We start from the raw sequence: 57,671 nt of genomic DNA, 5'->3' as shown, positions 1-57,671 counted from the left end.
AACCGCAAGTGCAATGATATCGGCCTCCCCTCGCTCCCCTGATTTTTTCAAAAAGTCGAAAATCGGTATCAGTCGCACTTCCTGTAGCCAAAGAGCGCATCCATCAAAATCCGACGGCGGATATTCATGATCTGCAATATTAATGCCGAGTGTTTGAACCTCTGACAAATCATTTCTGATCGAAAAGGCCGCCTGCGGCGTCATAGTAACCTTCAGTCCTGCTGCAATATGCCGTTTGATGGCACTTGCAAATGGACCGCCTCCAACTGTATCGCCAAAAATGTAGAGTTCTTTCCGCGCTTTTGTGGCTTTTGCAACCGCGGCCGCATATATCTGCGCTGCAGACGGCAGGACGAATTTAATACAGTTTTCTAAATTCTTTTCTGGTTCGATCAACATAACATCCGTCGTGCCGACCCCGATGTCGAGTGCTAGTATCCTCATCCGTCTCACTTTCCAAGAATTCCGCTGATATTATGAGATGTTGTGAAATGATATTTAATTTGGGGGCACATGAATAAGAGAATGGCAAGAATAGAGAATTCAGCTACCTCCGTTTTCTCGATAATTCGAGATCGCGCAACGGATTCGGGCCAATGCTACGGATTGTCGAGATGAAGGATGAGACCTCATGTTGGTATTCTTCCGCGTCCTCGGCATCAACGAAACCAAGCATTAACCTCATTTCGTCGAAGCCCAGCTGAGATAGAACGCGCCTGAGCAACGCGATTCTTCTCGTCGTTCTCAGATTGCCAATTTCGTAATGGCAGTGACCGAGTTTTCCCGGTAAAACTAAGACACCATCAATGCCCTTTGAAAATGCACTCAGAACCCATTCAGGGTCGATCCTTGCAGAGCACATCGTTCTGATTGTGAGAAAATTCGGTGGAAGATTCAGTTTCTTGAGACCCGCCAGATCCGCGGCGGCGTATGAACACCAGTTGCACGCGAAGACGAGGATATTCGGCGATGAGAGATCCTCGATGATCCTTCCCGTCGTCGCCGCTTCGATCTGTGCGAGAATCTGCTTGTTCGAGAAGGAGCTCTGGTCAAGCGCACCGCTTGGGCATGAAGCGACGCACGCTCCACAGCCATCGCAGATATTCTCATTCACGGATGCGATCTTCTTGCCCGACCTCTGCGGATCGTTGACGATGCTGATCGCCTTGATTCTGCAGACCGATGCGCAGATGCCACAGCCGTCGCAAATATCCTCATCGACGACCGCCTTGTAACCCTTTTCAGACATCGAGGTCGCCCTCAGCTTTGCTACGGCCATGCTGATCATCGTTGATGCTTTCTCTGTTGCTGCAAGAGGATCGTCCCAATGAATCCATGCGCATTGTTCTCGGATATTGGCCATCTCAATAATGATGCCGTTCTCGCCATTCTGTGATAACTCTCCTTGGAAAAGGCGAAAGTACGTACGAGGAGAGCAAGCTCCGATGACGATCCGGTTCAGTGCATTCTTTTCAGCATCTTTTTTAAGGGTTTTTATCGATTGTTTTGAACATAGATGATTGACGATTTCGACTTTCTTCACACATTTCAGATGCCTAACACCATCGGCGATCGTCTTCAGATCCAAAATCCCGCTAACACAGCCATCGCAACTGCAAAGATAAATGCCAATTTTCATATCGTCGTCGCGAGTAGATCGGTGGGGGAGTCGAAGATCGTCTTCATGGATCAGAGGATCGGCATTCCCATCTGTCATTGCATCATCCTTTCCGCTCTGTGAATACTTTCTTTTCATCTTTTATCAAAGAATTCCTCATAAAGAGAACGCTCGAAACTTCGACATCCACAACATTGCTAGCTAATAGACCACACATTCCTCTTTGCTCCGACCTTGCAAGTTTTTTAGTCATCACTCTCAAGAATAAAAACTTTACACAATATATTATGAAAATGTTGATGATCTTTTCGATATTCAGCTGCGTGGTTACGATTGATGAGAACTCACATGAAAACTCACTCATCAATGATAGCGGGACGAAAATACCAATTTGTTAACCTTCAATTGCCACGCCGTTTCATATGATCATGTCCCGAAAAATAGTTATGGTGAAGAACGACATTTGACGATTCAGTCGTTTTGATGATATAATCCGATGCATCCCTTTTCTCCTAAGAAAGACCAACGCTTTTTTCAATTAGCCGCTCCTTAGCTAATTGGCCCCAAACGATAGTGTTCGAGTACTGCATTATCTTTCGCGAGAATCACTAGAGTTAAGAGCACTTCTTCGACCAATATCTTCTGATCTCAGTTATTCCCGTCCTACTCCCGGTGGGCCAGGATTCACTCTATGAATCAAGCTGGCAGGAGATCCGCATTTCGGGCAGGAGGAAGGCTTCGGCATTCCGAAAGGGACCTCGACGACATGACCGCAATTGGCGCATCTGAACACCTTCGCTTTCATCATACCCCTAAACCTCCTTCAAGTCAGTGCGGCATCCATTCGCACTTTGACAGGTGTTTCGCGAATGATTATTTGAAAATTGCTAGAAAAGTATCGAAATAACTGAATGAATTGAATAAATGGACAGAGCTGGATTATTGAAATATCACAGAACGTAATGATCTCACAAGATAAGTTGTGAATTTTCGCCGATGATGAATCTGCATCCCTTCGGAATCGAATTGTCCGATGATGAGATTCTGCAGCCAGCACCGATGAGACTGTCAACAATTTTCTTGTTGCACTCGATGAGTGCATCGCCGATGATGATCGAGGATTCGATTTCACCATTGATGATCGTCGTGCGATCGCCAATCGAGGTATATGGTCCTATATAGGTATTCGGTCCAATCACGCAATTCTTTCCAATGATAACAGGCCCTCTGATCACCGTTCCACTCTTGACGACCGTCCCCTCACCAATACTGACTCTGCCGATGATCTTGACATTTTCTTCGAGCAGCCCTTCATTTCTGCTTTCCAACGTTTCAAGGACGAGATGGTTCGCGATTAGAATGTCCTCAGGTCGCCCAGTGTCCTTCCACCATCCTTTAACGATTCGCGCCTTGACCTTCCCTGTTCTTTTATGCAATTGATCGATCGCATCCGTGATTTCAAGCTCATTCCGCCAAGACGGTTTCAATTCCCTGATAATTGGAAAGATGCTCTTTTTCAAGAAGTAGATCCCGATCATCGCGAGATTGCTCTTCGGATTTTTCGGCTTCTCTACCAGACTGATGATATTGCCCTCCTCATCTATTTCGGCTATTCCAAACTTTTCTGGGTATTCAACGGGGCAGAGGGCGATCAGAGCTTCGCAGTCGCCTTGGGCAAATTCCTCGACCATGTATCTGATTCCGCCTTTGAGTATGTTATCACCGAGATATACGACGAAGGGCTCGTTGCCCATGAATTCCTCCGCGCAACCGACTGCATGCGCGATTCCTTTCGGCTCACCCTGTACAATATAGGTAATTTTTACTCCGTATCTCGAGCCGTCCCCTAGCAGCTCCCTCACCTTTTCAGGCATGTTGTTACCAAGAATCACACCGATGTCAGTAATTCCTGCATCCCGGAGATCTTCAAGACAATAGAGGATATTCGGCTTATTCGCGATCGGAATGAGCTGCTTAGGTCCCGTGTGTGTTAACGGCCTGAGACGGGTTCCAGATCCACCCGCAAGTATCAAACCTTTCACCTTGACTCCTCCTGACGCATTCGTCTGAGTCCCTCAATAAGGGAAAGCATTCCGAAACCGAGTTTCTTTTCGGTCTTTTCTACATCAAGACATGAATAACACGGTCTTCGCGCTACCAGATCGGAATCTTTCGCGCTGATTGCTCTGATCAAAGAACGATCGAGATCGAAAACCTCAGCGATCCTTAAACCGATTTCATATCTGCTGAGACAGTCTGGACCAGACGTGTGATAAATCCCATGAGCGTCACATTCAAGAAGTTTCAAAAGGACATGTGCGCAGTGAGGCGCATAAGTTGGGGAGACAAATTGATCGGAAAACAGAGAAACCGATTTTCTTTCTCTGAGCGATTCGATGACCCATGTCACAAAATTCTTCTTTTTCGATATCCGATTCCAGCCGTAGAGCGTCGAAACGCGGCAGACGAGATTAGTGCTCGATGAATTCAGCGTTATCCTTTCCCCTTCGAGCTTGGTTTGCGCGTAAATACCCAACGGGTCAGGATTGTCCCACTCAGAATATCTTTCCTTTTTCACACCGTTGAAAACATAATCCGTCGAAACATAAAGAAGCCTAGCGCCGATGCTTTGGCAAAAGCTAGCAACGTTGAGGGTACCCTCAGCATTGATATTCCAGGCCTCTGAAGGATTTTTCTCGCAGAGATCAACATTTGTCAGAGCGGCGACAAGCACCACTTCATCCGGTTCGAAATGCCCCAACACAGATTCGATCTGATCGAGATTTGTGATGTCGAGGAATTCTGTTCTGACCCCCTTAAACTCAGCTGGAACGTTCCTGAAAGTGCCGAGAACCTCGTGTCCTCCTCTCTTCGCCTCACTGACAACGAACTGGCCGAGCAATCCTGAGGCGCCGATGACAGCGATCCGGCTCATATCGATGTGATCGAATGAGCATTCTAAAAGACCTTCGGTGCAGAACTCAAAATTAAAAATGTTAAAGACCGTTCACATCTTCGTGGTCTACCATGGAGAAGAGATTGATTGATGGGGTCGAGATCAGGAAGCTGCAGCCAATTGTTGATGAGCGAGGATGGCTTATGGAATTATTCAGAAGTGACTGGAAGGAGTATGAACGATTCGGCCAGCTATATGTCACAACCTGTTATCCGGGTATCGTCAAGGCCTGGCATTATCACAAGAAACAAACCGACAATTTCATTTGCATTAAAGGAATGGCAAAGGTCGTCCTATACGATGCGCGCGAGAATTCGATTACGAAAGGTGTCATCAATGAGTTTTTCATGGGAGAAAGGAATTTTATGCTATTGAAGATCCCACCAAGTGTTTATCACGGATTCAAGGCGATCGGAAACCAAGAGGCCTGGATACTCAATATACCTACAGAAGTTTACAATTATTCGGAACCAGATGAATTCCGCGTGCCTTTCGATTCAAAGGACATCCCATACGACTGGGCTGCGAAGAATGGCTAAAATGATAAGAGTGGGAACGATATCGATCTAATCGAATTTCTTCATAATCATTGAGAGATTCTGCGAAATCAATTGGCCACTGTCGACAAGTGAACCATTCGAGAGGTCCATCTTCTCGAAGATGCCACTACGGTCGGAACCATTTTATCCAATCCGTTATAAAAACTTCATGAATTCAACGCATACCTCCTGATTGCACTAAGAAGGTCGTTTTTTCTAAAAGGCTTCGAGATTACCTCTCTTACACCAATCTCCAGCATCGCGGGACCCTTAACGCCGGAAAAGGCGGTCAGACAAATAATAACCGCTTTAGGATTCTCCCGGAGGATTCGCCTCGACGCCTCAATTCCGTCCATTTCTGGCATCATGATGTCCATAATAATGACATCTAGTTTTGACTTTCTGGCAAGTTCGACAGCTTCTCGACCATTTCTTGCCTCGATGACTTCAAAATCCGAGAGCATGTTGCGAAGCATCTCGCGGAGATTGTCATCATCATCGACGATGAGTATTTTCATCGAGCCATGCGGGAAAAAAAGAGAATTTATAACTATTTCGCTCCAATTTTGCAATTGATAAATCGCTTTCCCACAATGAGAAAAGAATATAATTAAAATAGATAAACAAAGAGATGATGGAAAAAAATTAGATATTCACTACTTCGATATCCGATTGATGGAAAAGATGATTAAGAGATGAGAGTGATAAGTACGACTTAGAATTTTTTTAAAAAAAATGAGAGAATAGGAGGCATATGACGGATCTTTCTGGTGGCGTGCAACTGCGAAAATTCGTGGTTCCCGAAATCGTGTTCGGGCTCGATTCGAGATATCTTGCTTCACAGTATGCGCGGAATCTCGGTGCGAAAAAGGTTCTTCTCGTCACTGACGAAAGAATTCAAGGTGCTGGATGGACCGAAGACGTTGAGGAAACCTTGAAAGATGCGAGAATTCGGTACACCATTTACTCCAATGTGACACCAAACCCAAGAACAGAAGAAGTGATGGAGGGGGTCGAGTTATTCTCAAAAGAAAAATGCGACACGCTGCTTGCAATTGGTGGCGGTAGTGTGATTGATTGTGCCAAAGGAATCGGTATTGTGAGCAGCAACGGCGGTGAGATTACAGATTACGAGGGGACAGACCAGATTGCTCGTCCGATTCCTCCCATCATCTGCATTCCGACGACTGCCGGAACCGCAGCAGATATTTCCCAATTCGCCGTTTTTATGGACGTTGAAAGGAAATTGAAGTTCTGCGTCATCAGCAAATCTCTTGTTCCCGATGTTTCACTCGTTGACCCCGTTACGACAACGACGATGTCGCCACGCCTGACCGCCGAGACAGGTCTTGATGCGTTGTCTCATGCCATAGAGGCGTTCGTTTCGACTGGAAATTCACCACTAACAGATCTTCACGCGAGAGAAGCAATAAAGGTTATTGCGAAATACTTGCCTCTCGCTGTTGAAAAAGGCGACGATCTGGAAATTCGAAGCAAGATGATGCTTGGCAGTTTGCACGCGGGAATCGCGTTTTCAAATGCGAGTCTTGGTGCAATTCATGCGATATCACACTGTCTTGGTGGCCTTCTCGATTTACCTCATGGTGAATGCAATGCGATTCTTTTGGAACATGTAGTCGCCTACAATTTTGAAGCCACACCGGATCGATATGAGGATATTACAAGAGCAATGGGAATCAATGTCGATGGTTTGTATTATCCAGAAAAGAAAAATGCCCTCGTTAACGCACTAGCGGAATTGCGCCATCGTGTGAATATCCGACAGAAATTGCGCAATCTCGGCGTAAGAAAGACAGATATACCTAAACTCGCGGAGATGGCGATGAAAGATCCTTGCATGATGACTAACCCCCGACGGCTTCAACCTAATGATGTTGAGGTCATTTATGAACGAGCGCTCTGATAAGAATCCGATTACCGACATTAAATATGAAGAAATTCTCGGACTTGGCAAGCGTTCAATCAGAAAAAGTTATTACCCCGAGCTGAAGAGAAGAATTGAAGAATTGGAGAAGATAAGGGCAATACTTGATCATTCAAGTTTCGCCATTTTCATCGTCGACGTTCCTTCTGGGAGAATTATTTATTCGAATGCTTACGTTGCCGAGAAATTGAGATATGATGAAAAATCACTCAAAAGGATGACAATTTATGATTTTTTTGGAGAGGGTAAGCGAGAATGGATAACCAAATTCCTTGAAGCGCTTCCTGAAAGATGCGAGCCCTTCGTTTCAGAGATCAAGTCAGCGGATGGAGAACCAATTCCATGTGAAATTGCATTTTCTACTGTATCAACCGAAAGCGAGCGGTTCGCCATTCTCATTGTTCACGATATCAGAGACAGAATCAGAGTTGAAGAAGCACTCAAAGCGACTGAGAATCTCTTGGTAAACATCATCGAGCAAAGCCCTGAGTCTATGATGATAACTGACTCGAGCGGCACGGTGATCCGGTTGAACAGGACATGCAGAAAAATGTTTGGGATTAATCGGGATGATCAATTGGTAGGCAGGTATAACATCCTTGCTGATCCACAAATCGAGCAACAAGGATTTTCAGAGGATATCCAAAAGGTCTTTTCGGAATGGAAAATTGCCCGTTTTACGATAGAATATGAGCTCTCAAGAATTTGTGATGCGCAATCCAATGAAATCAATAAGAGAATTCTCACCTTTGTTATCTTCCCAGTAAGTGATGAAAAAGGCAATATTACCAATGCTGTGATCGCCCATATTGACGAGACGGAAAAAATAGCGGAAGAAAACCTGAAAAAAAGAGCATATCAACAAATCGAGAAAAATATGGAGCAGTTTGCGGTAGTCCTCGATGAAATAAGAAATCCCCTCAGCGTGATCATCGGTCTTTTGGAATCAAGCGGTAACGAGGAGATCACGAGCAAAGTGCTCAGCCAGGCAGGACGCATAGAAAAGATACTTGATCGATTGGAGAAAGAATGGGTCGCGACAGAGGAAATGAGAAAATTCATTGAAAAGACGCTTTGAATGTTTATCGGAAACGAGCAACTTTTTGTCGAGTTCGATTGAATTTTCAAACGATCAAATGTGCATTTAATCGAGGTCTGACAGCCCCAACTTGAGTCCATTGTGTGTAAACTAGTCGATAAAGATAAGTAATAACGAAAATCATCAATGCTTTAACATAAATTTAATATTGCCAGAGAAATACGCCGAGACGATGAAAGCCCTCATCTTCAACGGTAGTGCACGCAAAAATGGCAATACGGCTACGCTCTTAGAAAGAATTTGTGTGAAATTTGCGAAAGCATCGATCGATTTCGAATGGATTAACCTTACAGATCTGAAAATCGAGGATTGCAGAGGATGTCTTGCGTGTAAGAAAAACGGTCGATGCGAAATTGATGACGATATGCAGACAATCTATGAAAAAATCCAGGAAGTTGATTTCATCGTACTCGGTTCACCCGTGTACATGGGCGCGGAAACTGGCAGAGTCAAATCGTTCGTTGATCGTCTTTACGCCTTTTTGAGATTCACCGACAAGAAAGGCGTTTTCGAGAGTAATCTCAAAAAGGGGAAGAAAGCGATTGTCGTCTTCTCTTGCGGCCTGAAAGACGGCGATATTGTGTATAACCACTTAAATGTGCGATACTTCAACATTTTTGTGAGATTGCTTGGTTGCGATGATATGCGATCGTTTATCATTCCCTCGTTCTATCTTGTTGAGAAAAACAAAGGATCTCACGATTCGTCCCCTTTGAAACAGCTCCTCGATGAGACATCCCGGTTTATTGGTATGCCATAATGGATTAATTCAAATTAGGAGGTCGCAGTGGGTAAATCTCATCTATGCTCGAGTTCCAATCCCAAAAATAATATCGTCCTTCGTGCTTCCTCGTAACAAATGGTGGAAGATAAAAGAATCAAAGCGTGCCCATACTGCGGTAGCATTGAAATTGTACCGAAAATTCTATTCGGAGGTCCGTTGCCAGGCGTCGATGCAAAGGACGGTACATATGTCTGCGAAAACTGCGGCAGAGAAGCCGTTCCTCTCCACTTCAGGAGCTTTGACGAGTGGAATGCGTTTTTCAAGGACACTGGTGATGCTTCGAAATCGATCGACTCAACTTTCGCCCGGGTTCCAATCGTACCAATCAACACCGCTGCACTTTTCTCATTGGGAAAGTTCGATTTTCCGATTGGCAAAACGGCAAAGGTCGTAAATATTGTCTGGCACAACAACTCGATTGTACCTCGTGACGACGGGGTGCCATTCGACACATATTGGAAGGCGGCATTCGACAAAAGATACAACGCGTCTGCCATTTTGATCATGGATCTCGCAGGTATCGCGGAGGCGAAACCAAATTTCAAAGTTCTTAAGGATTTGACAAAGAAAAAACACGAGATCTGGCTAGATATCGGTATGCGAAGTATTCAAGACCTTTTCGATTCCTTTGCGATGGAGGTTTCGAAAGCGATCGCCAGTACAATCACTTCCACGGGCCTCGAGATCTTCAACGAGGTCTTCGAGCTCTCGGATCGATGCCTGCCATGCATTTATTTTGATGAGGAGATCGTTTGGGCCAAGAAACGGGCTGGGCCTTCAAAACTGAAAGAAATGGCGAAAAAATTGAAGAGCATCGGCTACGGGGAAATGGCAGTTGTCGACCTCAGACGACTCGGCACAGCAAATGGCGTCTCAAGAGATTTTCTTGCGGAAACGCTTGCGTGCGATCTTGACATCTACGTTGGTGGTGGCGTCATTGAGACTGATCTTGAATTTTTGAAAGAAAAAGGAGTGGCGGGCGCATTCATCGACCCGCATACCCCTGTGATAAGGAGTCTTTTCAAAAGCGAAGAAAGGTTAGCACCAACGGATCTCCGCCTCTTAGAAAAGAGCAAGACAATCAAAGGCAGCGGTATTCCGACCGACTGAAATTGGTATGGCGAAGCGCCAGTGCGGTTATGAATATCTCGCTGCGATGAACCAAATGATAGATCTTCTGCGTCTGCGTTTCAATCATCTCTACTTATTTTTTTTTACGTCGCGTTATTTCGATGATAGCTTTTTTCGCCAAGGAATTAAATTTTTCTATCGGAATGAAAGGAAACCCGCACCGCAAGGCAAAGTATATTAAAAAAAGGAACACAATCGACAAATAATCATCGAGACCATTCTCCGTTCGCAGAAGAAGTGAGTGAATGGGGCTCAAAGTCGTCATTACCGATTACATTTACGGCGAACCGACGGAGGAAGTTGAAATTCTGAAGAAGATCAATGCAGAAGTCAGTCTCTTCCAATGTAAGACTGAAGACGATGTTATAGAGATTGCGAGGGACGCTGATGCAATTCTCAACACATATGCCCCCATTTCCCGCCGAGTTATAGAAAGACTTGAACGCTGCAGAGTTATCGCACGGTATGGGATCGGTTACGACACAATTGATGTTGAGGCGGCTACTGAAAAGAAAATTGTTGTCGTTAATGTTCCAACATACTGTATCGACGAAGTTGCCGATCATACTTTAGCCCTAATCCTTTGTGCCCTCAGGAAGATCACCGTCTACGATCGGGCGATCAGGAAAGGTAGCTGGGACTGGAGAGATGCGAGACCGATTCACAGACTTAAAGAAATGACACTTGGCCTCATTGCCGTCGGGAAAATTGGAAGGGCCCTCGCGGAGAGAGTCAAACCGATCGGCATGAGAATCATTGCTTTTGATCCCTACGTTCCTGACGAAAAGATGAGGGAGATTGGCATTGAGCCAGTATCACTCGACACACTTTTGAGAGAGGCGGACGTGATATCGATTCATACACCCCTCACGAAAGAGACTAGACACATGATCCGCTATGAAAAATTCAAGTTGATGAAGCGGAACGCGGTTTTAGTCAACACTTCGCGTGGTGGCGTCATCAAGACGGATGATCTCGTGAAAGCGCTACAGGAGGGGCTCATTGCATTTGCCGCATTGGACGTTCTTGAGGATGAGCCGCCACCGAGGGATCATCCTCTTTTGAAATTCGAAAACGTCATTTTAACGCCACATACATCCTTCTATTCGGAAGGATCGCTGAAAGAAGTCAAAAAGACGGCAGCGGAGGAGATTGTGCGAGTTCTCACAGGTCGGAAACCACTCAGTTGCGTTAACCCAGATGTGTTAAAGAGAATTGATCTCGACCAATGCACGATATCATAACTATTGATTCTTGACGCGTTTTCAATCGATCCGAAAATCATTAAGTACTGACATCGTTTTTCAATTGCTATGTACAGGCGAATACTCGTCACAGGCGGCATGGGGTTTATCGGAAGCAATTTCATCAGATTCATGATCGAGAAGCATCCCGAAATGGAAATCATCAATCTCGATAAATTAACCTACGCAGGCAATCCTCGCAATCTTGAGGATATTAGGTGTGAACGCTTGAAATTCGTTAGAGGGGATATTTGCGACGAGACGGTCGTCAACGATTTAGCTGCAAAATGCGATGCAATCGTGCATTTCGCTGCCGAAACACACGTCGATCGTTCAATCGCCTCCGCCAACGAGTTCATTAAAACAGACGTATATGGGACTTATGTACTTCTCGAAGCGGCGAGAAAGCAACATGTGAAGAGGTTTATACACATTTCCACGGACGAAGTTTATGGAGAAGCGGTGACAGCTCCTTCGAAGGAAACCGACGCGCTCATGCCCAAAAGCCCCTATGCGGCAAGTAAGGCTGGCGCAGACAGGCTCGTTTTTTCTTATTATTGCACCTACGGGCTTCCCGTAATCATCACACGCTGCACGAATAACTACGGTCCATTTCAATATCCTGAAAAGCTTATTCCGCTTTTTATCACCAATGCGATTGAGAACAAACCACTCCCCGTGTACGGGACTGGTAAAAACACGAGAGACTGGATTTTTGTCAGAGATCATTGCGAGGCGATCGATCTCCTCCTCCATTCTAACGGATTTGAAGGCGAAGTGTTTAATATCGGCTCAGGGGAGGAAAGGAGCGTCTTGGAAATTGCCTCGATCATACTGAGGACTTTGGGAAAATCAGAAGAGCTCATCGCCTTCGTTCCAGATAGACCGGGTCATGTGATGAGGCATGCGGTGGACACAAAAAAGATCAGGAGCCTAACTGGATGGAAACCTAAATATAGCTTTAGCGAGGGGATCGAAGAGACAATCAGATGGTATCTGGAAAACGAAAGTTGGTGGAAGCAGATTAAATCTGGAGAGTTTAAAAAGTATTACGAGAGCCACTATGGTGCTATCAGCGAAAAGCAGTTACGATGAGTAAGATGCCTTTCGAATAGAGTACCCTTTTTTGATGAGTTCCTTAAAAAGCACTACCTTCGGATCGGTTGTGTTGTTCAACTCTTTCACCTTGCAATATGTAAGTGTGTCCGCTCTTAAATCTTTAGTGTGTCCGGACACGTGTTCGGGGTGTGTCCGCAGGTGTGTCCGCCTTCTAAATGCCGTGCTCAGCAGTTTCAAGATAGATAAGTTTAAATAGGTTTTGTTCTCTTATGTCTTTTTGATGGAAGAAGAACTCTTACGACCCTCAGAAGTCGCTAAGAGGTTCGGCATCTCGGTTAAGACTCTCTGGAAGTGGCAGAGGAGGGGTATTATCAGGGCTGTTAGGCTTCCAACTGGAAAGCTACGCTACCCTAAGAGCGAGGTTGAGAGGCTTTGGAGGCAGTTAAGAGCTACAGAGTCCCAATAGACTCCCCAATAGACTTGATCGAGGAATACTTTAAGGTTAAGCGGAGAGCCTTAGAGGCAATCTTTTCTCGGGTAAAGCTTTCTAGGAAAGCCCACCTTGAATTCGATAAAGAAGACAGGAGAGCGCTTAGAGATGAGCTATTGAGAGATTGGAAATACTCTAAGCATTATGTGGATTCAGCGATAAACTCGGTTATAGGTCTGGTTAAGGGATGGATAACGCTCTACAATAGAGAGAGGATCAAAAAGAACCCGAAAATAACAAGGAAAACAGTCTATATCAAGAATACACTCTTCAGCTATAGGAGCAAGGTTCTAAGGATAAGCATAGAGCCTAACAGACGATACCTTGAAGTTGATTTAAGCAAGTATCCATGGATTCCAAGAGACTCCGATAGGATTGGAGGCTTAATCCTAACCGAAAAGGAACTCATAATTACAGTCAAGAAGAGCGTTGAACCAAAAGCCGAGAAGTGGGCTTCATTCGACGTGAACCTGACAAACATAACAGCCTTGGTAGACGGAGAGGTAAAGCGTTATGATTTAAGAAAGCTATACCACGTTCATAGAGTCTACGAAATCAAACGGCAGAGGATTCAGAAGCTGTCCAAGCCTAAAACATCTAAGAAGCTTCTGAAGAAATATACTCAGAGGGAAGAGAATAGAGCTAAAGACTTCATGCATAAGCTGACCACGGCAATAGCGAGAGAGCTTAGAGGGATTGGAAGCGGGGCAATACTCGAAAACCTCAAAAATATCAAGAACAGGGTTCTAAACGGCTCAAGAGAGAACAATAGGAAGCTCTCAAAATGGAATGCTAGGATGTTCCAGTTCATGCTCGAATACAAGTTGCGGTGGAATGGGCTAGCGGTAAACTACGTTAACCCGAAGAGCTCCTCTAAGGTCTGCCCTCTCTGCTCTGATAGCATGGCTACCTATGAGGGCAGACTGATGAAATGCTGTAAATGCGGCTTGATAATGGATAGAGATGTTGTAGCGGTTTTAAACCTTCAGATGCGGGGAGCAGGGTTCCCCCAAAGAGCCCTCAATGAGATAGTCGAGAGGGAAGAGTTAAGTGCAGATGAAAGTAGCAAAATACAATGTATCTCTACTTAACTCAGAACCCTTCATCAAGAAATGATTCGAGATTTTTATTCGGTATTCTTTTTTTTAATTATCGAACACGGTGCGGGTACTCCTTTTCAAATTTTTTAAAAATTTGAAAGAATGAATAATATCATTCTCTTAAGCGGTGATTCGATTAGGACTACGCGAAAGAATCTCTAAGCTGGCATCATTTCTAATTCTTTACATGCATTAAGAACCGTTATATGTCCATATTAACATTTTTAAGCCTCAATTCCGCTACTTTTAAGTATCAAGAAGGAAGTAACTATCCCAAGTGACCGTCGAGAGACGGACCACTTAGGGGGAAACACATGGGACTTAACGCAGTAGGTTTCGGAATGATGGGACTCGTCTACGGTCTCTGCCACTGGATTTTCTATACCAGTGGAGTCCGAGCCAACCCTGCATGGTGGGAAAAAAAGACCAAGCCAGGAGAGCTAGTCCCCGAGCAAGGAATTGGTGCCATGGGTAGTTTGGCAGCCGCGATTTCGCTGCTCGTCATGGCGATGTGGCACTTCGCCACAGACCCGTTCAACGGGCCCGTTTCCACCATGTTCTCGATCGTTCCGGCGTTGTACGGATTCCTGTTCCTTGGAACATTCTTCTGCGCAACGCAGGGTTGGGACTGGAGACCGATAGGTGATGCAGCCCTCTGGGGTGCAACAACCCAGTTTATACTGATTCCGATAGCCGCGTGGAATGGTGTGTCATGGGACTTTAATGTCGGCTTGTGGGTTTATGGGTTCACAGCCAGCACGTGGGGTCTTGTGATACACGGGAAGTGCAGTGCGAAGATCCACCAGTTCAACCTGTGCTGCTCGATGTTCATCACATGGTGGTACATGATCTTCGGTGGCGGCATACTGAACTGGAACGACGTCAAGATACTCGGCGATATCCAGAACGCGCTATCTACGGAGAGCTGGACAGTACTGTGGATCGTGATCGGCATCATCAACATGATCATGGTGGTCTGGACCTACAAGAAAGGGCCGGCCAAGCAGTTCATCTGGTGAGCCGACATCGAGAACTAAACCCCTTTTCTTTTCTTTTCCTTTTTATCTCGAACCTGGACCACTGAAAATTGAAAAGACAACAAAGATTGAGTATTCATCAGCTTTATAGATTTCTGTTATCGTATTCGTTTGATTCGTTAATGACATTAGTGAGCCTCAGTGAGAATTATGAAAAGGAGGAGAGCATTCTGCCCCCGAGAATACTTATTGTCGATGATGATAAAGTAGTTCAGGCAAGAATTTCTGAAATCCTGAGAGAAAAAGGTTGCAAAGTCATCACGACTTCGGCAACAGAAGAAGCGATAAAAAAGATGATTGGATCATTTTTCGATATTGTCCTCGTCGATATCGGATTACCAGATGATTCTGGAAAAGATATAGTTGAAATGATAATTCACAAGGGTCCAAACACTGGGCTCGTAGTCACGGACGGGAACGATCTTTCTGAGGAGGACATTGAATGGACCATGAAAAAAGTATTAGGGCTCGGCGTCTGATTCTCGTTAACAAGAGAATGATAAAATGTCTTGATTTTTTTTGGAACGGGCGTACGCAGAAAATTGAGGATTCATTCGATTTTCTGATCAAATTTTCGAAGTCGGTTTGAATAAAACGCTTGAATTCTTTTCGCTCGACGCAGGTATGGCGTATTTGCGTGAAGATGAAACTTGGATTCTGAAAAGACATCATAATGTATCAGAAAAATTCGTACGAGAATTTTTCCGCATCGATGACAACCATCCACTCTTCAAAGAAGCAACTAAGATACGTATCCCGATCGTAAGACAGCAACGCATGAAAGGGAATTCTGTGCACGTGTGGCTCGTTATCTCATTGCAATACAAAAATTGGATAAACGGAATAATGATCCTGGCGAGCAAGAGCCAAATTTCAATTGCTGAAAGTGAGCAGAAAACATTGATGATCCTAAACAAACAACCTGGATATGTCATCTAAAATGCAATTCTCTACAAAACAGAATACAAATTAAAGGAGTGATCGAGAACGAAAATAATGCTGTCATCGTATACGATCCCGAAAGAAAAGTAAAATATTGGAACCAGGGTGCCGAAAGAATCTATGGTTTCAGTTGTGGTAGGCGATTGGTTCACACCTTATCTGCGTCATCTCAGATTAAAAACTCGAAATCGAGCGTTGTTTTGATAGGATCATTAAGGGAGATATGTTTGTGAGTATGTGGTAATGGGGATGAGAAAAAAATAGCGCATCATACCTGTAGAAATCTTATTTTCACCCATTTTCTCACAATCGGGACAGATCGTTGGGATTTCAACGATTTCAAGAAAAATTTTGATCAGGAAGGAATTTAAGGATGAAGAGATCAAGACACTCGAACCAAAAGGAAGAATCAAAGAGATTTTAGTTGACGTCATACCCCTACTCCTACGAAGAAGCTTTCCCGAAAGAAATAGAAGGGAGTTTATCAGAGTACTTTCTTTTAAGCTCGAGACGCTTTATGATGAGTATCTTGGCACCGAGAAAAATGTTGGTTCTGAGACTCTTGCGAAAAGCATCACCCAGATATTCAATGACCTCGATGGCTGTTTCGATTTTGAGATCAATAATAATGAGATCACACTTATTGGAACCCGATGCCCGTGGGGAAACAAGAAGAGAAGGAATCCGATCATCTGTAGGTTGACAAAAAGTATCGCCTCACGATTTGCGAAGAGGGCTTGGAATAAGATCAATGTGACGATCACGGAAACCCTGGCAAACAGGGACAGGAGCTGAAGGATCACAATCAAGAAAGTTGCTGATGAGGACAAGTGAAAAATATTCTTTTGAAACAAATTAAATTTGAATCGGACGATTTATTTTTTCTTTTTCATTTTCAAATAGCAATAAATTATGACCACTGCCACAACATCAACGACGACAATCGTACTGATGATCATGGCCCAAGGCGGAGGAATTCCAATGTCAAAGGGTGCAAAAGACGCCTGAAGTGGTACTAGGCCTTCCCCTCTGACGACGACCACACGTAATTTATTCCCGTAGCTGTAGTCAAAGGCATTGGAAGAGAATTTGATTGTTACTAAATAGGAAATTTCATGATCATTGCCAATTACACCGAGGTCTGTCACATTACTATTAATCAATGCTACAGACACGAGAAAGTTTCCAGATTCGACAATCCCTCCATCTGGAGCAATATTCCCCACCACAACAAGTTCGTCTTTGATGTCGTAGATGCTAATGACGATTTTCTCAAATTGGATACTCTCGTCTCCCTCAAGATCGATGATGATCGAAAAGCGACTCTCCTCATCAAGCTGAAAAGCTGAAGGTATGCCTGACAACCTGACATCATAAGCAGATGCATTTGTCGTTAAGAAAAAAGCGTTGGCGACAATGCACACCAACAAAATGACCGTCATGGTCGAAACGGATACGCATCGGCTTCTTGTCACGAGGACAACCCTGCTATTGCATACAAAATATCAATTGTCGTCGTGACTATTTCATGGTTACCGATATTAGCAAGATGATTGAAAATTGATAAAGCTTGCTTTCTCGTGATTGAAAAAAAAATTGATGAGAGTTTCCACATTGCGATAGGAATTGGAGATTGAGCACGAATTTACGCGATGAGAAAAACGAGCTCGACTGTAATGACCATAGCTTCTGGGGAAAAAAGGAATAGCCGCAATCAGAGCCAATGCATGATGTTTGACCGATTGATTTCCTCAACGCACAAGCCTCATCGCATTGGAGATAACGGCAAATGAGGTACCTAGATCACCGATTAGTATGGCAAGCCAAAGCGTAATGAATCCAGGAAAAGCAAGGACAAAGAAGATGGACTTAACCGCGAGAGAGACAGAGATATTTTGCTTAATCACTCTTGAAGCACGTCTGCTCAACTTGATACCGAATGACAACGCCCTCAGGTCATCCCCCATGAGCGCGACATCAGCTGCTTCCAATGCGACATCTGTTCCTGCAACGCCCATTGCGACCCCAATTTCAGCCTTTGCAAGTGCAGGCGCGTCATTGACGCCATCGCCAACCATGATAACAGGCCCGTATTTCTTCTGGTATTCCTCAATTGCCCTGACTTTTTCTTCGGGAAGCAATCGCGCTTTGTATTCGTCGAGCTGCAATTCCTCGGCAACTTTCGCAGCGACCTTTTCGCTATCCCCAGTTAACATCACGATCTTTCTTATCCCGAGATTCCTCAATTCACGAATAACTTCACGGGCTTCGGGTTTCACCGTGTCGCGTATTGTCAGCATGCCAATCGCTTCCCTTTCCGTTCCAACAATGATCACAGTCTTGCCCTCAGCATTTTTTCTTTCGATGAGATCTTTGTAAGTCAAAAGATCGATACCTTGCTCGACAAAAAACTCGGGACTTCCACAGAAAATTCTGTTCCCCAAGATTACGGCGGTCACCCCCTTGCCTGACATGGATTCAAACGCCTCGACCTCCTCAATCCCAATTCTCAGCTCTTCGGCCTTTGCTATCACCGCTCGTGCGAGATGGTGTTCTGATCGGTTTTCTGCGGAAGCAGCGATTTTCAGCACTTCATATTCTGAATAATTTTTGAAGGGGATGATTTCATCAACCTCTGGCTTCCCCTTTGTAATCGTCCCTGTCTTGTCAAATGCGATCACAGATATCTGTCCCATCCTCTCGAGATGAATCCCTCCTTTAAACAGAACACCACGTCTCGTTGCACCAGTGATAGCCGAGACGACTGTAACCGGTGTTGAAATCACGAGCGCACACGGACATGAGATAACGAGGAGGACGAGCCCTCTGTAAAACCAGACATCGAACGGTTCATTGAAAAACAAAGGGGGGATTACAATTGTCAGGATAGCTGCGAGAACGATGATTGGTGTGTAATACTTCGCGAATCTGTCAACGAATCGTTCGGTAGGGGCTTTCTCGCTTTCTGCTTCCTCAACAAGTTGTACAATCCTCGAAATGACCGTATCCTTGAATTCTTTGGTGACTTCAATTTCAAGAAAACCCGATGCGTTTAACGTCCCTGCAAAAACTTGATCGCCCAGTCTTTTCGTTACAGGTATCGACTCGCCTGTCACTGGCGCTTCATCAACTGATGACTGCCCAGAAATCACAATACCGTCGATCGGAATTCTTTCACCTGGCTTGATGATTACAATGTCGCCAATCGCAACATCGTTGACATCGTAATACTCTTCTTTGCCCTCTCTACGAACGAGTGCACGATTTGGTGCAAAATCCATAAGTTCGTAAATCGATTTTCTTGTACGGACGATAGAAAAGGATTCAAGCATTTCGGCCGTAGAAAACAGGAAAACAATTGCTGCACCCTCTGAGTACGAGCCTATCGCAACCGAGCCGCAGACGGCGATGATCATCAGCATATTAATATCGAGATACTTTTCGAGGATTGCCACTAGACCTCTGTGGGCGATATAGTACCCGCCAATGAGAATCGCGATTCCGTAAAATGAAAGGTAAAGGTAAGAGATGTCAAGAGCAACTTCCGTGACAATACCAAGAAGCAGAAAAATACCTGATACAGCTGTCGCAACAAGTCTTCTGTTCTTGAATGTAAAAAAATCCTCGTATGCACCCTGTTCGACAGGTTCAAGTTTATATCCCAACAGCCCGACAGACCTCCTAAGCTGCTCAGTTGAAACTTTACCCTTTTCAACTTCCACTGACATTTTACCGAGAGTGTAAGAAACACGGACCTGCTTGACGCCTTCAATCTCCTTAACCGCTTTTTCAATCTTCTTCGCGCATTCAATGCAATCCATTCCATCTATTCGACAAACCAATCGCTGAGAGCCTTCCACAGGCCAGGTTTAACTCATCTTCAACATTTCTGAGTTTTGCTAACAGTTGATTGAAAATTTATTAACCAGATAATGATACGCCATCTAATATTCTTCGTCGTCACGATTTCAAACGATGCTTATCGAATATCTCACGTCTTTGAGAGATGAAAGCTCCTCGGTGAATGACCGCAATTTCGAATATTCTCCAATCGCGATAATTTGCTCCACGCAACGGTCGTTGAAATGACTGTGCAGTGAGCTCTTGATCATCTCAGAATGTTTATGCATGATGTCGGCCACCTGGTGTTTCTTCTTTTTTTCGTAGGCGAGAGAAACGAGATAAAACCCTTCGCCCTCGCTTCCTTCTACCAACTTGCTCAGCGATACGAATTTGTGCAGAGCGGATCTCACAGCATCCGATCTGCTCGTAAATCCGAGTTTCTTAGCAACCTCATCAAACTCCCGGAGCTCTTTTGCCGAAATCGAGACGCTGATGACCACCATAGGATCATATAACAAATATGACCGATGATATTTATTCCTGGCGGAGAATTCGTTGGATTGCTCGCAGGTTAATAGAGATTGAAAAGATTAAAAAATCATTTTTTCTCTTTAACAAGATTTACAAGTTTCCAGCCGAGTTCCCTTGCGTCTGCCAGCGCCGTTGGGTGGTCGAGAATCGTTCCCCTCTTATCGATACCAGCAAACGTCAATTGACCCGTCAATTCGACGTCAATCGTCATAAAGAACGTTTTAAGAGTGAAAAGTAACCCCTCGAAATGCGATCGCTCTTTCCCCCCAACCAGTATGATTCCGCCCACCCTTCTCTTTCCTCCGCCAATTTTTTCTCCCCTGATAAACTTCCTCGCCCATATACACTGGCATCGATCGATCATCATCTTTAACTGACCCGGAACACCCGAAAAAAAGACTGGAGAGGAGATGATCATCACATCGAGTTGATCGATCAGATCATAGATCAATTCCATGTCATCATGAAACTTACAATTACCAGTATGCATGCAGCTATCACATTCCCTGCATCCATGAAGATCGAGTTTCTCAACGATGATCTTCTCGACGCTTCCTTCAGCCCCTCTGGCACCATCCAGTGCCGCATCGAGAAGTAGATCAGAATTTCCGCCGATTCTCGGACTTCCCATCAGGCCAACAACTTTAATCAAAGAGCTGCCTCCTACATCAGGAATCTGAAAGATTAATGGATTTGCATAAACTCAATCCAGTGAAACGGGCTGAAGCATGAATTAGTCAGATTGGAAAATATCGAAGATTCGATCTTTGAGCGTTTTATAGTATTCAAAAGTCTTAACGACATAGTCCTTAACACCATTTTTCATCGCTTCAAAGCTGAGGTGAGGATCATCAAATGCAGTTGTAAAAATAATTGGCGCTTTGATTCCCACAGACTTTATCTTTTTGAGAAGTTCCAATCCATCGATATCAGGAAGGGAATAATCGAGAATGATAAGATCATAGCGGTTTTCATTGATCTTCTTCATCGCTTCCGCTGCATTAAGCGCCTTGTCAAGAATGAATTCATCCTTTGGGAGATATTCTGAGCAGAGTGATAGATGCTCGATGTTGTCGTCGACCATTAGGATTTTCAGTGGCTTAGGTATGCGTCGCAACGAAATCACCTTATTTCTTCTTTCAACATTAAATATATTTTTCCTTTAATTACTTTTTTCAATTAATCTTTGTCGATTTCTCACGCCCCGATTGGAAATTGTTTTTAACGTGCTGTTAACTCGATCAAAGAACAATCGCGACTATGACGATATTGAGGAAAAACATGACAGATCTAGAGGGAAATGCTGCGATGATGAAAATAGAGTTCGATAATTCTGGGAGTGTGTCCGCAGTCATTCAACATGAAAAGGGATTTGGAAGAGTATTAGATTTACACAACCTTTTGATTCACAAATGACTCAAAAATCGTTTCTTGAATCGAAATGTTTAAATAGAAGTATTATTTTCTCCGCCTCCAAGAGATCCCGGGAAGGATCACCCCCAATTCTCCTCCTGAGTAGTATGAGTTTTGTATTCTGCTACCAACCTTCCCGGGCCTCTTTAACATTTTTTTAAGTTCCGGGGAACACGATATAAAAAAAGATTAGCAACTTCTTTCAATGTCAATCACTTGATCGTGAGTGAAAAGAGAGGGTTGGATGCGCTTTGGTATAATGGTTACAATCAAAGATGCAAACGAGTTTAGGCATCAGCACTGGGACTTCACCGAACTTCTAATTCGGGATTGCGACGAGAAAGAAGCAATCGAGCACTTCCTTTCGACCGAGGAAATGTGCAAAGTTGTTCATGCGCCTGAATTGATACATTTTTCAAACAAAAAGATGCTTATCGATCTTGCAAACGAGGACGATAAGTTCAGAGAATTTTGTGTCATGAGAATCACCGAAATATGCGAGATCGCTGATTCGTATGGCTTGCCGACAGTCATCCATCCTGGTGGCGTCTTGCCATATGCGATTGCGAACCGTCAAAGAATAGTCGAGGGGCTTAGAAAATCGCTTGAGTCGATCGGCGGCAAAAAGTGGATCGAAAATATGCCGAGATTCTACCATTTGGGTGACCACTTGTTGCACTGCAATATTCTTCTTTCACCAAAAGAGTACGATGCGATCAGGAATTACGTGAACGGTTTCGTGCTCGACACATCTCACGCATATTTGTCAACAACTGATGATGGAAATGAGATGATAAACCAATACCTTCGGGAATTGGACGAATCGATCACGCATATTCACTTGTCCGATGCAATTCAGCCCGCAGACGAGGGACTCCAAATTGGAGAAGGAAAAATCCGCTTCGATTTTTTGAAAGAAATAGCGGATTTACCAGTTCTCTTGGAGATTCGCGGCGGCCATTTAAACAAAGGAATTGGTTTTATAGAGGCAAGAAAGAAGATCGAAGCGATCCTTCACAAAAATTCCAACCTATACACCCATTGAAATCCGCAGCGCATCTCTCACACCTGGAGCAAGTCCAAGAAAGATCAGAACGAACTTCGTGATATTTGGTAAATTAGGGTATGCTATTAATTCCCGTCTGAAGAGAACATCGATCAGAATAAGGATTAGGATTACGAGTACAAGTTTGATCACGACCATGATCACCGCACTCCCAAAGATCTCAATAAAAAATGTCGGGAGCACGTGCTTTTCGCCGTATTCATAAAGATCGATGCCGCGATAGGTCGCGACGCCGTCGAGAAGGTGGGAAAAGATTAGAATAAGATTCACTGGCGATGAAAGAAAATTTGCCTTGCTCTTACCGACGAACCCGATCGCGGCAACGCCTCCAGTCAGCCCACCTGCAATTCCAGGGATTATAAGAAGCTCAATAGGACGTGTTTCCAACGAATGTGTTGTCTTCGAAAGAACAATCGATTGCCATTCGGGAGAGAAGAAAAAAGCGATAACAAAAGAAGTTGACCAGAACACAAGAAAAAGACCTGCAAATAGAATCGATAGTACCAGGATGTCAGATGCTTTCCTGAGGAATACGCAATATGCGATAATCGTAAGAACCGCAAAAGCAATTGGGAGCAAGAGAGGAGGTGTGAAATTGAAATTTGAGGGGAAGAGAGTAAATGCGACGAAATGGAGTATGAGTAAGACACCAATTAGGACACAGAAAGGCACGCAAACAAATTTCTTCTGTGTTTCTTCTTTTCTTCGTTTAGTGAAGATTCCAGCGACAATTGTGAGAGAAAAGAGGGCGATTGTGAAAATGTAAATAATTGGTGAGATGAAAAGATACTGGATCGTCCCACTGAAAAGGCACGCATCCTCAAGCGCACGGGAGATCCCGCCGAAAAGAATGAAAGGGATCGCGGCTACGATGAAAGCGGTCTCGATATTGATTCGAAGATGCAAGCAGATCCTGTACATAATAAAGATTGAGAAAATGAGCAGAATTCCGTAGACAAGTGTGCTCAAGACATTATAACCCTCATAGATTCCATTTATAGGATGCCCCGCTTTATCTGACTCGATGGGCCCCCAGAAATACCTGTAAATGAATTCGCGCCAGATGATGTCTCCAAAAAAAAGACAACTAATAATAAGAATGAAACTCGCAACTGATATTATCGCAACGAAAATGAAAAATTTTCTTCGCGTATAGAAATCAGCCAGTAATTCAAAAAGAGAGTATTTCACCGATAAATTGAAAAGGAAAAAGGTGTATATGAGGGTTCGTTCAGGTGCTTGGATGGATGAGGGTCTTTTTACGAAAGCCCGGTCTATGATTTTTCCGAGACATGTCCTTGCGGGTCACGGCGTCCTTGATCAGGTCCCAGACGTCTGCAAAGATTTCGGGCTGACCGGCACGGCTCTCATCATAGCTGGTGAAAAGACAAAGAAGATCGCGGGGAATACCGTAGCTGATCAACTTGCAGATCGAGGTTTTGATGTTCAATTTGCCATCGTTGGCGAGGCAACCAAGCAGAACCTCGAAACAGTGGTCTCGATCGCTAAGGAGGTGAAAGCTTCTTTCATCCTCGGTATTGGAGGAGGAAGCAAAATCGATCTGGCAAAAATGGCAGCTAAGGAGCTGAACTTGGAATTTATCAGCATTCCTACATCAGCATCACATGACGGAATCGCATCTGGAAGGGCTTCTCTCCGCAATAAGAATGGTCCAGTATCCGTTGAAGCAAAAGTACCGCTGGGCGTTGTCGCAGACACTGCGGTTATACTCAAGGCTCCATACAGGTTGCTCGCTTCAGGATGCGCGGATGTGATTTCCAATTCGACGGCTTTGATGGACTGGGAATTTGCAAGAAGGCTCCGGAATGAAGAATTCAGTAGATCTGCTTATGCACTTGCAAGCTACACCGCGCAAACACTCATTGAAAATGCTGATCTGATAAGACCAAACCTCGAAGAAAGTGTTTGGATTGCGATCAGACCCATCATTATATCAGGGATTTCGATGAGCGTTGCCGGAAGCTCGAGACCGACAAGCGGATCCGAACACATGTTTTCCCACGCGCTGGATCTAATCGCACCAGGCAGCGCGCTCCACGGTGAACAATGTGGCGTTGGTTGCATCATGATGATGTATCTCCATGGTGGAGACTGGATGAGAATAAAGAACGCGTTGGCAAAGATCGGTGCACCGACAAATGCTTCGCAGCTCGGTGTGACGAGAGATCAAATCATCGAAGCACTCATCACAGCTCATAAGATCAGACCTGACCGATTCACGATTCTTGGAACCTCAGGTTTGACCCGTGAGGCCGCCGAAAGGCTTGCTACAATCACAGGTGTCATCTGACTTTCATAATATGACGATCAAAAAAAGGAGGTAAAATGATGGTAATAGTGACATTAATCGGAGAACGCCAGGCAAAAGAGGGGGCTGAGTTCACATATAGGGGACCTCTGACGGACTGCCGTGAGTGCAAATTGAAGGCTGTTTGCTTCAATCTAGACGCAGGCAGTGTGTACAGAATCACTGCACTGAGAGATGTGCATCATGAATGCAGAATCCACGAGGATGGGGTTAGGGTCGTGGAAGTGGAAAAGATTCCGGTTCGGTGCGCGGTGATACAGAAATACGCACTCGAAGGTTCAGTCGTCACACTCGAGGAGATCAAATGTCTCAATATCGGCTGCGATCGGTACCGCATCTGCCACCCTATTGGAATGGAAAGGAACAGCAAGTGTAAGATCACCAAGGTCATCGGAGAAATCAACTGCCCAGAAGGAAATAAACTTGTTGAGGTTGAGATTGCCTGATCTTCCATGTCCTGATTCAGTCATCTTTAAAAGAAATGTACTTCGACATTCGTCCCCTTCTCCACGATGTCAACATTTGGAGGGATCTCAATCCAGCCATCGGCATGCGCAATGCTCGTAATTGCCCCCGATTCCTTGAAAGCCGGATAAACTTGTCCGTCGATGACACGGACGGTCAGAAATTGATGCCTCCCCAGTGTGGCGGCGTATTTCTTTGCCATCGGAAATGTGCCGATGACCTCCTGCCTTTTCGGCAAGCGGGCCATCTTTCTTGCAGCTGGAAGCAGAAAAACGTATCCATTTGTCAAACATGCTGTGGGGTATCCAGGCATTCCGAAAACTGGCGTATTTCCAATCAACCCGAAGATCGTGGGCTTACCTGGTTTTATCTGCACACCATGAAAGATCACTCTTCCGAGTTCCGAAATTACCTGTTCGAGCACATCCCTTTCACCGGCTGAGCTCCCACCGGAAAGGACAACCATATCGTAATCATTTGCTCTCTCGAGCACAGATTTCAATTCTTCTGCCACGTCTTCAACGATGGCATGCGCGACCGGCACGCACCCGTTTTCGAGGAGAATCGAAGAGAGTGTGTGCGAATTGATGTCGTAGACTTGCCCAGGATTGAGCGGCTTTCCAACTTCAGCCACCTCATTCCCCGTTGGGACAATCAAGACTTTTGGCTTTGCATAAACTGTTGCTTCACTTATCCCGAGAGCCGCGATGACGCCGACTTTTGAAGGCGTTAATAATTCCCCTTTTCTCAGAACAACCGTACCAGCCTTGATATCCTCCCCTTTTTTTGAAATGTTCGAGCCCGGCGGAACGGCGCGAAAGATCTGGACAACATCATTAAATCGTTCGGTATTCTCAACCATCACGACCGCATCCGCGCCTTCAGGAATCATCGCTCCCGTCGCAATCTGCATGCATTCACCAGCCCCGATTTTCTTGCTCGGAACTTCGCCGGCGTGCACAACACCTATGCACCTGAGCTCCACAGGTTCAAACTTTCCCGCACTAAAGGTATCCGCCGCCCTGACAGCGTAACCATCCATGGCGGAGCGATCGTAGGGAGGAACATCGATTCTAGAAACAATATCCTCCGCGAGTACTCTAAAAAGAAGGTCGGAAAGCGGGATGCGCTCCTTTCGTTCAATCGGTTGCACATACTCCTCAACGAGCTTCTTCGCCTCATCGAGCGGAATCAGTGATGCAAGCGGTTTCACCGATCTACCTCCCAAACCATATGGCCTAGCTGAGGCAAAATCAATTTTTCCATCGCCAATTTCACAGCATGAGGGGAGCCCGGAACACACAGGATAATCTTTCTAAAAGCGACGCCACCGATAGCCCTGCTCATCATCGCCGCGCTCCCAATTTCCAAATAACTGAGATATCTGAAAAGTTCACCAAATCCTTCGATCCTCTTTTCAAGGAAGGGACAGACAGCCTCGATCGTCACGTCCCTTTTTGAAAGTCCAGTACCACCATTGATGATAATGACCTTTACATCATCATTCTCCAGATCGGCGGTGATCGCACTCTTGATTTCACTGATGTTATCCTTGACTATTCTGTAATCTGTGACACGGTGACCTCCGGACTGCAGCATTGTCATGATGATTTTCCCGGATTCGTCCGTATCGCGAGTTCTCGTATCGCTGACAGTGATCACCGCACACGGAACGTTCGACACTGCATGCTTTGCATGATCCTCATAACCCAATGCTCATTCCTCCTTTTCTTTTGAAACAACCTGTATATCAGTGATCCGCGTAATTGGGTATTGGCCTCTTTCGTCCTTTTCAAGATACTTGACCATATCCCATATGGTCAGGAGAGCACTTGTAACACCTAAAAGTGCCTCCATTTCGACGCCAGTTTTATAGCTTGCTGCAACTTCAACGGAGCAGAAAACTGAATCGTCGCAGAGATCGAAAGTAACCGAGACCGACTCAATAGGGATTGGATGACAATAGGGAATCATTTGCCAGGTTGCTTTAACAGACTGGATTGCGGAGATTTTTGCTGCCTCGAAAACATCACCCTTCTTGACCTTACCAGCTTTAATCGCGTCGAGTGATTTTTTCCCGAGGATGATTCTGCCAGAAGCAACTGCCTTCCTCTTCACGATCGGCTTTCCGCTGATGTCTACCATTCCAGTCATTTCTTATCCTCCACCCAGACTTCACCATCCTCGTAAACTTCTTTCTTCCACAAGGGCACAACTTTCTTGAGTTCATCGATGAGGAATTGTGCGGCCGCAAAAGCATCTTTCCTGTGGGCACTCGCGACGGCGATCAGAACGATATTATCTCCTGGAAAGAGAGTACCGACCCTATGCCAGATGACGATTTCCTGTACGTCAAAATTCTTCATCGCATGATCCTTCAATTTGATGAGTTCCTTTTCAGCCATTTCCTCGTATGCTTCAATCTCCATTTTCACGAGCTTCCTGCCCTTCTCCTCACCTCTCACGACGCCGACAAAACTCACGATCGCACCAGTTTCATTTGTCCGCATTTTGCTTAGAACATCATCAACGGAAAAATCATTCTTTGAAACGATAATCATCAGATCAGCTCCTTCAACCTCCACTCACAGGGGGCAACAGGGCGATTTCATCTCCATCCTTGAGCATCACATCGTCCCTTGCGTATTTCTTGTTAACTGAAGTTACGATCGGATCTGTGAATCCCTGAAGTCGGGGATAAAGACGCTTCAAGTCCTCGACAAGATCTGAAAGTTTTGTACCCTGCTTCAAATCCATCGTGATTTCATGTTGCCCGACGATTTCTCTGTATGATGCAAAGAACTTGACCTTTACTTTCACGTAATCAACTCCGGCGACCCGTATACAATTTTGCCGATTCATGATAAGGATTTCGGTCTCCACTCTCGCTGGTAATCGAAAGATCTGGAGAGGTAATTCGAAACGTATCATCCAAATAAATGAAAAAATCACCTCAGCGGAAGCTTTCTCCAGTGATCTTTTCGAACATCTCGATGTAAAGATCGCTGATCTCCTTAATCTTGTTTTCCGGAAGCGGTGGGATATCAGGCTCGGGAAGCCCTTTCTTGCGTGCCTCCATGAGATTATCGTAGTATCCAATCTCCCTGTAATATTGTCGAACAGCTTCTTTGCTGAGTTCGATGAACTTTCCGACGGCGTATGCGTCCTGATCCCGCCATCTGTCTTCATCAGCGGTGCCGAATGTGTCAACAACCATGAGTCTCCTCTTTTCATCAAACGCAAATTCCTTCTTGCCGTCGACGTGAATCAGCATACGCTCTTCAGCCTCAGCAGCGATGATTTCGTCAATCTTCGTGATGATTTCGAGTATCCTTTCGAACTCCTCTTCCGTCAAGCCAGAAATCTCCAACGCTTCTTTTTTTGAAAGCTCCCTGTCATATTTTTCAAGCTTCGTCGTCACCTCAAAATAAGGCCTTGGAAGTTTTTCGCCGTAGCTCACATTGTGATTCGGCGGGAAACCAAGTTCTTCCGGAAGAACTTTCCCAGATCTGACTCTGTCGTATAGAGAGCCAGCGACATAACTCCGGCTGATGAATTCAAGAGGAATCAAATAATTAGTGGAGTTGCAGTTTAATTTGCTGTAATCGCTGATCACATCGACCTTCTTGACCCTCATACGATTCGGTGGCACGAATTCTTTGAAATGTGTTCTGATGCCATTTTTCTTGAGGACCTGAAACCAGAAGACCGCAGTCCTGCAGAGAGTTTCTCCTTTGTACGGGATCTGTGTGGGTATGATTTTGTCAAAGACAGAAATATTGTCAGTGAAGACGAATTCAAGCGTGCTCTCATCAACCTCGTAAACCTGCTTCACCTTACCCACACGTAGTAATTTCATCAGGTCACCCGCTATTGTAATCGGATTATCGTTCTTATTATTTGCGGTCTTTTCCAGATTGATGCCTGTGTTGATTCGATATACAATTATTCGATGGGTCGAGAACACTAAATAGTCGGACTGAACCTATATACGAGATGAATGTCACTGCGCGTGAACGAAATCACGAATCCATCACGGTTGACCGACATCAAAGAAGATTGGGATCGAATACTGGCAACAAGCGGGGAAGATGAGGTTTTTCTCAGAACCGAGTGGATTGGTACCTGGTGGAAATTTTTCGGTAAAGGAAGGAAGATGATCTTGCTCGAAGTGACTGACGGATCTACAGTAGTGGGATATGCACCGTTGATGATTTCGAAAGTCGGCAAATTGCCTCCCTGGAAGGTCGTTGAGTTCATTGCAAGCGACGCGTCGGATCGCAGCGCTATTATTTCTGAAAACGAAAAAGATGATGTGCATAAATGTGTATGGAAATACATTCATGAACTAAAGGGTTGGGATAGTATTGATATCAGAAATATGCGAAATGGATCTCCGACAGCAAAAAATGCGCTGTCCGAATTGCAGAATTGCAACATTACGAAAGAAGTCTCACCATATATCCCCGTAGCTCAATCCTACGATGAATTCTTAAAAAATCTCGCACACAAAACAAAAATGAAAGAGTCGGTGCTCAAAGAAATTTATCGATGAGATGTCAGAAAACCTCTGCGCCGGCGTGAACCTCGATACCCCTGTTTGTGATCGAATACGGTTTCACTCGTCTTGAATGACTGATTCTTCTCATTTTAAGAATTCTCAGCGTCAAACGAATTTCGCCTTTATCTGGAGATTCTTCATACTGAAGTGAAATTACACCATCCGCCGTGTACTCTATGAGACCGTCCCGCGATGCGAGGGGATTATTGTCCTTGACCTCCGCTGTCATAATGCAGGTAGCACCAGTCTTCTTAATCATCTGAGCGAGGTTAAAGAGATTCGTACGCTTCTCATGCTCCGACTCAAAGAGCATGTTAAGCAAGGAGATTGAATCGATGACGATCCTTTTTGCGCCGAAGGACTTGATAAAGTCTGGCAACTCACTCTTGATTCTTGAAATCGTCGTTTTCGCATCAGTCGGTTCCAGCTTAACAACGACAAGATTCTTCGAGTCGATCGCCGATTTCAGATCCCATCCAAACGATTTTGCATCTTCGATGATCGAGCGCTCATCTTCTTCCAATGTGATGTAAATTCCCTTTTCCCCGTTTCTCAGCCCTTCGTTTAGGAATTGAAGACAGAACGTCGTCTTTCCCGTCCCGAATGAGCCCATGACGACGATCGTGTGAGCGCGCGGAAATCCACCGTTGAGCATTTCATCGAGGCCATCTATACCAGTCTTCACCCTTTCATCTTGAGCCAAATGATCACCCCACCCTCTCCGTGTCGATGACGACCAGACCACTCTGAGCAGTCACGACAGTTGCAAATCGTGCGATCCTTTCCTTATCCAGGTGAGGAAGAATGCTCATGAATTTCTCTACATACAGGTATCGCTGTCTCTTCGAAGAATGACTGAATTTGCTCCATTCAAAAACGAGCGCTCCGTCAACACTATCCATGATCATCTTCTGCTTCCGCTGGTCCAATATATCCTGAGTAAGGATCAAGTAAATGATTCCGCCCCATTTCTTCGAGATCCTCTGCATCCCCCGCAGAACTGAGACCAAATCCGCGATTTCAATTTTCGCGTTGACAGCGAGATCGGTAATTGAATCGATGATTACGAGACTATTTGGCGCGTTTTCATCGAGAAAATTCACTAAACCCTCAAGCAGATTGTCTTCTGCCTGGCTCTTGAAGAGGGACGCTTCTTCGCCCGCCCAAGTCGCAGGAACCAATGTATGCCTGAAATAAGCACCAGAGAAGTCTTTAAAAACGACATGCTTTGCAAACGCATTGTAGAAGTCCGCGTTGAAGGAGACGGCGATCTCCTGCAAAATCTCCTCGCGCGATCGGGAAAAAGTCACATAGCATAGACGCTCAGGCAAATCGCGAATCTCGATGTTTCGACCGAGGAAAAAACTTGCGGTTTCGGGATATTCCTTGACGAGGGCGAGTTTTGCAGCGGAGGTCAATGCAAATTCCTGCTGTCCAGCTCCAAGTTCGCCTAACAAAAGAACAACAGAACCTGCGGGAAATCCACCCTTGATGATTGAGTCAAAATCAGCTACACCAGTAGGTATTCTTTTAACGAGTGCACCCATTCCCTACACCTGACTGGATATGTATCCGAATGCAGGCTTAAAGAATTTTCTGTCGATATTGGTTGAAGTATGGAAATTCTCTTGGAGAGAACTTTTATATTGGCGATCCTTTAAATTTAATTTAATGTGTGTTCAAAGAGAATCTCATCTCGATGACAGCAAGGTGTTTGTTGAATCAATCGGTCACGCTGTTCATCAACGCTAAATGGCCGACCCCCGTCTTTCCCGATTGCATAGAATATCTTTCTTCCACAACCGTCCATCGGAATGATCATTAACTTCATCCTTCTTTTCTTCTCGTGAATATAAAAATCAAACTCGGCAACCTTTGAATCGATATACAGCGCATCATCCTCTCCTTTAAAATCATTTTCATCGATCGAAAAGAGATTCCATATTGTTTTTTCAACAATCTCTTCAATTTCCGCCTCGAAAATCTTCTGCGCTGCTCTATTTGCATCAAGGGAGATGCTGATTGCATCAAAAACCATGATCGGATTAAGTGCGTTGTCAAACAAATTCCTAAGTAGAATCTCCTTTTCTCGGATCTTGTAAAACATAACGCCTTCTTTCAACGATCAAAATAATTGCACGAAGGAGCTCTTCGAACATGATCTTAATGCTTGCACTTTTTACAATATACCGGTCTGAGCCGTTGTTTTGCGCTTCCATCGTCACTTCTCCTCTTCTTCCGGTGAAAAAGATAAATGTAATGTCATTTCTAGTTTTTCTCAGGAATCTCCAAGAAATCAATCCCGGTTCGCGCGGGTATTGAATAGCCAGAAAGAATTGCATCGTATTCCTTGTTTTGTATCTTCAAAAGCGCCTCTTTAACGGATGAAGCAACATCGACTTCGAAACCGACCTCCGAGTTCAAAAAGAGCGCTCGTCACTTCCAAAATAGAAGGTTCATCATCAACTAGCAAAAACATTTATCAATCTAGCCACTTACACAACATCATATCGAAGCAAACATCATGGCAATATCTTTCAAGGATTCCAAATCTTCGTTCATATTTATCTTATACCCTGATTTATGCAGTGAACGTTTCCTAGCAATTTCTTTTATATGATGAGATACAAGACAAGCGTGATCACTACCCTTCCCCATCACTTGAGTCTGTCCAAGCATTCAATGATCATGCAGAGAATAAGCTCGGACGCTCTTCTCTTAATCTCCAGGCGATTACCTTCAATGATTGCTTTTCTTACCTCTTTGATATCGTTACCCGAATCAACGGCAAAGAAGACGAGGCCGATTGGTTTTTTCTCCGTCCCGCCGCCTGGTCCTGCGATTCCAGTAAGCGATGCGCCAACGTCGGCACCGGTGATTTCCCGGATGCCTTCTGCCATTTCCGCCGCAGTTTGTTCGCTGACGGCACCGAACCTTTCAAGCGTCGATTGTTTGACGCCAAGTAATTTAGTTTTTAGCTCGTTACTATAAGCGACTACGCCACCAACAAAATAAGCGGAACTCCCAGGCACATCGGTAATGAGACTTGCCACGAGCCCCCCTGTCATCGACTCCGCTACAGCAATCGTTTTCCCCTTTTCTCTCAATTTCTGACCAAGATCTTCCCCAAGACCCATAAAACACCCTAATGCAAGCCTTTCATGAGGTCCTTGATTCTCTCAACGCCCTTGATCTCCTCGATGACCTTCGCAACCGCGGGAGGAACGAGATGTTTCCACTCCTGATCGGCTAGCATTCTTTTTCTGATCTCCGTTCCGGAGTAAAGTTCGATGTTAAAAAGCGGCGCGGCTCTCACCTCAAATCCTGCCTCCTGAAAGAGACGTCTTGTGAGCGGATTATTGGTATAGACGGCCTTAAAGGGCGGCACCATCGAAACGACATGCGCAACCCATACGGCGTATCTGTTAATATCAACGATCGGTACGAGGAAATACCTTTCAATTCCCTCGTCCCTGAGCGCCCTTGAAATCATGAGATGGCGCTCACCCGCGGTAAAAGGATTTTCGAAGGTGTGGGAATACTGAGCGCTACCGATGCCGATAGTTACATAGTCAGATTCCCTGGCAATCGTTTTAATAACTTCGAGATGTCCCTTATGAAAAGGCTGAAAGCGTCCGATAATCAGGCTGTTGAAATCATCACTATCCACAGATCTCCTCTCCCAGTAATCAGGAAATGATGCGCGGGTTATTCAAATTTTCCAATAAGTCGATATAAAATATATTGAAAAAAATATTGAAAAAAGAATTACTGAGTCGTCGGTCTTCCGCTACTGGGCACAGTCGCGCTTTCCACCATTGAAGCAAGCTTCCTTAATAGACCTTCCTTCTTCGTTCCACCGACGAGCGCGTGGCTGAGCACTTCACTCAAGTTCTCGACTGGCACGATTTCGATTTTACCAACATATCTCTCTTCGAGCACAACATCCTTCATGTTCTCTTTTGGGATGAGGACCTTCTTTATTCCAGCTTCTGCTGCCGCCTCAATCTTCGCCGTCACTCCACCGACCGGTAAGACCTTGCCTCTAACGCTCAGACTTCCAGTCATTGCAACGGACTGGTCGACAGGCACGTCCTCGAAGGCTGAAATGACCGCCGTTGCAACGGAAATCGAGGCACTGTCACCCTCAACACCATCATATGACCCGACGAACTGCACGTGCACATCATGGTTGCTGATGTCCTCGCCCGTGTACTTCTTGATCAGCGCCGAAACATTCTGGACTGCTTCCTTCGCAATCTCACCAAGTCGGCCAGTTGCAATGATCCTCCCGCCGTTCTTTGTCTGCGCCGGTGTAACTTCAGCAACGATTGGAAGCACCACACCAGAATACTCGGCCATGCTTGATTCGGTGTTGAGTGCCGCGAGGCCGTTGACGACGCCGACCGCGGATCCTTCTGTCATGAAGGTCTTGTACATTTTTCTGATTTCGATGTAGCGATCTGCGACCTGTTGCTCGAGACTCCTCGCAATTTTCTTTGCTCTTATGACATGATCGGCCGTAACGATCGGCTTGTTTTCTTCGCGCGCGATGTCCCCAGCGACCCTGATCAGCCCTCCTAGCTCTCTCAGCCTGAGGGTCAGTTGTCCGCGCCTACCAGCCCGGCGCTGCGCCTCTTTGAGGATCTCCGCAACAGCGCTCTTATCGAAGTGGGGAATTTTCTTGTCTTTCGCGACCTCTTGTGCCACGAACCTGACAAGCTTTTGCCTGTTCTCGTGAGTGTCGTCCATTGTCGATTTCATGTAGACCTCGTAACCGTAACCACGGATTCTCGACCTCAGCGCTGGATGCATTCCCTGAACGGCGTCGAGGTTACCAGCACATACGAGAATGAAATCACAGGGGACTGGCTCGCTCTTAACCATCGCACCAGAACTTCTCTCACTCTGACCGGTGATCGGGAATTTTCCCTCCTGGAGGGCTGTGAGCAAACTCTGCTGGGACTCGATCCTCAGCATGTTGATTTCGTCAATGAAAAGGACGCCTTTCGACGCCTTATGGATCGCACCGACCTCGAGCCTCTCATGCGCAGGTGTTTCAAGACCACCGCTCTGGAAGGGGTCATGCTTGACATCACCGAGCAATGCACCGGCATGCGCTCCCGTTGCGTCGATAAACGGTGGCATCTCCCCTTCTTCGTGAGAGATGAGGAGCTTCGGCACCATGATATTTTCCTGTCTCGTGCCTGAATACCTCATAGCAAAGAAAATGATTGCCGCTGCAACGATCCCGATGAGAATTATACCAGGGTCATGCATCCCCGATTGAATGTAAAGGATAACTGTGAGGATGATGATCATGAAGACGATTCCAGTCACCATCGATGCCTTCTGTTGCTTCCGCTGCATCGCCTCGCGCTTCTGCGCCGCGACAATTTCCTTTCCTTTTCCCGCAGGGACGACTCTGATCTTTGGCTCATTGGGATCGTCGGGATTGTGATAGGCGATGACGTCCTGAAGTTCACCCTTTGGCAGGAATTCGGTCATTGATCGGGCCAGCATGCTCTTTCCGGTACCTGGATCTCCAATCAACATAACGTGGCGCTTCTGCTCAGCCGCTTTCTTGATCACCTCGACGGCCGCATCCTGCCCGATAACCTGATCGGCAAGCTTTTCTGGAATTTTAATGTCCGCTGTCGTCGTGAAATTTTGCGTCTTGATCCATTCGTCAACATCCGGAAGTTCTTCAACAGGCCTCTCGTCTGTCATATCAATTTGACTCGGTTCACTCATATCTGTTACCACTAATTAAGCATTTCCCTGAGTTTATCACTTTGGGATACGATCCAGATAGTCAAATTAAATGGAAAATATATCAATGGTAAGGAATGTCATTAAGTATTCAACGTCGATTCACTTGACCAAATGAGTGGAAGAAAATCAAGTGCCGTTGCCTTACTCGCAGCAGTTATTATGTGGTCGTCTTCATTTCCGCTATTAAAATTATGCATTGTTTATCTCCCACCCATCACGCTCGCCGCGGTACGCTACTTAGCCGCCGCCCTTTTCATGTTCCTCATCGTTGTTGCGATGCTCGGAAAGGAAGAGACAGTACGAAGATTCTACGCCGACTGGAAAAGGCTTACACTGCTTGGATTCGTTGGTATAGCACTTCCAAATGCTGCACTCAATCTAGGGTTGCAATACACGACCGCAAGCTTGTCCTCGATCATTCAAGCATCAGGACCCGCATTTACAATCGTGCTTGCGGTGCTGCTACTTGGCGATAAATTAACATTGCGTAAGGTCGCTGGGATGATTGTGGCCCTAGTAGGAACGATCCTACTCGTCGGCGGTGAAGGCAATGATTTCGGGCGTGGAGCTTTGATTGGAAATGTGCTCGTGCTTATTTCCGCCATTTCGTATTCATTCTCTGGTGTTCTCGCAAAGAAAGAACTCGCAACGAATGAGCCAGCAATCGTCAACTGCTGGAGTCTCATCACAGGATCCTTAATCTTGTGTCTTGCGATTCCATTGGAAATGAGGAACGAAGTGACCATTCCTCCAGACATCATTCTTATCATCCTCTTTCTTGCGCTTTTCCCAGGTTGCATCGCGTTTCTCTTATACTACTATGCACTAAGGGAAGAAAGTCTGAGCTCGATCTCCTATTTCCTTTACCTCATTCCCCTGTTCTCGACAATGATGTCGATTCCGATGCTCGGGGAAACGATCACTTCGAAAACTGCCTTATTTGCCACACTTATTATAGCGGGTGTGGCAATTGCTCAATATAGCCCTTTGAGCGCTGGAGAGAAGAAAAATGGTGTTGGAAAAGTTAGGAATCCCTGATGATGTCGTCGAAATCTTGAAGAAAGACGGAATCGTCACTTTATATCCTCCGCAAGAGGAGGCGCTCCCCCACGCGCTCGCGGGCAAGAATCTCGTGCTCGCTGTCCCGACCGCCAGCGGTAAATCTCTCGTCGCCTATCTTGCGGCGCTCAAGCATGTGTTAGAACGTGGCGGAAAGGTTCTTTACATCGTTCCGCTCAGGGCGCTTGCAACTGAAAAATACGAAGATTTGAAGAAATTTGAGGAACTCGGAATCAGAGTAGAAATGTCCGTAGGCGATTTTGACACGCCTGATCCTGAACTCGAGAAATTTGATATCATCGTCGCAACATCCGAAAAAGCGGATTCGTTGCTGCGTCACAGGAGTCGTTGGCTCGAAAGAATTTCTCTTGTTGTGGCCGATGAAATCCATCTCATCCATGATCCTGAGCGAGGGCCAACCCTCGAGATCACGCTTGCTCGATTCAGACGATTCAATCCCAACATACAGATTATTGCCCTTTCGGCAACCATCAAGAACTCAAGGGAACTTGCCGACTGGTTAAACGCGGTTCATATTTCCAGCAATTGGAGACCCGTGCCATTAAAAGAGGGCGTTCTCTGCGAAGGGATCATCAAATTCACTGATAACACAATGAGGGAGATCAGGGATCGCGGGGATGTCGTTTGGAGCCTGATCTCTGATGCGATCCTCACTGGTGGGCAGTGTCTCATTTTCGTCAATACACGAAAATCCGCGGAATCCCTTGCCGTCCGATACGCTCCAAAAATGAAAGAGATCTTGAAAGATCGTGTGGAAATTGATGGTCTGGATGATCTCATCGACGAAGATGAATCGACGTCAGTCGGTAAGCGACTGAAGAGCTGTATGAGGAAAGGTATCGCCTTTCATCACGCTGGACTGACGAATGAACAGAGGAAGCTTGTCGAGAAGAGTTTCAGGAACGGCACGATCAAATGCATCATCGCGACGCCGACCCTTGCTGCAGGAATCAATCTGCCAGCGAGAATGGTTGTCATCAGGGATGTTTATCGTTACGAATCTGACGTCGGTAATGTTTCCATACCTGTGTTAGAAATCAAACAAATGTGTGGACGCGCTGGAAGGCCGAGATTCGATCCATACGGTGAGGCGGTACTCATCGCACGCAATGAAAGCGAAATGAGTTTTCTGATGGAGAATTATCTTCTTGGCGAACCCGAGGAAATTTTTTCGAAACTCGGCAATGAAGCCGTTCTGCGCAGTCATATCCTCGCGGCGATCGCGACGGGTGTTGCGAATTCGATGGAGACCTTGATGACCTTTTTCAGCATGACATTCTTTGCACACCAAGTGAGCATCACAGGTTTGGGCGAGGCGGCAGAACGAATCATTGAATTTCTTGAAAAAGAGGGGATGATAAGGGTAAATGAGGAAATTCTCCCGACATTTTTCGGAAGAAGAGTTTCCGATCTTTACATCGATCCATTAACAGCGGTGAGACTGAGAGACGCGTTGAAAGCATATAAAGCAGGATCGTCTGATTTTGGATTCCTCCATGCAATTTGCTCAACGCCCGATATGAGGCACATGTATCTCCGGCGCGGAGAATATGAAGTGATTGAGGAAGTATATTCGTTGAGAAAAAATGAACTTCTGCTTCCTGCACCAGAAGATTTGACTGAATATGAATTTTATTTGTCAGAATTAAAGACTGCGTGCGCTCTTGAGGAATGGATCGAGGAGGTTGGCGAGGAAGAAATTCTCGAGAGATATAATATGGGACCGGGTGATCTCAGAAACAAAGTTGAAATCGCCGAGTGGCTTCTGTATTCGATGAGGGAGCTCGCGAATATCTTTAACAGAGAGGCGTACCCAGCGCTTAACGATCTCGTCGTGAGATTAAGGTATGGGGTGAGAAAGGAGCTCCTCGATCTCGTTAGATTGCGCGGTGTTGGTAGGGTGAGGGCAAGAATGCTTTTCAATAGCGGCTTCAGGACACTCGATGATTTGAGAAATGCTGAGCTCCATGCAATTGCTCGCGTCCCACGGATTGGCGAGGCTCTCGCCCGCAGCATCAAAGCACAGTTAGAAACAACCACGAAACCAGGATTAACAGTGCCATCGAAAGAATTGCGCGTTGAAAAGGAAACGACGCTGGAAGGACAGCGAAAGTTGACGGATTTCTAAAAATCGATCATTGCGCGCGTGACGATGAACTGATCGCCCTTCTTCAGAAGCAAGAAATATCCTGTTGCATGATCAGCTTCTCTCATTTTGACACATCTAATCTTCCTTAACACCTCGCTTTCCCTTCCTTCAGTCATCCTGAGATGAATGATCCCATCGGCGAGGAAATCCGCATCGTGAGGCCCGTAGCAGGTAAACTGACCCACAGGCATTTCAGAAATGATGAGCGTCGTGATATCGAGAGATCTTAGCCATTCAAACAATCTGAACATGTCTTCTCGTGGTCTCGTGAAATTCGAGATAATCTCAAGAGCACCAAGAGAATCGATCACGAGCAATTCATAATTCATTCTACGTTTTGTTTCATTAACCGCAAATCGGAAAGTGTCAGACCAATTAGGCCCTTCCGCCTTTTTCCGCAGCTCGCCCATATCGAGGATTTCGACACAACCCTTCGTTTCACCACGCAGTCCCATTTGTTCCATCTGTCGGAGGAGGCTTCTCTTGCTCTGTTCAAGAGAGAGATACAGACCGTTGACGCCTTCGTGCTTCGCATTCATGAAAAGAATGTAGTAAGCAATGGAAGATTTCATCGTACCAGTTTCACCAGCAACAAGAACGATGTGCCCCTGTGGGATACCTCCATCAATATTCTCGTCGAAGCCGTTTATGTACGTTCTGAATTTCATTCGGCGCTCGGGTTCGTTCATTCGTGGTCCTAATGAAAATAGCGTTCGCGAGTAAATATCATTTGTCTATGAAAATCGTTAGAACCAAATTAGCCCATGAATGCTCGTTTCATCATGAAAGAGACAACCCCAAAATGATCTTTTTCACATAATCGACATCTGCCGGGACAGATCCGATCTTTCCGAAAGATCTCATAATCGTGTCTGGATCCTTAAGCACGTTGCCTGTGCAGATGCAGACGACTGTCTCATCCTTTCCAATTTCTTTGAGATGTGCCATTTTGAAAAGACCACCGATCGATGCCGCACTCGCCGGTTCGACGCCTATACCCTCAGCCCTGCCCAGAATTCTCTGCGCGTCCAGTATCTCTTCATCCGTCACTTCGATGGCACAGCCACCAGTTTCGTAAATCGCTTTCAAAGCCTTCTTTCCACTGACTGGATTTCCAATCCTGATCGCCGTCGCGATCGTTTCGGGATGTTCAACCGCCGTGAAATCCCTCCGCCCCTCGCGGAACGCGTTGACAATTGGTTTTGCGCCACTAGCTTGAACACCGACAAGTTTTGGAAGCCGATCGATCAAACCGATATTGTAAAGTTCATCGAGCGCCTTATAAACTGACCAAATATTCCCGGCATTCCCGACTGGAAGAATGATCCTATCAGGCACCTGGAAATCGAGCTGATCGATGATTTCAAATGCGACAGTTTTTTGTCCTTCTGGCCTGAAGGGATTGATCGAATTAAGTAAGTAAATGTGTCCTTCTGCAGCGAGCATTCTCGCGATTTGCAATGCGTCATCGAAACTGCCATCAATCGAGATGACTTTTGCTCCGAAGAAAATTGCCTGCGCAAGCTTTCCCGCAGCGACTTTCCCGGCTGGTAGGATCACAACACAATCGAGACCTGCCCTCGCGGCGTATGCGGCAAGGGAAGCCGATGTATTGCCAGTTGATGCGCAGCCGACGATCTTCGCCCCGATTTCCACCGCTCTCGTGACACCAACGGTCATTCCCCTGTCCTTAAAAGATCCTGTCGGATTAGCGCCTTCATATTTGACGAATAGTCGGTTGATACCGACAATTTGAGCAAGATTCCGACAATTATACAACGGTGTTCCGCCCTCTTTCAGGGTGATTGCCTTATCCTCCGTGACAGGGAGAAATTCGGCATATCGCCAAACACCGAGTGGTTTCCGCCTTAACTGGTATAGTTCGATTTTTTTCAAAGAAGAAAGATCAATCTTGATATCGAGAAGCCCCCCGCATCTCGAACAACTGTCCGCGTAGGGATCTTCAATCACGACACCACATTCCCAGCACCTGATCTCATAAACCATTTACTCGATCCTCCTGCAACCAGATCCTGGCTTCGTCACCCATGTGTCACATCTGATGCCGTTTGTTTCATAAACCTTCTTCATCGCGTCGGCGATCGCTCTGCCGTTGACCCTTTGCATATCGAATATGGCAGCAATGGAAGGACCTGAACCGCTGAGAAACGCTGCACTGGCGCCCATCTCCTTTGCAGCCGATTCAACTTCGCGAAGATATGGAATGAGATGCGCTCTCGAAGGCTCGATGACGATATCCCTTACGTTGCGACTTATAAGGCCGATGTCCCCCTTCACCATCCCGAGCACCAGACCTGACGCGTGACCCACATGATAAACAAGCTTCTTCAGCTCCACTTTTTCCGGAAGGACTTTTCTCGCCTCTTTCGTCGAAATGAAAACGTCAGGCATGACAATCGCAATACCGAGATTAACTGGTGGCTCGATCCGCTCAACTTCAAACGGATCGTATGAAGTAATGATTGTAAATCCACCCAGGATGGCTGGTGCGACATTATCTGCGTGAAATCCACCCGAGGTTACCTCCTCCGCTCTCGCCGCATAGACGACGAGCTTTTCAGCAGGCAGCGGTTTTTCGAGAAAAAGATTCGCTGCGAATGCGCCTCCCGCCGCAGAGGCACCCGAAGACCCAATGCCGCTTCCCGGCCTAATTCCCTTTCTGATTGCCATCTCGATACCGAAATCAGCACACCCGGCCTTCAGAACTTCCATTGCCGCGATACCCGCCGAGTTTCTTGAAGGATCCATCGTGATGCGTTTGCTATCAGCTCCGCTGATTGAGGTGATTAAAACCCCCTTCGTGACCGTCCTCTGTGCTTCGATGATGTCGTATGGTTCATTCAAAGCAAGACCAAATACGTCGAAACCCGCCCCGATATTCGAAAGAGTCGCAGGCGCAGCGATAGTGACCTTATCGTAGTGCATCAGATACACCTTAATCTCATCAAAACTGATTTGCCAAGATTCATATGCGGAAATAAAACTTTCTTATGGCATCTGTTGATTGATTACACGAAGAGCAAAATCTTGCATCTGATTTCAGGAAAATCGAATCGAGAAAGACTATGATTGGTCATCTAAGGGGGTTAGAATACACTTAAAATGGATCCACATTAATCCCGAGATTCGCAGAATAATTTAAGAGCTCAATCGAATCTATCCGACCGCCCCGGTGAGACTCTGAACGCTCCGGATCTGAGCATTTCTGTCATCGTGCTATTCATCGTCTTCGTTCTTATTGCGATACGCCAGGTCGGGAAATTTCGCCTTAAGATATGGCAAATTATGCTTTTCGGAGCGTTCGCCGTCCTTCTCACGGGCCAGATAAGCCTGATTGACGCACTCCTTTCGATCGATATTGACGTGATGCTCTTTCTTTTTGGAATGTTCGTCGTTGGCGAGGCACTTTATGAGAGTGGCTATCTTTTTTATCTCGCGCACAAAATATTCAAGAGGGCGAAGAACGTCGACCAACTCATTCTTTTAATCCTTTTCACCATCGGCATACTATCTGCTTTTCTGATGAACGATACTCTTGCAATCATCGGTACGCCTCTCGTTCTTCATTTTGCGACGCGATTCAAGATTTCCCCGAAGCTTCTCTTGCTTTCGCTTGCTTTCTCTGTCACGACTGGCAGCGTCATGAGTCCCGTTGGGAACCCGCAGAATCTCCTTGTTGCTATCAATGGAGATATCCAGAGTCCATTTGTCACGTTCTTTTATTATCTGGCAGTTCCCACGTTCATCAACCTATTTGTCTGCTACATCGTTTTGAAATTGTTCTATCGAGATGAGTTCAAAAAACAGACATCAGATAATAACGAATCACCCGTGACGGACCCTCACCTCGCCCTTGCATGTAAAATCTCGCTGGCATTGATTTTCATTCTCGTCATGGTGAGAATTGCCCTTTCTTTTGCGGGTTTTGGTAAAGAATTCAGACTGACTTACATCGCCCTCGTCGCGATGTTGCCAATACTTGTTATCAGCGATCAACGATGGAAGGTTTTGAAGAATATCGATTGGTATACCCTCATCTTCTTTGCATCGATGTTCGTGTTGATGGCAAGCGTTTGGCAGTCTGGATTCTTTCAGTCGCTGCTGGCTGAATCGAGTTTTGATATCGCCTCAGTTCCGATGATTTTAGTTATCAGTGTCGTATTGAGCCAATTCATCTCAAATGTCCCCTATGTCGCGCTCTATCTACCTCTTCTTTCTGAAGTTGGAATATCCACACACGGCTTAATGGCGCTGGCAGCTGGAAGTACGATCGCTGGAAACCTCCTTATTCTAGGCGCTGCAAGTAATATCATCATTATACAGAATGCAGAAAGGAGGGGAGAAACCCTCTCTTTTATCGAATTTGCGAAGGTGGGATTTCCTTTGACGGTGATCAATATAATTGTTTACTGGCTCTTCCTTTCAATATTGTAGGAGCCGTTTACAGGCGCTTCTCCCTCGATAATAACGAGCTAAAAAATGAATTGCAAAGTTCAATTTCCTGTGAAAAAATGCTCCCCAAAGCGGAAAAGTGTTATTACAGGATGTTGCATTTGATGCATTCGTGACAGAGATCGCAATCATAGGTGCAAAGGGTCGTGTCGATGATCCAAACATACTGATCGCTTCCCTTCAGAACATGAAACAAGGAATGGGAGTTCCATTGAATGCTGACCTCGTATGCGGTAGAGATCACTTGCTCTCCGCCACTCTCCACGCGATCAGATCATTCGAACGCGGAGAGAACATTTCCTCAAACCTTTTGAATGAAATTTTGATCTATGCCTCTGGCGAAAGACAGTTCGCAAAGGCGGTCGAAAAGATGGGAATATCAAAAGGTTGCCAGAGAATTGCAATCGTTTTCTTAGACTGTCCCCATCCTGAAGGAATTGTCAAAGAATTGGGATTATCACCTGATGACTCAGTGCTTGAATCCACTATCGAAAAGCTGAGGCGATTCGGGATCGAAGAAAGCGAAATCTCAGCGCTCAGCGCGGCGGAACTCGCAGACGTTGTACTTGAAAGGGTGGCTTTTGTCGACCTGATCAAGAAATGACTGAATTGATAAAAAAAAAGATCGGACACCTGAAATAGAAATTTGAGAGAGCGGGCTTATTTGGTGGCGAGAAAAGCATTTCACTTTTAGGATAATCAAGTCAAAAGATTAATGAATCCAAGGGTCAATAGATCTGTCGATTCGAATCACCCAGAATCCCAAAAGATCGACACGTACGTGGAGATGAAGGAGATTGCCGGGAGATTACATCAGTCAGCTTCAGCTTGCCAGACAGCTCGAACAGAAGGCGAGGGAAGCTCGAACAGAAGGCGAGGGAAGCTGCGAGGAATCGCAAAGAAGCCGAGAAAAAGCTCGACGAGGCAGAAAAGGCTATTGCCAGTCTCAGAGAATTCGATGTCCAGTCAGCGGATGCTCAGCGATTGTTTTTGGAATCCAAGGAAGCTTTTTCCAACCGAGATTTCAAAACGGCGCTCAGTCTCGCAACCAAAAGCATCGAAGCGACTGAGAAGGCAAAGGCCGAAAAGGTTGAAGCCGTCATATCGTCCATCCTCGATCTTTTGAGTTTATTCGAGAAAGGAGACCGGGATTCAGAGGAAATCATGAATTTCGTACAAAAAGCGAGAAATCTTATTTCTGAAAAGAGATTAAAAGAAGCACTTTCAAGCGCGACCTCCACATGGAACAAGGCTGAACAGTACGTCAACAGAAAACTCGCAGACTATTTCGGCAAAGTGCAATCACTTCTCCTTCTCGCAGAATCAAACGGAATAGGCGTTGATGAAGAGAGAAAGATGCTCGCGCATGCGAGGAAGTGGCTTGATGAATTGCAGTATGCATCGACGATTAAGGAGCTCAACGCCTGTTTCGACAGGATCAAGAATCTTATTCGTTCACATCTCGAACTGCAGATTAAGAAGATTCTTGACGTTAAGGCATCCTACGAGGAATTCGGAATCGATTTTTCGTCGATTGACAATATCATCGCACAGGTTCGAAAAGAAATCGAGCAGGAAGATTACGATCGCGCGTTCAGGACCATAAAAATGGCCGAGATGGAGGTCCAGAACCTTTTGATTAATGGTATCCGTTCAAATTTTGAAAGAGTAAGAAAGAGGGCGGAATTTCTCGAAACGAATGGTATCGAGATCGGGCGCGCTAAAGAATTGATACAAAACGGGCTCGAATACGTAGGTACGCAAAGGATTGCTGAGGCGAAGGAAACCCTCAAAGAAGTGAAGAATGTTCTTTCCAAGGGAGAGGAGGAATATCTCGTACGACTTATTTCGAAACTGCGTACTAAACTCGTTCTTGCGAAAAGACTGGGCGTTGATCTTGACCAACCGTTAAAACTTCTCGAGTCTTCAAAAAGATCATACAAGGGCGGAGACTTTGAAAGTGCAATCGATTTTGTTCATAAAGCCGATGGAGTTTTAGAGAAGGCACTCGAAGGACATAAAGAAGTGGAAAAAGAGCTCGCAAGAACAAAGCAGCTCCTCTTGATCGGCAGTGTTTACCCAGTGGATTTAAAAAGGACAAAGGAGCTAATGAACAATTCGAGAGAGCTCGTTCTTGCCCGGAATTTCAGCGCGGCCGCAGAACAACTTAGGGCAGCTCAAAAAGAAGCACATAGAGCCCTTCAGGAGTACTTCGCAAGAGCCGTCATGGATCTCGAATTGAAGGCTGCGACAGCGATGAGGATGGGTGCGGATCTCGCCGAGGAACATGCCCTTCTCGATGGGATCATCAAGACAGCAAAAGATGGAAGATACATTGAGGTGGCTGCCTCGATCAAACGTTGTAACGAAATGATCAATGAAAAAATGAAGCTCGCTACGAAGGCGATGATCACATCGGCCCAAAAATTTCTAGAAAATCGAGCTGGACATGTCGATGTTTCCGCTGCAGAATCGATGATCGGGGATGCGAGGGCGGCTGTGGAAAAGGGAGAATTTGAAAAGGCATACGATCTTGCGCGGGCAGCTATCGAGACTCTCCGGAAAAGCGAAGCGGAGTCTCTTTCAATCAAGATCCAGGAAGCGAGAGATTTGCTTGATCTCGCGAGACGTCTCGGTGCGGAGAGCATCACTCTCTCTGAAAAACTGAAGAGCGCTGAGCAACTTCGTGATAATGGCGATATCTCGGAATCATTTAAACTCGTTATTGATGTCATCAATTTTGCAAGTTCAATCGTTGCTGACGAATTGACAAGAGAATTAACAAAATTGATCCGCTCGGTCGGATCAGCTCGACGGAATGGCGTTGAAGTTGCAAGGATCGATCGTCTTGCCGAGGAAGCATCGCTGGCGATCAATGGAAAGGACTTCGATCGGGCGTTCAGGATCATCAAGGAAGCGGGAGAATTGCTCGAAAAGACGATAGCGCTTCACACTGAGGTTTACGATAGAATCGTCGAAATTTCGAGTTTACTGAGGGAAGCAGGGGAACAGGGCAAGGACACTGGTGAGGCAATCGCGCTCTTAACAAAAGGCAAGAGATTGTTTGAGACTGGCAAGTACGAGGAGGCAAAGGTAATTCTCACTGAGTGTTACGCCGAAACAGAAAAAATCGTTGCCCCGTTCATTGCAACACGCAGAATACCGCTGATCAAGGATCTAATTTCGATTATGAAACGAATCGGCCTCGAGACATCACCAGTCGAAAAAATGATTGTGGATGCAGAGACAAATGCAAAAGCAGGACGATATCTTGAAGCCCTCAATGCAGCGAGAGAGGCCGAACGGATCGCGACGACTAGCCTGATCAGGGAGATTTCTTTGAGAATTGAGAATCTCAAATCAGAGATCACACGCGCAAAGAAGTCTGGTCAAGACGTTAAGAGTATCGAACAAATCGTGGAGAAAGCAGAAAAATTGTTGTGGGAAAGCCGATTCAACGATGCTCTCAAGGCTCTCGATCTCGCAAAAGCTGAGATCGATCAGAATATTGTTATGGAGAGAAGGGCGAGCGAGCACATTCAACTTGCCGAGAAAATCATTGAAGAAGTTGGATCGCTCGGCATCGATGTAACTTCTGCGCGGAACTCGCTAATCCAATCGATTAACCTCATGAATATTGGAAAGTTCATCGTTGCATCGGAACTGGCAAGAAAGGCAGCTGAGCAGGCCTCACAGCTTGCGGTGGATAAAATCAAGAATGAATTGAAAAGAATCGAAGAATTCTGCCAGAAGGAAGGTCTCGAAGGTGTCGACCTCAAAACTGCGAAGCCATCAATCGACGAAATTGATCATCTGATGGGCACCTGGCATTTCCGGCAAGCTGAAGCATTGATCGATCATCTTTCAAGCGAGATTGAGAGAATTCGGCGGCAGAAACAGATGAGCGCCCAGACAATCAATGAGGTCAAAGAGAGAGCCAAGGAGGCGAAGGAATTTGGTCTTCGCATCGAGCACGTCGAGAAGCTTCTTTCGCAGGCCGATGAAAAAATGAAAACTGGCGCTTTCTCGGAGGCCTTCGCGATCGCGATGTGGTGTTCGGAAGAGCTGCGATCGATCACCGAATCCTTTGAAAGAAGAATGGACGAAATTCATGAGGCGGAGAAGCTGATTAAACTTCTTGAAATAAATGGTCGAGATATCAGTGAACTCTCTGAGATTATTAAATCGGCAGAGGAAGCGCTCCAGGGACTTGAATTTGAAAAGGCAGCCCTCCTGATTCAGAGGGCAATTGCCAGAGCGGCATCCGAGCTCGATTCGCTGGCGAAAGAGAAAATGAGAGAATTATATTCCCTTTACCAACTACTCAGCCAGTTCTCATCTGAAGCCGAAGTTCTTCAATTAGAATTGGACATTCGTCAAATGGAGACAGGAGAACCCAAAACATCGAATCTCGAAATTATTGAGAAGAAAACTGAGGCGATCGAATCACTTTTATTCAATAAAATTGAAGATAAAATCACGAAGCTACGCGAAAGAATTGACAACGAGAGGAAAGCCGGAAAGGAAGCATCACTGAGCGAGTTCTTTATCACAACGGCTAAAGAAATGCTGGGCCGAAGAAGTTACAGAGAAGCAATCGAAGCGTTGGAGAAGGCTGAGAAGAGCATCGGCATTTCAATCGAAAAATACAGGGAATTTGAAGGAATGAAGGAAAGACTCGCGCATCTCATTGAGAAAGCTGGGAGCAAAGGGATACCGGTCGAAGAGAGCAAAGAGGTTCTGATTAAGGCTGAGAGAGAAAGTCCACAAGAAATCGATAATATGATTGAAACCTTGAAAAATGCCATTTTATCGCTTGAAAATGAAATCGAAATGCTGATGCCAGAAATTGCGATCGATGTCGATCTTCTCGAAGAACCGATCGCTAATCAATGGACAAGGGCAAGGATACGACTGCGCAACGAGGGAATCGCAATGGCACGGGACATCTCATTAAAATTCCGTGGCGATGTTGACGTGAAAGGTCCGCTGGCAATTGAATGGATGAAAGGAGGAGAAGAGGTGTCTCTAGATCTCGAGATTCTGCCGAAAAGAAGCGGTGTGATACCAATCACACTTGAACTCATCTGTAAACCTGCGCTCTCCGATGAGCCTTGCGGGTTTGAAAGTAGCTTCGAGATCGAGGCCCACGAGTCCAAATCCTGACCATTTGCGTAGTTACGATTTCACAGGTATGAACTTGTAGCCGTAGTGGATGACACCCGCCTCGCCGTCTTCTCCGAGTTTCCTGAGGGTGCTTCGCACCCGCATCCCAATTTTCACGTCCGATGGTTCGCAGTCGATAATCTGGCCAGTGACTCTTACACCTTCATCCATCTGTACGATCGCGATGACATAGGGCTTCATTTTGTCGAGCTGTGAAGGCGCCTCGTGAACGATCGAGAAAGAATAGATCTCCCCTTCACCGCGTAACTTCATCTCTTCCAGCTTGCCGACACTCTTCCTGCGACAAGCGGGGCAGATCGATCTCGGAGGGAACAGTATTCTCTTGCAGACACCACATCGAACCGCCGTCATATTGTATCGGCTTGGATTCTCACGCCAGAAACGAGCTGTCGACAACTCACACCACCCCTAAGATATGCACGATCACCGTTGCACCAGTCCCACCAACATTGTGCGCTAATCCGATTTCCGCGCCACTGACTTGCCGTTTCCCAGCTTCCCCTCTCAGCTGCGCAACGATCTCAACAACCTGGGCAACACCAGTCGCTCCAATAGGGTCACCTCTTGCCTTTAACCCACCAGAGGTGTTGATTGCAATCTTTCCGCCGATTGCCGTCTCACCCTCTATCGTCGCTTTCCCTCCTTCACCTTTTTTGAAAAATCCCAGGTCTTCGATCGCCAGTATTTCGCTGATTGTATAATTATCATGAACTTCCGCGAGATCAACGTCCTTAGGTTCGATGCCCGCTTGCTTGAATGCCCTCTCAGCAGCAATCCTCGTTGCTTCGAAACTGCAGATGTCCGATCTGTGATGCAAAGCCAATGTATCCGAAGCCTGCGCTGATGCCATGATTCTGATTGGAGTATCCGTGTACTTTCTCGCCTTCTCCATCGCGCAGAGGACGACGGCCGCACCGCCATCGGAAATCGGCGCACAATCAAAGAGACCGAGTGGCTCGGCAACTGGCGGCGCTCTTAGGACAGTATCAAGAGAGATTTCCTTCTGGAACTGCGCCTTAGGATTTAGTGAACCATGTTTATGATTCTTGACAGCGACGTGCGCAATTTGTTCCCGCGTTGTCCCATATTCATGCATGTGCCGCCGCGCAATCATCGCATGGAGTGAGGCAAAGGTCGCTCCGAATGCGCACTCCCACTGCTGGTCGGCTGCTGATGACTGGATGTCGATCGCTTTGAGATCCCCGACGTCCGTCATTTTCTCCGCACCACCGACCACCACGATATCGTGAAGACCCGATGCAATTGCAAGGTATCCCTGTCGAAGGGCGAGCCCACCAGATGCGCCCGCCGCTTCGACCCTTGTCGTGGGAATATGATTACGTGTCATACCAGCATAATCCGCGATTAACGCACCAACGTGCTCCTGCTCAATATAACGACCAGCGGACATGTTGCCAACATAAATCGCATCAATCTCATCACCCGACAGATTCGCATCATAAACCGCTGCAAGTCCAGCCTGGATTCCTATCTCCCTGAATGATAGATCCCAGAGTTCCCCAAACTTAGTATCACCGATCCCAATAATCGCAACTTCCCTCATGTCATCCCTCCAGCCAAACGAATTTTGCCTTTGAATTTTGCGTATGTCGCATAGTCAATGAACTTCTTGTTCTCGACGAGCTGCCTGACCGTCGGTGCCGCGTCCCTGCGGAACCGCTGGATTTCCGGCGTGACGGTGATATCAAAAGCGTCACTGCCGGCACCGGATCCATACGCGACCGCGAAGATCCGTTCATGCGGTTTCGCCACATCAAGAATCGCAGCAATACCGAGTGGTACCGAGCCGCTGTATGTGTTTCCGATGAATGGCGTCAGCAGTCCCGTTTCAATTTGATCCTCCGTGAACCCGAGCTGTTTCGCAACCCTCACTGGGAATTTTCCATTCGGCTGATGGAAGACTGCATAGTCATAGTCTTCAGGTTTGGAGCCCATGAGATTCATGAGTTCCTTACCACAACTGATGATGTGCTTGAAATACGCCGGTTCACCGGTAAATCGACCACCGTGGCTGGGATAAGGCTGTCCTTCTCGCCTCCAGAAATCAGGCGTATCGGTCGTGTAGGAATAGGTTCGGTTGATCTTCGCGATGATTTTCTTGGCGCCAATGAGGAAAGCCGCACCGCCAGCAGACGCAGCGTATTCGAGCGCGTCACCCGGTGCACCTTGTGATGTGTCTACCCCTATGGCGACACCATATTTGATCATACCAGCTCCAACCATTCCCATGCACGTCTGTATTGCAGCAGTTCCCGCTTTGCATGCGAACTCATAGTCCGCCGCAGTCAGTCCAGGCGAGGCCTCGATCGCTTCCGCCACAACCGTCCCCGTTGGCTTAACAGCATAGGGATGCGATTCTGAACCAACAAAAATCGCACCGATCTCTTTTGGATTAATCGAAACTCGCCTCATCATATTCCTCGCCGCTTCGACCGCAATCGTAATCGTATCCTCGTCAGGTCCAGGAACCGACTTGCTGAAGATGAGGAGATTGCGGCTCATCATTTCGCCATCAACACCCCAGACCCTACCGATCTCCTGGGGTGTTATCCTATACCTAGGGATATATGCCCCATAGCTAACAATGCCAACATCCATTTCAAACACCACCTCAAACTTAACTGAGACGTTCGAGCCTGTCGACAAGAACCTGCATTGGCAAATCTGTTCGAACAAGTGGAATACCTTCGAGAGCTGCAAGTCTGATCGCGAGCTCATCGACATGCTCGGGTTTGTGATAACAGACCATCGCTGGCTTCAGAGGGTGAGCCCTGACAGCGATCATCGGAGACCTTCCGTATTTGACACCAGTAAAAATCAGCGCCCTCTCGCTGCTCCATCCATAAATCTTGAGGTAGTCGAATGAGCTGAGGGACACGATCGCCTTCATCGAATCGATGACGGTATAGCCATGAATGTCTCTGACTAGGGGGAGACCCTTTGTCAAGTTTTCTCCATCGATGACTCTGATAAAGTTCTCGACTGGCATGCTTGTCTCAAATTCCTTCATGCTGATAATACAGTCGGTCTTCTCGCCTAAGGTGTATTTTTTGATCGTCTTACCACCAGTTTTTTCGTCAATTTCGATAAGTCCGTCGACGATCTTTCTGATGATGACGATGCCAGGAGACTTCCTCCTTCCTGATTCATAATCACTGATAACCGATGGGGAGATTCCAAGATGTTTGGCAAGGGTCTGCTGGGAGATGTTGAACTCCTCCCGCCATTTCCTGATCGTCTTGCCAACATCCGATGAAAGCGTGATGTCCCCAGCGATCTTTTCCCTCAACTGCTCCTTCATGAATGGTGGTAAGGCAATGCATTATTTAATATTTGTCGAACTATGTATACGACAGATTATGAATTTGGCCCGTTAGGATCCATTATTACAGATATCAGGAAAAAAATAAAAACCGAGATCAAATTCCCAAAAATCATTAAATGAGATCTCAAGCTCCATTCTATCAAGTACAAAAAAAAGGAATAATATTTATTCGAGTTGCATATTCTGACCCGTTTCTCACGGGGCTGTGGGGTAACTTGGCTATCCTTGTAGCTTCGGGAGCTATAGATTCCGGTTCAAATCCGGACAGCCCCACCATTACGATATTGGATAGGTAGGGTTTCTTCAAAGATTCCCTTCCTCATTTTGAGATCAATACTCAATGTATATGCGCCTTGAAAGAGTTCCGAGATTTTTTTACCCCAGCCGTAAGTTTTAGCCGTAAGTTTTAATTCAGAATATTTGAAGAATTACGTCTGGGATTTTTGGTTCAAATTGTTGGAATTTCATATTTTGTCCTAGAACGGGATCGTTTGTATGTTCCTCCGGATGTTCTGCGATTTTGTTTTTTTTGTTTTAGAAGAGATATGCTTAGCTGAAGATGCCACTTATCGTTGCTCAACTTGATGAATCGTTCTAGAGATAGCTAAAAGACATCTCTTGTTTTCTAGGTCATTTTTCCTTTTAAAACTTGAAACTGAAGACGACCTAATCATGTTCACGAAATTTTCTCTCAAAAAAATCATTGTTTTGCCCAAAAAGAATTGGATTTGAAGCTAATGGTAAACCTGGAGAGCGATAAAGTATCGATCGACATTTAGGTTTTCTTAAAATTCCATCGAGAATGGCAAATTGAAAAACCAAAAACTATAGAAAAAGCGATTGAGGTTGATTGCAATAATGAAGAATCATTTCAATATGACAATTGAAGAAAGGTGCTTTCGGAATCTTTTGATAATAACTCTAATATTTAACCCCAATTAACTCCACCGGATTCTCAACAGGTAGCGCAGTTCCTTCCTACCTCGATAATAATATTACAAAATCACGAGATCGAAGTCAATTTCTCTCCATCCATTATCTACCTTCCAATCCTTTCCAATTTAATTCCACCAATGACAATTCTCGCAATTTTTTCATCAACTGGCGTGAATACTTTCAAAATTCCATTTTTAACGTCGATTCCAACAACGACACCGATACCGAGTAATTCCCCATCATTTCCAAGGAGCCCGACTATTCGATTCATCCCTTTTTGCCAATCATTTTCAAACTTCACTACATCGTTACGAAATACCTTTACTCGTCCTCTTTTCAGATATCTTGCAAAAGCGAGCTCCCTTAGCCGCTTTCTCGTTTCTGGACTCCGAGGCTTAACATCTGAAGGTGGTTGGACAACAATCACTTCATTACTAAAGCTTTGGAGTAAGGGATTGAGTTCGTTATCTTGTGCTATAGCAACAACAAACGGTGATGGGAGTAGTCCCACCATCGATTTTTTGAAATTCAGTGCCGCATCATTTCCCACCCATCCATCAGTGTTCACGATAATGATCCTGGCCCTTTTCTCTTCCGCCTTTGCTAACAATTTTCCCGCCATCGAAAGCACTTTTTTCTGAACAGAGTAAGGGGATGTAACCCCTACGAACATTGTCCAATCAGGATTCATCGATTGGAAATCTGTTGTCTGTTCCCTTAAAAGAAGAAAACCAATTGTGCCAGGAGGACCTATTTCTGATTGCCCCAAGTCGGTATCTATGAAACCTACGGGACCAAGACCATCTTTAATGCACCGATTTATAAGATAAAGTCCCAAACTCGATTTTCCTGAGTCAACACCACCAATGATGACTACGCAACGAGGGGTTTTTTTGATAATTGTGTTTGCACATTCGATCCAAGATTGAGGGATAGTATTTCCTTTTTTAATCTCGTAAGCTGAATTGGCGCCAAGTTTCATTTCGATTTTGGTTGGAATAATTGCATAGAAAGGGAGCCTTTTGTCCTCTTTCACAATCGTCAGCGATTGGGCCTTTCTTTCAGCTCCAAATACTTCAAGAATACCGCTTTCCACTCGGACCGATGCTGGGCCATCTACTAAGAGGGTGCTATCGGGATACAATTCCAATTCGATCATATCTGACCCTCCTGATGATTTGATTATTGCGCATCAATCAGCTCAAATATGGTTCTTGGCAATCAAGAAGACTTCATTTCATTTGAATCTATTGCGGATGCCAAACCATAATCATGAGGAAATTTACAAAAAGTTCTATAATCAATACTTGCATCTAGTGATTCCCAATAGCGTCCATGAAGATGGAAAGTGAAGTGAATTATTGACTCTCGATAGCATCGTTTATTAATGTCAACTCTAATGAATTCCTTTACTCTGAGCCAAGATTATGCGAAATATTCTTTTATCACTAAAGTTGTAAATTTCAATTGATCCCAAAAAATCCTAACTTCTGGATACGGACTCATACCTGCGACCGCATCCGAACATATTGTTGCTGGGGGGTGTAGCCACCAGTCTTGAATATTGAATCTCATGCGGTAGCTAGAAGGAGAATTGATGAAGAAATCGGATTATGAAAAGAGGGAAGAGAATGAGGTATTGGAAGGCGGACGATTATCGAGAGTATTGCTTATCTCGATCCTGATCTGTTTCACTTTGCCCCTTTGTTCTCCCCGTAATTTCGTTGCAATTGACGGCGACGTCGTTCGTCGCCCAGGGCTAACAGATGACTGAACCTTCAATACCCTATACCCAGCCATTCCATTGTCATCACTCAATGACAATCGGAAAAGACAATACGTTACATTTCACCTATGTTGACAAATATGCATGGGAGACAGACCGATAATCAGTTTTGTTCTATGTGTCAAGATTAAGCTACTATCGCAAACAATCAATCCCCCCATCTCAGCCAACTAACTTCTAAGTCGAATCGGGAGATCAATTTATCAGATTTAAATGGTCTGCTCCCTCTGCTGATGGTGGTTCTGATATCATGGCTTACAGAATCTATCGAGGGGTTGATGGCGCAACTATGGCATCTGCCTTACCGTCAGAGCAAATGTCCGAACGGTAACAGATTCAGGTTTGACGAACGGCATTGACTATCCGTATGCAATAACTGCAATAAACAAGGCTGGAAAAAGTCAATGGAGAGAAACGATTCAACCGACGCCAAAAGCTGCGGACGATACGATAACGATTACAGTTGCTGGTGCAGCTGTGGCGGGCGGCGCTTTGCTAGGTACACTAATGGGAAGAGCCATAATGAGGTGATTAAAAGATATTACCGTTCAAATTCATCGTCGATCAATTTCTTCAAAAAATCCGCTTCCTAGCGGATTATTTGAAGCGCATGTTTATTAACATCGGCGCTTAAGCATCATGCGCTCAGGAGGAGAATATCTCCTTTTAAACGGAGAGGAGGTGATCTGATGGGAGAGCTATTACTAGGTCTTCCCGCCTTATACATTGGTGGGGTGCTCGTTGTGGCTTTGCTTGTTTTGATGGGGTACGCTGATCAGAAGGGCGCATCGATCTTCATCTTCCTGGTCGCCTTTCTAGCCACGGCAGTAGGTTTTTACAACTGGTTGGTTCTCAATAGTCCGTTGGCCATGGCGCAAGTGCTGCTTTTTGCATTCACATATTGGATCCTTGGGTATAGCTGGTACACGGGCGCAACAGATAATAGAGCACTTGGATGGTATTGTCTGTTCGTCGCTGTCAACGTAATACCGTTTGCGTACTACGTTTGGGATGCGGGATTGTACATACTTGGCATTAACTGGGTGCTATGGGGACTGGCATGGTTTATGTTCTGGGTCGTCATGGGAATTCAAAAAACACAATTCATGAAGCTCACTTTGATTATAACCTGGATCGCAGCGATCGTCGTATGGGTATGCGCACTTGGATGGTTGCTCGGTTGGTTTGGCTTCTGATCGAGGAAAACGGAAATCAGCGGAACTTTCTTCCTCCAAACAGAAACTGAGCATCATATTTGGGAAACGGACCGAGCATCAGATTTCAGATTTACATTTACCCACATATCGAGCACAAACAGGAACATATTGAATTCATTTCAAGGTAGGAATCTAAATTCAATTGGGTTTAACAAAGAAATAGATAGCACAAGGAGAAACCCGATAGCGAATGTGAATGGTGGCAATGATCTAAGGCTCGCTCATTGGAGTGATTACAGACCGCATATCAAAAATTTTTTAATTTTGATTACCAAATTCTCGCCATCATCTCATCGGATTTCGACTTGCAAATTCACGATCTAGGGTCGTATGAAACAGAAATACAACACGATGATAAAGTTTACATAACGCCTCGAATGTTGTCAATCATGATGTACATTGCTCTAACTCTTCTATCTGCGAACGTAGGGTTATCAGGCAGGTCGTTGATGTTTTTGACGAGAATTATCTAGAATAATCAAATAATCCAATATAGGAAACAAATCAAATTGAAGAGATTATGGAATTCCTTAAACAGTATCTTGATCGTTCCTATCATCAGAAAAAAGAGAAATTCGTTTTTCCTCATGCGGAATCGTTGCCCGACCTCGCAGAGAGATGCAAGGGTTTCTAGGCGCTCATAAAAAGATTGAAAAGATCACTAGCGAAATGATGATGTGAATTTCAAAAAAAAAGAGTTGATACGGTGAGGATATGAAAGAAAAAATCTGCAAACAGCAAGAGAATATGGGGCACTGCTCGTGCAGCTACGAGCCATGCGTTCGAAAAGGGGTTTGCTGCGAATGCATTAAGTACCACTGGAAGAATCGCGAGCTTCCCGCTTGTTTCTTCCCTAGGGATGTGGAGTGGACGTACGATAGATCGCTGGAGCGCTTCATTGAATGCTACAGTAAGAAATGATGAATTGATCGGGATTGAGCTTGATTTGATTTAGATATTTGTAAGGGCGGATTCCAGATGAACAACATCGGAACTTCACTCAATAAGAATACAGGGCGTTTGACTGACCATCCAGTTGTGAGATCACAATAAGAATTTGATAAGGTTGTAGGCTACTAAACATCAAACACAAGAATTGTGATAACGTCCGCTCTGATATCTCATGATTTCAATAGACCATGTGAAAATCGGGTCTCTCAATTCCCTATAAAGAATCAACAACAATTTCGATTGGACATAGTGACGAGCAGTCAAATGAGAAAATGATCCGTGTTAGATCTCAACGCGAATTCTTCACAAGGCTATGTCGGCAATTTTAATAATTGTCCTCGGGACATCTTCGATCGACGTTGAAAACCTTAATCGATAAGAGGAAGACTGCGTATCTGGAGAAAAATCTTCGCTCAACGAATGCTTTTTCCGAGGAGACTGAACAATCTCACTCCAGAGGTCAAGAAAGATTGAATCAATCGTCCAAATCGGATATTGTTTCTTAGTTTGGTTTTTTATTAATGTTGCCTTATTATTCTTCTTATAAGTGAGAGTTTTGAATCCTTTTTGGTTCGTTCTTTTTTCAGGAACGATTTGGGGGGGGGGCGGGGGGGGGGGG

Annotated in this window: 59 protein-coding genes, 1 tRNA gene and 1 pseudogene (1 of these 61 running past the window's edge); 27 read left to right on the top strand and 34 right to left on the bottom strand. The window is 45.5% G+C overall.

Translation table 11 applies throughout. The features are described from left to right. From H5T41_00305 to rfbD, 5 genes are all read right to left on the bottom strand, one after another. Positions 1–444 carry the 5' portion of a hypothetical protein gene (locus H5T41_00305; GenBank protein ID MBC7107228.1) on the bottom strand. 630 nt of this gene lie to the left of the window's left edge, so 444 of the gene's 1,074 nt are visible here — the first part of the coding sequence; its start codon is at positions 442–444; the stop codon falls past the left edge of the window. Positions 445–547: 103 nt separating this feature from the next. Continuing rightward, positions 548–1,756 carry a hydrogenase iron-sulfur subunit gene (locus H5T41_00300; protein MBC7107227.1) on the bottom strand — a complete coding sequence of 403 codons (1,209 nt, stop codon included), beginning with the start codon at positions 1,754–1,756 and terminating at the stop codon, positions 548–550. Positions 1,757–2,270: 514 nt separating this feature from the next. Beyond that, positions 2,271–2,426, bottom strand: a complete 156-nt coding sequence (locus H5T41_00295; GenBank protein MBC7107226.1) for a hypothetical protein — start codon at positions 2,424–2,426, stop codon at positions 2,271–2,273. A gap of 160 nt (positions 2,427–2,586) precedes the next feature. Next, complete coding sequence (locus H5T41_00290) at positions 2,587–3,660, bottom strand: glucose-1-phosphate thymidylyltransferase (GenBank protein ID MBC7107225.1); 1,074 nt, start codon at positions 3,658–3,660, stop codon at positions 2,587–2,589. Then, the gene (rfbD, locus tag H5T41_00285; protein MBC7107224.1) at positions 3,657–4,553 is read right to left on the bottom strand and encodes a dTDP-4-dehydrorhamnose reductase; all 897 of its coding nucleotides are present in this window, start codon (positions 4,551–4,553) and stop codon (positions 3,657–3,659) included. The genes H5T41_00290 and rfbD overlap by 4 nt, the downstream gene beginning before the upstream one ends. 92 nt (positions 4,554–4,645) lie before the next feature. Between rfbD and H5T41_00280 the strand changes: the two genes are divergently transcribed. Next, positions 4,646–5,113, top strand: a complete 468-nt coding sequence (locus tag H5T41_00280) for a dTDP-4-dehydrorhamnose 3,5-epimerase family protein (protein ID MBC7107223.1) — start codon at positions 4,646–4,648, stop codon at positions 5,111–5,113. A 167-nt stretch (positions 5,114–5,280) separates the two neighbouring features. Here the strand turns inward: H5T41_00280 and H5T41_00275 are convergent, their stop codons facing one another. Further along, entirely contained in the window at positions 5,281–5,631 is a 351-nt protein-coding gene (locus H5T41_00275; protein MBC7107222.1) for a response regulator, read from the bottom strand. Positions 5,632–5,867: 236 nt separating this feature from the next. Here H5T41_00275 and H5T41_00270 point away from each other — a divergent pair, with 236 nt between their 5' ends. From H5T41_00270 to H5T41_00215, 12 genes and pseudogenes are all read left to right on the top strand, one after another. Next, the gene (locus H5T41_00270; GenBank protein ID MBC7107221.1) at positions 5,868–7,037 is read left to right on the top strand and encodes an iron-containing alcohol dehydrogenase; all 1,170 of its coding nucleotides are present in this window, start codon (positions 5,868–5,870) and stop codon (positions 7,035–7,037) included. Next, positions 7,021–8,136, top strand: a complete 1,116-nt coding sequence (locus tag H5T41_00265) for a PAS domain S-box protein (GenBank protein ID MBC7107220.1) — start codon at positions 7,021–7,023, stop codon at positions 8,134–8,136. The genes H5T41_00270 and H5T41_00265 overlap by 17 nt, the downstream gene beginning before the upstream one ends. 193 nt (positions 8,137–8,329) lie before the next feature. Continuing rightward, entirely contained in the window at positions 8,330–8,917 is a 588-nt protein-coding gene (locus H5T41_00260; protein MBC7107219.1) for a flavodoxin family protein, read from the top strand. Between the two features lie 99 nt (positions 8,918–9,016). Next, a complete protein-coding gene (locus H5T41_00255) occupies positions 9,017–10,051 on the top strand; it encodes a hypothetical protein (protein MBC7107218.1) in 1,035 nt (344 codons plus the stop codon). A gap of 266 nt (positions 10,052–10,317) precedes the next feature. Continuing rightward, complete coding sequence (locus H5T41_00250) at positions 10,318–11,316, top strand: C-terminal binding protein (protein MBC7107217.1); 999 nt, start codon at positions 10,318–10,320, stop codon at positions 11,314–11,316. Between the two features lie 69 nt (positions 11,317–11,385). Continuing rightward, a complete protein-coding gene (gene rfbB / locus H5T41_00245) occupies positions 11,386–12,411 on the top strand; it encodes a dTDP-glucose 4,6-dehydratase (GenBank protein MBC7107216.1) in 1,026 nt (341 codons plus the stop codon). Between the two features lie 244 nt (positions 12,412–12,655). Continuing rightward, complete coding sequence (locus H5T41_00240) at positions 12,656–12,841, top strand: helix-turn-helix domain-containing protein (protein MBC7107215.1); 186 nt, start codon at positions 12,656–12,658, stop codon at positions 12,839–12,841. Continuing rightward, a pseudogene (gene tnpB, locus H5T41_00235) lies at positions 12,808–13,887 on the top strand (IS200/IS605 family element transposase accessory protein TnpB). The gene H5T41_00240 and the pseudogene tnpB overlap by 34 nt, the downstream one beginning before the upstream one ends. Positions 13,888–14,279: 392 nt before the next feature. Further along, on the top strand, positions 14,280–14,984 hold the full coding sequence (locus H5T41_00230; GenBank protein MBC7107214.1) for a hypothetical protein: 705 nt from the start codon (positions 14,280–14,282) through the stop codon (positions 14,982–14,984). 140 nt (positions 14,985–15,124) lie between these two features. Then, positions 15,125–15,481 (top strand): response regulator, encoded by a 357-nt coding sequence (locus H5T41_00225; protein MBC7107213.1) that lies wholly within the window; start codon positions 15,125–15,127, stop codon positions 15,479–15,481. Between the two features lie 154 nt (positions 15,482–15,635). Then, complete coding sequence (locus tag H5T41_00220; protein MBC7107212.1) at positions 15,636–15,941, top strand: hypothetical protein; 306 nt, start codon at positions 15,636–15,638, stop codon at positions 15,939–15,941. A 354-nt stretch (positions 15,942–16,295) separates the two neighbouring features. After that, positions 16,296–16,739 (top strand): methanogen output domain 1-containing protein, encoded by a 444-nt coding sequence (locus H5T41_00215; protein MBC7107211.1) that lies wholly within the window; start codon positions 16,296–16,298, stop codon positions 16,737–16,739. A gap of 80 nt (positions 16,740–16,819) precedes the next feature. On the opposite strand, the gene H5T41_00210 is transcribed toward H5T41_00215, so the two are convergent. From H5T41_00210 to H5T41_00190, 5 genes are all read right to left on the bottom strand, one after another. Further along, complete coding sequence (locus tag H5T41_00210) at positions 16,820–17,419, bottom strand: hypothetical protein (protein MBC7107210.1); 600 nt, start codon at positions 17,417–17,419, stop codon at positions 16,820–16,822. A gap of 276 nt (positions 17,420–17,695) precedes the next feature. Continuing rightward, complete coding sequence (gene cadA / locus H5T41_00205) at positions 17,696–19,765, bottom strand: cadmium-translocating P-type ATPase (GenBank protein MBC7107209.1); 2,070 nt, start codon at positions 19,763–19,765, stop codon at positions 17,696–17,698. A gap of 147 nt (positions 19,766–19,912) precedes the next feature. After that, positions 19,913–20,290, bottom strand: coding sequence for a ribbon-helix-helix protein, CopG family (locus H5T41_00200; GenBank protein MBC7107208.1), 378 nt, complete (start codon positions 20,288–20,290; stop codon positions 19,913–19,915). Positions 20,291–20,385: 95 nt separating this feature from the next. Further along, positions 20,386–20,970 (bottom strand): flavodoxin family protein, encoded by a 585-nt coding sequence (locus H5T41_00195; GenBank protein ID MBC7107207.1) that lies wholly within the window; start codon positions 20,968–20,970, stop codon positions 20,386–20,388. Positions 20,971–21,051: 81 nt separating this feature from the next. Next, positions 21,052–21,435, bottom strand: coding sequence for a response regulator (locus H5T41_00190; GenBank protein MBC7107206.1), 384 nt, complete (start codon positions 21,433–21,435; stop codon positions 21,052–21,054). 540 nt (positions 21,436–21,975) lie between these two features. Between H5T41_00190 and H5T41_00185 the strand changes: the two genes are divergently transcribed. After that, complete coding sequence (locus H5T41_00185; GenBank protein MBC7107205.1) at positions 21,976–22,776, top strand: TIM barrel protein; 801 nt, start codon at positions 21,976–21,978, stop codon at positions 22,774–22,776. Here the strand turns inward: H5T41_00185 and H5T41_00180 are convergent. Continuing rightward, positions 22,762–23,988 (bottom strand): DUF63 family protein, encoded by a 1,227-nt coding sequence (locus tag H5T41_00180; GenBank protein MBC7107204.1) that lies wholly within the window; start codon positions 23,986–23,988, stop codon positions 22,762–22,764. The genes H5T41_00185 and H5T41_00180 overlap by 15 nt on opposite strands. 52 nt (positions 23,989–24,040) lie before the next feature. On the opposite strand from H5T41_00180, the gene H5T41_00175 reads away from it, so the two are divergent. Continuing rightward, entirely contained in the window at positions 24,041–25,108 is a 1,068-nt protein-coding gene (locus tag H5T41_00175) for an NAD(P)-dependent glycerol-1-phosphate dehydrogenase (GenBank protein ID MBC7107203.1), read from the top strand. Between the two features lie 38 nt (positions 25,109–25,146). Further along, on the top strand, positions 25,147–25,572 hold the full coding sequence (locus H5T41_00170; protein ID MBC7107202.1) for a UPF0179 family protein: 426 nt from the start codon (positions 25,147–25,149) through the stop codon (positions 25,570–25,572). A 26-nt stretch (positions 25,573–25,598) separates the two neighbouring features. On the opposite strand, the gene H5T41_00165 is transcribed toward H5T41_00170, so the two are convergent. From H5T41_00165 to H5T41_00140, 6 genes are all read right to left on the bottom strand, one after another. Further along, positions 25,599–26,804: a molybdenum cofactor biosynthesis protein gene (locus H5T41_00165; protein MBC7107201.1), complete on the bottom strand. Its 1,206-nt coding sequence runs from the start codon at positions 26,802–26,804 to the stop codon at positions 25,599–25,601. After that, the gene (locus tag H5T41_00160) at positions 26,801–27,304 is read right to left on the bottom strand and encodes a MogA/MoaB family molybdenum cofactor biosynthesis protein (GenBank protein ID MBC7107200.1); all 504 of its coding nucleotides are present in this window, start codon (positions 27,302–27,304) and stop codon (positions 26,801–26,803) included. Before H5T41_00160 ends, H5T41_00165 begins: the two co-directional genes overlap by 4 nt. Before the next feature lie 3 nt (positions 27,305–27,307). Further along, the gene (gene moaC / locus H5T41_00155; protein MBC7107199.1) at positions 27,308–27,736 is read right to left on the bottom strand and encodes a cyclic pyranopterin monophosphate synthase MoaC; all 429 of its coding nucleotides are present in this window, start codon (positions 27,734–27,736) and stop codon (positions 27,308–27,310) included. 5 nt (positions 27,737–27,741) lie between these two features. Then, entirely contained in the window at positions 27,742–28,152 is a 411-nt protein-coding gene (locus H5T41_00150) for a molybdenum cofactor biosynthesis protein MoaE (GenBank protein MBC7107198.1), read from the bottom strand. Between the two features lie 13 nt (positions 28,153–28,165). Then, on the bottom strand, positions 28,166–28,411 hold the full coding sequence (gene moaD / locus H5T41_00145) for a molybdopterin converting factor subunit 1 (GenBank protein MBC7107197.1): 246 nt from the start codon (positions 28,409–28,411) through the stop codon (positions 28,166–28,168). Between the two features lie 133 nt (positions 28,412–28,544). Further along, positions 28,545–29,450 (bottom strand): phosphoribosylaminoimidazolesuccinocarboxamide synthase, encoded by a 906-nt coding sequence (locus H5T41_00140; protein MBC7107196.1) that lies wholly within the window; start codon positions 29,448–29,450, stop codon positions 28,545–28,547. 141 nt (positions 29,451–29,591) lie between these two features. On the opposite strand from H5T41_00140, the gene H5T41_00135 reads away from it, so the two are divergent. After that, entirely contained in the window at positions 29,592–30,146 is a 555-nt protein-coding gene (locus H5T41_00135; GenBank protein MBC7107195.1) for a hypothetical protein, read from the top strand. Positions 30,147–30,150: 4 nt separating this feature from the next. Here the strand turns inward: H5T41_00135 and H5T41_00130 are convergent, their stop codons facing one another. The 8 genes from H5T41_00130 to lonB form a co-directional block, all read right to left on the bottom strand. Then, entirely contained in the window at positions 30,151–30,807 is a 657-nt protein-coding gene (locus tag H5T41_00130) for a KaiC domain-containing protein (protein ID MBC7107194.1), read from the bottom strand. A 52-nt stretch (positions 30,808–30,859) separates the two neighbouring features. Further along, positions 30,860–31,699, bottom strand: coding sequence for a recombinase RecA (locus H5T41_00125; GenBank protein ID MBC7107193.1), 840 nt, complete (start codon positions 31,697–31,699; stop codon positions 30,860–30,862). Between the two features lie 116 nt (positions 31,700–31,815). Continuing rightward, positions 31,816–32,259 carry a PAS domain S-box protein gene (locus H5T41_00120; GenBank protein MBC7107192.1) on the bottom strand — a complete coding sequence of 148 codons (444 nt, stop codon included), beginning with the start codon at positions 32,257–32,259 and terminating at the stop codon, positions 31,816–31,818. Next, positions 32,222–32,371, bottom strand: coding sequence for a hypothetical protein (locus H5T41_00115; GenBank protein MBC7107191.1), 150 nt, complete (start codon positions 32,369–32,371; stop codon positions 32,222–32,224). Before H5T41_00115 ends, H5T41_00120 begins: the two co-directional genes overlap by 38 nt. Positions 32,372–32,420: 49 nt before the next feature. Continuing rightward, positions 32,421–32,576 (bottom strand): hypothetical protein, encoded by a 156-nt coding sequence (locus tag H5T41_00110; GenBank protein MBC7107190.1) that lies wholly within the window; start codon positions 32,574–32,576, stop codon positions 32,421–32,423. Positions 32,577–32,809: 233 nt separating this feature from the next. Then, on the bottom strand, positions 32,810–33,289 hold the full coding sequence (locus H5T41_00105; GenBank protein ID MBC7107189.1) for a nicotinamide-nucleotide amidohydrolase family protein: 480 nt from the start codon (positions 33,287–33,289) through the stop codon (positions 32,810–32,812). An 8-nt stretch (positions 33,290–33,297) separates the two neighbouring features. Beyond that, the gene (locus tag H5T41_00100; protein MBC7107188.1) at positions 33,298–33,822 is read right to left on the bottom strand and encodes a nicotinamide-nucleotide adenylyltransferase; all 525 of its coding nucleotides are present in this window, start codon (positions 33,820–33,822) and stop codon (positions 33,298–33,300) included. 98 nt (positions 33,823–33,920) lie between these two features. Beyond that, the gene (gene lonB, locus H5T41_00095) at positions 33,921–35,882 is read right to left on the bottom strand and encodes an ATP-dependent protease LonB (GenBank protein MBC7107187.1); all 1,962 of its coding nucleotides are present in this window, start codon (positions 35,880–35,882) and stop codon (positions 33,921–33,923) included. Positions 35,883–36,038: 156 nt separating this feature from the next. On the opposite strand from lonB, the gene H5T41_00090 reads away from it, so the two are divergent. Both H5T41_00090 and H5T41_00085 read left to right on the top strand, forming a co-directional pair. Continuing rightward, complete coding sequence (locus H5T41_00090) at positions 36,039–36,965, top strand: DMT family transporter (protein MBC7107186.1); 927 nt, start codon at positions 36,039–36,041, stop codon at positions 36,963–36,965. Next, positions 36,937–39,135 (top strand): DEAD/DEAH box helicase, encoded by a 2,199-nt coding sequence (locus tag H5T41_00085; protein MBC7107185.1) that lies wholly within the window; start codon positions 36,937–36,939, stop codon positions 39,133–39,135. The genes H5T41_00090 and H5T41_00085 overlap by 29 nt, the downstream gene beginning before the upstream one ends. Here the strand turns inward: H5T41_00085 and H5T41_00080 are convergent. From H5T41_00080 to H5T41_00070, 3 genes are all read right to left on the bottom strand, one after another. Beyond that, positions 39,132–39,845 carry an AAA family ATPase gene (locus tag H5T41_00080; GenBank protein ID MBC7107184.1) on the bottom strand — a complete coding sequence of 238 codons (714 nt, stop codon included), beginning with the start codon at positions 39,843–39,845 and terminating at the stop codon, positions 39,132–39,134. The two genes, H5T41_00085 and H5T41_00080, sit on opposite strands and share 4 nt — an antisense overlap. A gap of 91 nt (positions 39,846–39,936) precedes the next feature. Further along, positions 39,937–41,163 carry a threonine synthase gene (locus H5T41_00075; protein MBC7107183.1) on the bottom strand — a complete coding sequence of 409 codons (1,227 nt, stop codon included), beginning with the start codon at positions 41,161–41,163 and terminating at the stop codon, positions 39,937–39,939. Further along, on the bottom strand, positions 41,164–42,102 hold the full coding sequence (locus tag H5T41_00070; GenBank protein ID MBC7107182.1) for a homoserine kinase: 939 nt from the start codon (positions 42,100–42,102) through the stop codon (positions 41,164–41,166). Positions 42,103–42,372: 270 nt separating this feature from the next. On the opposite strand from H5T41_00070, the gene H5T41_00065 reads away from it, so the two are divergent. The 3 genes from H5T41_00065 to H5T41_00055 all read left to right on the top strand — a co-directional run bounded on the left by H5T41_00065 (position 42,373) and on the right by H5T41_00055 (position 48,795). After that, entirely contained in the window at positions 42,373–43,611 is a 1,239-nt protein-coding gene (locus tag H5T41_00065) for an anion transporter (GenBank protein MBC7107181.1), read from the top strand. Between the two features lie 130 nt (positions 43,612–43,741). Further along, complete coding sequence (locus H5T41_00060; GenBank protein MBC7107180.1) at positions 43,742–44,233, top strand: hypothetical protein; 492 nt, start codon at positions 43,742–43,744, stop codon at positions 44,231–44,233. A 224-nt stretch (positions 44,234–44,457) separates the two neighbouring features. Beyond that, a complete protein-coding gene (locus H5T41_00055) occupies positions 44,458–48,795 on the top strand; it encodes a hypothetical protein (GenBank protein MBC7107179.1) in 4,338 nt (1,445 codons plus the stop codon). Between the two features lie 12 nt (positions 48,796–48,807). Here the strand turns inward: H5T41_00055 and H5T41_00050 are convergent, their stop codons facing one another. Genes H5T41_00050 through H5T41_00035 form a run of 4 tightly spaced genes read right to left on the bottom strand, consistent with a single transcriptional unit; the run spans position 48,808 to position 52,138 of the window. Next, the gene (locus H5T41_00050; GenBank protein MBC7107178.1) at positions 48,808–49,212 is read right to left on the bottom strand and encodes a Zn-ribbon domain-containing OB-fold protein; all 405 of its coding nucleotides are present in this window, start codon (positions 49,210–49,212) and stop codon (positions 48,808–48,810) included. A gap of 1 nt (position 49,213) precedes the next feature. Further along, positions 49,214–50,380: a thiolase domain-containing protein gene (locus H5T41_00045; protein MBC7107177.1), complete on the bottom strand. Its 1,167-nt coding sequence runs from the start codon at positions 50,378–50,380 to the stop codon at positions 49,214–49,216. Further along, the gene (locus tag H5T41_00040; protein ID MBC7107176.1) at positions 50,377–51,435 is read right to left on the bottom strand and encodes a hydroxymethylglutaryl-CoA synthase; all 1,059 of its coding nucleotides are present in this window, start codon (positions 51,433–51,435) and stop codon (positions 50,377–50,379) included. The genes H5T41_00045 and H5T41_00040 overlap by 4 nt, the downstream gene beginning before the upstream one ends. 19 nt (positions 51,436–51,454) lie before the next feature. After that, positions 51,455–52,138: a helix-turn-helix domain-containing protein gene (locus H5T41_00035; GenBank protein MBC7107175.1), complete on the bottom strand. Its 684-nt coding sequence runs from the start codon at positions 52,136–52,138 to the stop codon at positions 51,455–51,457. A gap of 223 nt (positions 52,139–52,361) precedes the next feature. On the opposite strand from H5T41_00035, the gene H5T41_00030 reads away from it, so the two are divergent. After that, a tRNA-Pro gene (locus H5T41_00030) sits at positions 52,362–52,438 on the top strand. Positions 52,439–53,201: 763 nt separating this feature from the next. On the opposite strand, the gene H5T41_00025 is transcribed toward H5T41_00030, so the two are convergent. Continuing rightward, positions 53,202–54,257, bottom strand: coding sequence for a hypothetical protein (locus H5T41_00025; GenBank protein MBC7107174.1), 1,056 nt, complete (start codon positions 54,255–54,257; stop codon positions 53,202–53,204). A 438-nt stretch (positions 54,258–54,695) separates the two neighbouring features. Here H5T41_00025 and H5T41_00020 point away from each other — a divergent pair, with 438 nt between their 5' ends. The 4 genes from H5T41_00020 (at position 54,696) to H5T41_00005 (ending at position 57,022) form a co-directional block, all read left to right on the top strand. Continuing rightward, entirely contained in the window at positions 54,696–54,872 is a 177-nt protein-coding gene (locus tag H5T41_00020) for a hypothetical protein (GenBank protein ID MBC7107173.1), read from the top strand. A gap of 354 nt (positions 54,873–55,226) precedes the next feature. Continuing rightward, a complete protein-coding gene (locus tag H5T41_00015) occupies positions 55,227–55,415 on the top strand; it encodes a hypothetical protein (protein ID MBC7107172.1) in 189 nt (62 codons plus the stop codon). 158 nt (positions 55,416–55,573) lie between these two features. Then, positions 55,574–56,080, top strand: a complete 507-nt coding sequence (locus tag H5T41_00010; protein ID MBC7107171.1) for a hypothetical protein — start codon at positions 55,574–55,576, stop codon at positions 56,078–56,080. Between the two features lie 735 nt (positions 56,081–56,815). Next, a complete protein-coding gene (locus H5T41_00005; GenBank protein MBC7107170.1) occupies positions 56,816–57,022 on the top strand; it encodes a hypothetical protein in 207 nt (68 codons plus the stop codon). Positions 57,023–57,671 lie beyond the last annotated feature (649 nt).

The sequence above is a fragment of the Methanomassiliicoccales archaeon genome, from assembly GCA_014361295.1.
In the GTDB taxonomy this organism is placed as follows: Archaea; Thermoplasmatota; Thermoplasmata; order Methanomassiliicoccales; family JACIVX01; genus JACIVX01.
Note: the sequence above shows the minus strand (reverse complement) of the source record. Positions and strands in the feature narration are given on the sequence as shown.

What these genes read in the sequence shown, in the direction of transcription:
- H5T41_00295 (MBC7107226.1), bottom strand. Translation starts at nt 2,426, where the DNA reads ATGATGAAAGCGAAGGTGTTCAGATGCGCCAATTGCGGTCATGTCGTC.
- H5T41_00005 (MBC7107170.1), top strand. Translation starts at nt 56,816, where the DNA reads ATGAAAGAAAAAATCTGCAAACAGCAAGAGAATATGGGGCACTGCTCG.
- H5T41_00150 (MBC7107198.1), bottom strand. Translation starts at nt 28,152, where the DNA reads ATGATTATCGTTTCAAAGAATGATTTTTCCGTTGATGATGTTCTAAGC.
- moaC (MBC7107199.1), bottom strand. Translation starts at nt 27,736, where the DNA reads ATGGTAGACATCAGCGGAAAGCCGATCGTGAAGAGGAAGGCAGTTGCT.
- H5T41_00250 (MBC7107217.1), top strand. Translation starts at nt 10,318, where the DNA reads ATGGGGCTCAAAGTCGTCATTACCGATTACATTTACGGCGAACCGACG.
- H5T41_00115 (MBC7107191.1), bottom strand. Translation starts at nt 32,371, where the DNA reads ATGGAAGCGCAAAACAACGGCTCAGACCGGTATATTGTAAAAAGTGCA.
- lonB (MBC7107187.1), bottom strand. Translation starts at nt 35,882, where the DNA reads ATGACAGACGAGAGGCCTGTTGAAGAACTTCCGGATGTTGACGAATGG.
- H5T41_00300 (MBC7107227.1), bottom strand. Translation starts at nt 1,756, where the DNA reads ATGAAAAGAAAGTATTCACAGAGCGGAAAGGATGATGCAATGACAGAT.
- H5T41_00090 (MBC7107186.1), top strand. Translation starts at nt 36,039, where the DNA reads ATGAGTGGAAGAAAATCAAGTGCCGTTGCCTTACTCGCAGCAGTTATT.
- H5T41_00270 (MBC7107221.1), top strand. Translation starts at nt 5,868, where the DNA reads ATGACGGATCTTTCTGGTGGCGTGCAACTGCGAAAATTCGTGGTTCCC.
- H5T41_00040 (MBC7107176.1), bottom strand. Translation starts at nt 51,435, where the DNA reads ATGGATGTTGGCATTGTTAGCTATGGGGCATATATCCCTAGGTATAGG.
- H5T41_00140 (MBC7107196.1), bottom strand. Translation starts at nt 29,450, where the DNA reads ATGAAATTACTACGTGTGGGTAAGGTGAAGCAGGTTTACGAGGTTGAT.
- H5T41_00120 (MBC7107192.1), bottom strand. Translation starts at nt 32,259, where the DNA reads ATGTTTTACAAGATCCGAGAAAAGGAGATTCTACTTAGGAATTTGTTT.
- H5T41_00275 (MBC7107222.1), bottom strand. Translation starts at nt 5,631, where the DNA reads ATGAAAATACTCATCGTCGATGATGATGACAATCTCCGCGAGATGCTT.
- H5T41_00080 (MBC7107184.1), bottom strand. Translation starts at nt 39,845, where the DNA reads ATGAACGAACCCGAGCGCCGAATGAAATTCAGAACGTACATAAACGGC.
- H5T41_00025 (MBC7107174.1), bottom strand. Translation starts at nt 54,257, where the DNA reads ATGATCGAATTGGAATTGTATCCCGATAGCACCCTCTTAGTAGATGGC.
- H5T41_00070 (MBC7107182.1), bottom strand. Translation starts at nt 42,102, where the DNA reads ATGCACTACGATAAGGTCACTATCGCTGCGCCTGCGACTCTTTCGAAT.
- H5T41_00230 (MBC7107214.1), top strand. Translation starts at nt 14,280, where the DNA reads ATGGGACTTAACGCAGTAGGTTTCGGAATGATGGGACTCGTCTACGGT.
- H5T41_00280 (MBC7107223.1), top strand. Translation starts at nt 4,646, where the DNA reads ATGGAGAAGAGATTGATTGATGGGGTCGAGATCAGGAAGCTGCAGCCA.
- rfbB (MBC7107216.1), top strand. Translation starts at nt 11,386, where the DNA reads ATGTACAGGCGAATACTCGTCACAGGCGGCATGGGGTTTATCGGAAGC.
- H5T41_00170 (MBC7107202.1), top strand. Translation starts at nt 25,147, where the DNA reads ATGGTAATAGTGACATTAATCGGAGAACGCCAGGCAAAAGAGGGGGCT.
- H5T41_00240 (MBC7107215.1), top strand. Translation starts at nt 12,656, where the DNA reads ATGGAAGAAGAACTCTTACGACCCTCAGAAGTCGCTAAGAGGTTCGGC.
- H5T41_00085 (MBC7107185.1), top strand. Translation starts at nt 36,937, where the DNA reads ATGGTGTTGGAAAAGTTAGGAATCCCTGATGATGTCGTCGAAATCTTG.
- H5T41_00020 (MBC7107173.1), top strand. Translation starts at nt 54,696, where the DNA reads ATGAAGAAATCGGATTATGAAAAGAGGGAAGAGAATGAGGTATTGGAA.
- H5T41_00200 (MBC7107208.1), bottom strand. Translation starts at nt 20,290, where the DNA reads ATGGTGGTCATCAGCGTCTCGATTTCGGCAAAAGAGCTCCGGGAGTTT.
- H5T41_00135 (MBC7107195.1), top strand. Translation starts at nt 29,592, where the DNA reads ATGTCACTGCGCGTGAACGAAATCACGAATCCATCACGGTTGACCGAC.
- H5T41_00255 (MBC7107218.1), top strand. Translation starts at nt 9,017, where the DNA reads ATGGTGGAAGATAAAAGAATCAAAGCGTGCCCATACTGCGGTAGCATT.
- rfbD (MBC7107224.1), bottom strand. Translation starts at nt 4,553, where the DNA reads ATGAGCCGGATCGCTGTCATCGGCGCCTCAGGATTGCTCGGCCAGTTC.
- H5T41_00035 (MBC7107175.1), bottom strand. Translation starts at nt 52,138, where the DNA reads ATGAAGGAGCAGTTGAGGGAAAAGATCGCTGGGGACATCACGCTTTCA.
- H5T41_00010 (MBC7107171.1), top strand. Translation starts at nt 55,574, where the DNA reads ATGGGAGAGCTATTACTAGGTCTTCCCGCCTTATACATTGGTGGGGTG.
- cadA (MBC7107209.1), bottom strand. Translation starts at nt 19,765, where the DNA reads ATGGATTGCATTGAATGCGCGAAGAAGATTGAAAAAGCGGTTAAGGAG.
- H5T41_00260 (MBC7107219.1), top strand. Translation starts at nt 8,330, where the DNA reads ATGAAAGCCCTCATCTTCAACGGTAGTGCACGCAAAAATGGCAATACG.
- H5T41_00105 (MBC7107189.1), bottom strand. Translation starts at nt 33,289, where the DNA reads ATGGGTCTTGGGGAAGATCTTGGTCAGAAATTGAGAGAAAAGGGGAAA.
- H5T41_00265 (MBC7107220.1), top strand. Translation starts at nt 7,021, where the DNA reads ATGAACGAGCGCTCTGATAAGAATCCGATTACCGACATTAAATATGAA.
- H5T41_00130 (MBC7107194.1), bottom strand. Translation starts at nt 30,807, where the DNA reads ATGCTCAACGGTGGATTTCCGCGCGCTCACACGATCGTCGTCATGGGC.
- H5T41_00175 (MBC7107203.1), top strand. Translation starts at nt 24,041, where the DNA reads ATGGATGAGGGTCTTTTTACGAAAGCCCGGTCTATGATTTTTCCGAGA.
- H5T41_00075 (MBC7107183.1), bottom strand. Translation starts at nt 41,163, where the DNA reads ATGGTTTATGAGATCAGGTGCTGGGAATGTGGTGTCGTGATTGAAGAT.
- H5T41_00185 (MBC7107205.1), top strand. Translation starts at nt 21,976, where the DNA reads ATGCGCTTTGGTATAATGGTTACAATCAAAGATGCAAACGAGTTTAGG.
- H5T41_00125 (MBC7107193.1), bottom strand. Translation starts at nt 31,699, where the DNA reads ATGGGTGCACTCGTTAAAAGAATACCTACTGGTGTAGCTGATTTTGAC.
- H5T41_00045 (MBC7107177.1), bottom strand. Translation starts at nt 50,380, where the DNA reads ATGAGGGAAGTTGCGATTATTGGGATCGGTGATACTAAGTTTGGGGAA.
- H5T41_00225 (MBC7107213.1), top strand. Translation starts at nt 15,125, where the DNA reads ATGACATTAGTGAGCCTCAGTGAGAATTATGAAAAGGAGGAGAGCATT.